Origin of the sequence: Vibrio owensii CAIM 1854 = LMG 25443, assembly GCF_000817815.1 — a bacterium.
Classification (GTDB): domain Bacteria; phylum Pseudomonadota; class Gammaproteobacteria; order Enterobacterales; family Vibrionaceae; genus Vibrio; species Vibrio owensii.
The window spans coordinates 1-54847 of the sequence record NZ_JPRD01000041.1 but is presented as its reverse complement, the minus strand read 5'-3'; the positions used below and the strand labels follow the sequence as shown (position 1 = coordinate 54847).

Sequence of the window (54847 nt, the reverse complement as noted above, 5' to 3'; positions counted from 1 at the left end):
CTTTCACAAATCTGACAGGGCTTAGTACTGACTGACCAAGCATTAACCAAGTGACAGACTTCTTATGCAATAAGACAAATAAATTGAGATCTCAGTCGGTTACTTCATTACCATTAATAAGATCCGCGTCATAAACTTACATCTAGCGCAATCGTTTAACATCCATAAAGAGATGATCCATTGCGCGACACCCCCAACGAAATGAAAAATGTAAGGATAAACCATGTCAGGACTGCGCACCCTAGGCGAATTCATTGTTGAGAAACAAGCGGATTTCCCCCACGCTAGCGGTGATCTTTCATCTCTCTTAGCTTCCATTCGTTTAGCTGCCAAAATTGTTAACCGCGAAATCAACGCGGCAGGTCTTGGTGATATCACCGGCGCTGTAGGTACGGAAAACGTGCAAGGCGAAGATCAGCAAAAGCTTGATGTATACGCGAACGACAAGTTCAAAGCAGCACTTGAAGCACGTGACCAAGTGTGTGGCGTTGCAAGTGAAGAAGAAGATGAAGCGGTTGCGTTCAACAAAGAACTCAACCAAAACGCAAAGTACGTTGTACTAATGGACCCACTCGATGGCTCATCAAACATCGATGTGAACGTATCAGTCGGTACGATTTTCTCTATTTACCGTCGAGTTTCTCCTATTGGTACCCCGCCAACAGAAGAAGACTTCCTACAGCCTGGTCACAAACAAGTGGCGGCGGGCTACGTGATTTACGGCTCATCTACTATGTTGGTTTACACCACGGGTAATGGCGTAAACGGCTTCACTTACGATCCATCGATTGGCAGCTTCTGTCTTTCTCATGAAAACATGATGATCCCAGAAGATGGCAAGATCTACTCGATCAACGAAGGTAACTACATCCGCTTCCCGCAGGGCGTGAAGAAGTACATCAAGTACTGCCAGGAGAATGTGCCTGAAGATGGTCGCCCATACACATCTCGCTACATCGGCTCACTGGTGGCTGACTTCCATCGTAACCTGCTGAAAGGCGGCATCTACTTGTACCCAAGCACACAAAGCCACCCTCAAGGCAAGCTGCGCTTGTTGTACGAGTGCAACCCAATGGCATTCTTAATTGAGCAAGCTGGCGGTCTGGCGTCTGACGGTGTAAACCGCATTATGGATTTGAAACCGACCGAACTGCACCAGCGTGTGCCTTTCTTTGTGGGTTCCAAGAACATGGTCAACAAGGTCGAAGAGTTTCTTGAGCTGAATCGCGAAGAAGACTAATTTCAGACCTTTGTCCAACGCGGCGGGTGTTTACCTGCCGCGTTTTTGTAGTTAAAGTGAACTGCGTAAATGTTAGCCAGATTAAGCCTCTAAACGCTTAATCCTCAATGAAAAGGAATATTCAAATGAGCTTAAACAACGTACCAGCAGGTAAATCACTGCCTGACGATATCTATGTCGTTATCGAAATCCCTGCTAACGCGGATCCAATCAAATACGAAGTAGATAAAGACACTGGTGCTGTATTTGTCGACCGTTTCATGTCTGCGCCAATGTTCTACCCATGTAACTATGGCTACGTGAACGACACTCTTTCTCTCGATGGTGACCCAGTGGACGTGCTGGTGCCAACTCCTTACCCATTGATGCCAGGTTCTGTTATTCGTTGCCGCCCAGTTGGCGTATTGAAGATGACAGATGAATCGGGTGAAGATGCGAAAGTCTTCGCTGTCCCGCACTCAAAAATCTCAAAAGAGTACGAAGGCATTCAAGATGTGGGCGATATTCCGGAGCTACTCAAAGCCCAAATCACACAGTTTTTTGAGCGTTACAAAGAGCTTGAAGCTGGTAAATGGGTAAAAGTGGATGATTGGGCAGATGTTGCTGCCGCAAAAGCAGAAATCCTAGAATCTTACGAGCGTGCGCAAAGTAAATAATCGCGAACGTTAAAAAGAGAAAGAGCTGCACACAGGCAGCTCTTTTTTTTTTCACGATATATCGTTAGTAACCACCAGCCGTCGATAGCCTGCCTGATTCATAATCGTTTTGAAAAAATGGATCAACGTCATCGCAGATACCAAAGTAAGGCGCGCCCTGTACACCAAGAATGTAAGCACTTTGCTCACAGTATTCTTGTTTACCTTCTTGATAGCCAGTTTTGTATGCCGTGATGAGTTCAGGAGTAGCACGATTAGTGTCATCTAACTTGGCGATGCGCTCTTCCGATAATTCAATCGCTCCGTCCAACGCTGATTGCTTACCGAAAGCCTGCCAGTCTGTCACGCTCACAGAGGTTGGTAACGTTGTCTGAGCACAAGCGTTGAGGAAAAGTAACATAGCGCCGACCACGAATAATCTCATAATCACTCCTTACATCTTACTGATTGCTTGCTAGTAACGTTTACTGCCCTTTGCTGTGCGACCCAACTCGTATTCACGACGGAATCGGTCGTCTAGGTCATCACAGATACCACGGTAATAACGCCTACTTTCACCGAGTGTAAAAGCATCTTGAGCGCAGTAATTAGCTCGACCACTTTCGTAACCATTACTGTAAGCCATGTATAGCTCATCGTCTTTATTGAACTCTTGCATAGAAAGTTTGGTATCGCCCGCTTCTGCACGCTGCATACCATATTGCTTCCATTCCATGCTGTCGTTGCCACTAGGTGGCGCGGTATTTGAACAACCGACCAGTAGCAGCAGTATGATTGGTGAAAGATATTTCATCGCAGACCTCCCAAGTCTTTGTTGTATATATCGTCAATGCATACGTTACTGGTCTAAGTATAGTTCACACCCGTTGGCACCAATCGCCAGATGCTATCTCTTCCGTAAGTTGTTCTGTGTCTTGATATAAGTAGATCCAAGCTTGGCCAAATGGCGTCGCAATGGTTTCTCTTCGATACTCGACCGGCACATCTTCCAGCTTATCTAGCTCAACCAAGGTGTCATTATCAATCAAGTACACTTCGCCTTGTATGACTTGCTGCCCCGTCGACAGAGCAGGGTAAGGCCCCAAGTCATAAAGCGCGAACTGGGCATCGGTTTGATGATGCCCAAGAAATTCGGCAGTACTCAAAAAGTGATGGTTGTGCTCTCCTTTGCGCAAGGTGCCATACACAAAAACCAAATGCTGCATAACCACTCCTTAGTTATGTTTAAAAGCTAAGCTTAGTTGAATTCAAATTGGTAAAGCAGATCAACCGCACTATCGACACCGGATACCGCTTCTAAGTACAAATCTTTCATCAAACGGTAACGAACGGTGAATTCACCTAAAGAGGTAAAGATACCCACGCCGTATTTGACTTGAAGACCCGGCAGAATGTAACCACTCACCGTCACCTGAGAGTCGTCACCCGAACCTGCCGTATCCAATTGCAGGTCTTGTACACCAAAGGCTTCACCGATTTCACCCACGACTTTACCGCTCTTCGCCAAGCTGAGACCGATCAAGGTTGTGGTCATCGCGTTACCGCCCGACTCCGCATCGATATCTTGACCACGCAATAGGTAAGACAGCGCGTTTGCTTGTGGCATTGCAGGATCCGAGAAGATTTCTACTGTTGGATCACTCGCAGGGCCAGTCACTCGAACACCAGCCGTCACATCATCTTGCGTGTTGTCTGGGTTACGAATCGCTTTAATCGATACGTAAGGCTGATCCGCGGGACCATTCATCATGATCTTACCTTCTTCAATCACCAAATCTTGGCCGAATGAACGGTAAGAACCGTCGACGATATTCACTTCACCGACAATGAATGGACCTTTGTCTTTTTGCGTCACATTCAGGTTACCTTGCAAGTCGCCTTTTAGGCCAAATGCAGATAACTGGAAGTCATCGCCAATCTTAATGTTGATGTCGGTTTCGACATTAAACGGCAGCGCTGGCTCACCATCGACCGGCTGCATGTCTTTGTTCAAGATAACCGTATCGCTCGAGACACCAACTGCGCTTGGCGGCAATTCATCCACCAAGATACGGCCCCATGGTAGATTGATATTACCTTCTACCTTGGCCAGTTTCGGTGTGACATCAATGGTCATATCTGGCTCGACCTTGATTCGCACCATCGGCGGCATATCAACTTTTAGCTCTTTAGCAAACACACGAGCTTTGGTGTGCCAGTTTTCTAGATCGCGCCAATCTGCATCACCGTTAATCTCCAACTTGCCATCCGGCGTAATAATGCCAGCGTCTAAATCCGCTTGGTGACCTTTAAAGTTAATCGCGACTTGGCCAGAGTTGATATCGATTGGCGTCACTTCACCCTGCAGCTTCATTTGGTCAATCAAGAATTGGCCGTTGACCTTCGGGTGCATCACATCACCCGACAGAGCCAGATCCGTATTCATGTTCGCTTTGAACAAGCTGTATTCACCAATCAGCGGAGCTAAGAAATCGAGATGGAACGTCGATAGCGACACTTTACCGTCGATAATTGGCTTTTCTGAAGAAACGTCATTCAACGCTACCTTACCGGATAAATCACCGTTGTCTGTGACGTCAAGTAGCCACTCAGCATCTAATTTATCCTGAGCTAATTTTGCTTTGAGGCTCACGCTTTCCCAGCCGACCTTGATTGGTTGCTCTAGCGTTTGCTCAACCTGACCTTTTGGCATATCCACATTCACCGTGACTTCCGGTTTCATGTCTGGTGCCCATTTCGCAAACGCGTTCGCATTCACCGAACCTTGCAGTTTAGTTTCTGGCGGTAAGAATTGTTTGATTTGGTCAAAGTCAAAGTTGGTGATGGCTAACTTCGCTTCGCCGCTCTTACCAACGCTGATGTCCTCACTCAAACACACGCTCGACTTAGACTGCAACCAACAGTGCGCTTGTACGTCAGCCACTTGTTTGTCGATGTTCACTTTCACTGCCGTCGATTTCTGCAGTGCCCAAGGGCCTTGTGGTGTGCTTAGCGTGAGTCGGCGCAATGCACCATCCCAGATCATTTCAGGTTTCTGCTTAAACGTACCTTCAATTTCTAAGCTGCTTGAAACGATGTCTGATACCACATCCAATGTCAGTTGATGCAGCTTCTCATCGCCTGTCACTTCAAGATCTGCGCTGTCGATTTTGATGTCATCGTAAGTGATGTTTTTCGCAATCAAACTCACATCAGCTTTCGGCGCAGGCAGAGGTGTCACATCACCCTTCAGGGTAATCGTCTCGACCTTCGCTTGTTGTTGCCAGTTCACTTGGTTAAGCGCGAGATCTAAGTTGATGTCTGGCTGTTTCAGGCTACCGCGAAGTGCGATATTACCATTCATATTACCGCCAAGATCCGGCACACTTTTCGCGAAATCAGGGAAATTAACCTCAACATCCATTAAGATTTGCTTGTCGATCTTACCTTTCGCTCGCAATGAGTTAGGACCATGCGACAAGGCTAAACCTTGAGTGTTCAGTTGAATGTCTTCGCCTTTGCCATTCTTATCCGCGGCGTCTAATTGGCCTTCAATATTTAACGGGTAGCCACGTAGAATACCGTCGATGTCCAGTTTAGGCAGACTCACTTGCCAGCCACCTTGATCGGTTAGTGAGCCTGAAGTCGATAGACTACCGCTGATATCACCTTCGGCTTCTGGCCACTGTAGGCCTGGTTGAATGTTCTTCAGGTTCAGATCGGCTTGCCAGTTGATTGGCGCCGCCCAGTTAGCCATTACCTTACCCGCTAACTCACCACCTAGCGTTTTGATTACAATGCTGTCTAAATCAATCTGTTCAAGCGTACCTTTGCCGTTCAGCGCCACATCGACTGCTGGGATATCTTTACCCGATGCCTTCGTTTCTAGCGCAACGGTGTAGCCATCTAGTGAGCCTTTTGTTTCTAAACTCGGTACAGAGACTTGATAGTCACTTTTTCCACTTAATGGCCATTGTGCTTCGACATCTTTCAGTTTGATATCAAATGGCAACTCAGGTTTAAGCGGTTGCACTTGACCTTCAATCTTGGCTTTAACCAGATCAGAAAGCGTTGCTTGTAATGACAAATCCCCCACAGAACCAGACGCAGATAACGATAACTTCTGGCCTTTCACGTCCGCTTGTTTAACCAAGGCATCAATCTGCGCTTTAATTGGGTAATCAGCCGATAATGTCACTTGCGTGTTGAGCTGACCTTCCACTTCCGGCATATCAAGTTCGAGTGTTTTAACATCGACTTTATCACCGCCTGCCGTTGCTTCGAGTCCTAAGTGATGAACGATAACCGGCGTGTCACCAGACAATTTAAAGTCATGAATATCAAGACGCTGCGCGTCGATGGTCAGTGGAATCCATACCTCTGGTAAAACAATACCTTCAGGCTCAGCTTCTGCCGTCGCTTGAGGCTGTGTCTTATCTTGTTGTTTTGCAGCAACCTCTTGAGTTGGGGCTTGTTCTGATGGTTGCGTTTTATCTGTCGCTTCAGATGCCGTATTTGCTGACTGCTGAGCCACCTTGGTTTGTGACTCGCCTTTCTCGTCTGCAGCTTTGGCCTCTGGTGCTTGTGCAGATTGCTTTTCTGTCGCCTCTTCACTTGGTGCAAGAGCCACATTTATGGCTTTCAATGCCGTTGGTGCAATGACTAAACGGTCACCCTGCATCGACAACGCCGTTGAGAAATCTTGCCAGTCAATTTTGTTTCCTAAGATGTTTAGGTTGATGTCGTTAAAGCTGACTTTATTGACGAAGATTGGCACTGGAGTGCTGATAGAACGCAGCGGCGGGGTTTCTTCTTCCGGCTCTTCACTTGCAGGAGGCAACTCCGGCATTTGGAAGTTCACACCCTGCAGAGCCAGCTCATCCACACACACTTTCGGATCAAAGAAACAACGGAAGTTGATCGCGAGCGTCAAGCTCTCAACCTTTGCATCAACATTCAACGACTCGTCAACAAAGCTGACGTTGCGTAAAGCAAATCGAGGGAACAATGAACCTTGAATTTGCTCAACTTTAAGTTGTGGCAAAGCTTTCTCTGCGCCCCAAAGCGCCAGCTTTAAACCTGGATGCGTAAATAGAATGGTGCCGACGAAGATCGCCAGCAAAAGAATTAGGCTCAGCAGACCGATTGAGAACCATTTCGTCCACTTCAAGGTTGTTTTCATCATAGCTCTGGCCCCAATGAGAAGTGGATGCGGAATTCTGGATCTGGCTCAGAGTCTAGACCCCAAGCAAAGTCAAAGCTGACCGGACCAACTGGAGATGCCCAGCGAATGCCCACACCCGCGCCCGATTTCCAGACTGGGGTTTCATTAAATGCGTCACCGATATCGTAGAAGACTGCGCCCCACCAGTTACCAGTTACGCGATATTGGTACTCAAGCGTGCTGGTCACCATGTACTTCGCACCAGTCAATGCCCCACTAGCATCGGTTGGCGAGATAGACTCATAACCATAACCACGAATGTTGTTGTCACCACCGGCGAAGAAACGCAGCGATGGCGATAGCTTTTCAAATTCATCAGTGATGTTGGCACCACCTTCTAGGCGGAATAAGCCACGGTGGTTCTGACCAATCCCTCGAATCCAAGACGTACGACCCAGAAGACGAAGAACGCGCGTTTCAGACAACAATGCAGGGTCGCCGTATTCAACGGTCACACTCTGCTTATCACCCCACATCGGCATGTTGCCGCCACGAGTTCGTGTACGAGAGAACGACGCACCCGGCAGAACAAATTGCACACCATCTTCTTGCAAACCTTGCGAGAAGTTTTCGTACAAGTGACGAACGTACAAAGTCTTGTGCCAACCACCATCGGTGATCCAGTGACGCTCTACCGCAAGATTCGATTCCAAACTCTCCGTATCGCGGTTATCAAGGTGCTTCAAACCGAACTGAAGTTGGTAGTACTCATGTAGTACATCATCGAGTGGGATTTTGTAGCCCGCTGTAATGGTTTGTTCAGGTTGCGATAGAGAAAGGGCGGTATCAAAACTGTGGCCACGAGCGCTTACCCATGGCTTTTTCCATTTCAGCGTACCGCGCACACCGGTATCGGTAGAGTAACCAATACCCGTCTCCAATTGGTTTTTCGCAGCAGGAGCAAGAGAGACTTTGATTGGCAAGTCACGACCGTCATCCAACTTACTCAGATCCGGCTCGACAAAAACCGAAGAGAACCAATCGGTGTTAGAGAGATTTTGGTTGTATTCGCCAACTTCGGAAACCAAGTAAGGCTCACCAGTTTTAAATGGACGCAGAGAGTCCACGCGATCTTCCCAGATCTGGCTGCCCAGAATTTCAACCGTACCAAAGTGATAGCGAATACCACTGTCATAGTGGAGACGGACATTCGCTTCGTTTAGCTCTGGTACAATTTCTAGGCGGCTCAGCTTAAAGTCGCCATTAAAGTAACCGCGTTGCAGCGCTAAGTTGCGAATTCCTGATTTTAGAGCGTCGTATTCCCCTTGATTGAGGATACGACCTTCTTTCAATCGTGATTTATTGATGAGATTCGTGAACTCTTCATCTTTCTCGGCTTCACCCGAAATCACCACGTCCATCTTTTTTATTCTGACCGGCTCGCCGGGTTTGACGTTGACGATCAGTTCATCATTATCTTTCGTAATAGTGTATGAAATTTTCGCATGATAATAGCCGAGCGCATTCAACGCTTCAGTGATACTTTGTTCCAATCGCGCCTGAAAGCGCAAAGACGTAGAGTAGTCGTCTTCAGGAATTGAAGACAAATAAGCGTTCACATTATCTTCTAGCGCGCCATCGATGCCCTTGATCGTCAGGGAAACATCGGCGTAAGCGCTATGAGAAAAGGCAAGGAGGCTAGCAATTATCGGAGTAGCTTTTCTTATCATGCTTTTTAGCTGGACGAGGTTAAATAAACGTAAACAATAATAACGCCAATTAAAGGCTAAGTCTGTAATATTAATAGGTTTACTACGGTCTATGTCATCACAACATCATATTCAGACTGAATAAAATAATTCGCAAAATTAAGACACGTATTGAAGGACAAATACCATGCTCAACAAACAGACAATGATCAGTATAGAAGATGCACTGCCTGGTCGAGAGGCATCAATGCAAATCGATGACACTCATTTTGTAAATCAATCGAGTTTAACGGCTCAGCCACAATCTCACCAACAGCAAATTTTATTCGGAATGGGCTGCTTTTGGGGCGCTGAACGCCTGTTTTGGCAACTTGAAGGCGTCGTATCAACATCCGTCGGTTACGCAGGTGGTTACACGCAAAATCCCACTTACGATGAAGTTTGTACAGGCAAAACTGGCCATACCGAAGTGGTTCGCGTCGTATTCGACGAGCGCATAATTTCTCTGGAGCAATTACTGGCAACGTTTTGGGAAAGACACGACCCTACGCAAGGGATGCGCCAAGGTAACGATTTAGGAACTCAGTACCGTTCTGCGATTTATACCTACTCGCCAGAACAACAAGATGCGGCAGAAAAATCGAAAATCCAATATCAACAAGCGTTGCAAGAAGATCAGCGCGCGGCAATCACGACGGAAATCCAAGCGGCGGGCCCTTACTACTTTGCAGAAACCTACCATCAGCAATACCTAGCAAAAAATCCAAACGGTTATTGTGGATTGGGCGGCACAGGTGTTTGCTTCCCACCGAGCCTTCAAGGTTAATCCGAAACGAAAAAGAGCGACGAAAGTCGCTCTTTTACAAATCTTGTCATTATACCGGGAGCGATAATATCGCTTGGTTTACTTCTCTAAATACAGAGAGTTGTTTGGGATTTTTAACGTCAGGTAATAGTACTTTGCCGTTATCAAAACGGAACTCACCCACACCTGCAATTGAAAACTGACCTTTGAATAAAGTCTTAACGAAACGCGCCACCTGACGTGGACGGTAAACAGCAAACTCACGTAGCATAACCAACCTCAACATCCTTTTGAGAAAACACTGATTGCTCTTTCCTTGGCAACCTTTTATGCGCAATTTGCGACGTGGTTCATTCTATCAAATTTCAACGTTAACGCAACAATATTAGACATCATACGTTAAAGAATTGTTATAAACGGTTCTACATTTTTATGCACTGTAAGTATATACTTGGGAAGTCTCACAACCCATATGGAACATAACAATATGAAAACTAAGACTCTCCTCCCTCTTTTCCTTGCTCTTACTCCGGGTCTAGCGCTTGCTCACAACCTGTCTCTTGGAGAGAGTGTACCCGCAGCAAAAGTTGATGCTTACGGTGAAATCGTACTGCAAGGTGAAGGTGTGGCTTACCAACCTTGGGCAACTCAACAGATGCTAGGTAAGGTCCGAGTTATTCAGGCTATTGCAGGACGCAGCAGCTCAAAAGAAATGAATGCACCATTGATGGTCGCACTTACTGACGCAAAATTCCCAGCAGACGCTTACCAAACCACAACCATCATCAATCAAGATGATGCAGTTTGGGGAACAGGCTCGTTTGTGAAGTCTTCAGCACAAGACAGCAAACAAGAATTTCCTTGGTCTTCTATGGTTCTGGATGAAAACGGTGTAGTAGCAAGCTCTTGGGCCCTAAAAGAAGAAAGCTCTGCAATCATTGTGCAAGATAAACAAGGTAAAGTGTTGTTCATCAAAGAAGGCGCACTGACTCCTGATGAAATCACGCAAGTACTTGGACTTATCAAACAAAACATCTAGCTGTTTTACGCTCCTTGCCACACTTGGCAGGGAGCGACTTCCTTACCTTTCCCAGCTTACTCTTCTCATAAGCACTTCTTTCACCAAAGATAATTTGCTCTGCACTAACAAAAGAGTGAACTTTTAGCGAAAATGGATGTTATATTATAACACCAAGTATCATTTCGGGCTTTAAGATGCACTATCGCTGGCTAGCAACCACACATCATTGGCGTCGCACTGTTGTCTTGCTCAGTGTTGCGTTACTGATCGTATGGAATTTCGCTACCATTGCCCATGAACTTGACCTAATTCCAGAACATCACAGCCACCATCACTGCCAAATGTTTGCAGGAGCTCATCATGGTCTGGTTAAGGCTCTACCAGAAATTCTCGCTCCAACGTATCAACGTTCAACGCATTCTGACGTTATCGAAAAGCACTTAAATGTCAGTGATGTGCGCTACACAGCACGTGCGCCGCCGATATTTGCTTAAACTTAAGAAGTCCCCATACTAGAAACAAAACTGGTTGCTAACCTCATGATTTAATTCAGCAACCACAGCAAAATAATTAAGCAAATTAGGAAAAAGAAAATGCCATCTAAACACGCTCTAGCTCTTGTTATCGGCCTATCACTAGCAGCAACTGCTAACGCAGAAGAATACCGTCAGCACGAAGCGCACGTTCACGGTCACGTAGAATTCAATATTGCTCAAGACGGTAAAGACCTATTGATTGAAATCACTTCTCCAGGCGCTGACGTAGTGGGCTTTGAACACGCACCAGAAAATGCGGAGCAAGAGCAAGCACTTAAGCAAGCGATTGCTGCGCTAAAAGATACAGACAAGCTATTTGCTATCAACCAACAAGCAAAATGTGTGATTGAAGATGTTCATGTATCTCACACACTAGGCCAAGATTCTCACGAAGGTCATGACCACCATGATCATGAAGGCCACGACCACGATAAGCATGACCACGAAGGTCACGATCATGACAAACATGAGCACGACCATGATCACGAACACAAAGGCCATGATCATGAAGAGCATGCGCATGATGACCATGACGGCCATGAGCACCACGATCACGAAGGTCACGACCATGAAGGCCACGATCATGAACACGGCGGCCACGGTGAGTTTACTGTTGAATACCGTTACCACTGTGATTCAGTCGCAGACCTAAACAGCATTGATACAACTTGGTTCAATCAGTTCCCAGCAACAGAATCAATCAGCGCAAATCTATTCACTGACACTACTCAGTCAGCGACAACGTTGAACAAAGGCAACACAAAGATCGCAATTAAATAACTCACATGGCGTGTGAGTACTTACTCACACGCCATTGCTTTGGTAATTTATTATGACTGAAACCACGTCAAACGTTGTTGAGCTTGCTAACGCCCAGTTTGTCTGGCCCGGCTCTGAAAACGCGACCATTAATATTCCACACTTACACATCGCTCAAGGCGAGCATGTCTTTATCAAAGGCCCTAGCGGCTGTGGTAAATCGACTCTGCTTGCCCTACTAACTGGAATCAATACGCTCACATCAGGCTCTCTGTCTGTACTTGATACCGATCTTGCAAGCTTAAGAGCAAGTCAAAGAGACAAATTTCGTGCCGATCACATTGGCTATATCTTCCAACAATTCAATTTGTTGCCTTACTTGAATGTGATCGAAAACGTCCTAATCCCATGCCAATTCAGCAAAATTCGCCGAGATCGCGTTGCACCAAACGCTTCGACTGCAACGCTTGAAGAGCAAGCAACATCACTGCTAGAACGTTTGCATCTTCCGAAAGCACTGCACAATAAGCCAGTCTCTGAGCTGAGTATTGGCCAGCAACAACGCGTTGCTGCTGCCCGCGCACTGATCGGCCAACCTGAACTGGTGATTGCTGACGAGCCAACTTCAGCCTTGGATCATGACAACCGCAAAGCGTTTATTGAGTTATTGATGGAACAAGCCAATCTTGCCAACGCTACATTGGTTTTTGTTAGCCATGATCCAACTCTGGAATCTCTCTTCCACAGAACACTAAATTTGCCTGAAATCAATCAAGCGCAAACCCTAGGAGCCGCATCATGAGTGCCGTAGTAAAGCTCGCTTGGAAAAGCCTGATGAACCGCAAAGCGACGGCGATACTTACCATCATGACCGTCGCGATTTCTGTTGTCCTTCTGTTAGGCGTAGAGCGAATTCGCACCCAAGCCAAAGACAGTTTTGCCAACACCATTTCTGGTACTGATTTAATTGTCGGCGGGCGTTCAGGGCAGGTAAACCTGCTGCTGTACTCGGTTTTCAGAATCGGCAACGCAACCAACAACATTGACTGGAAAAGCTATGAAGAATTTGCCAATCACCGAGCAGTTGACTGGGCGATTCCTATTTCATTGGGTGATTCCCATAAAGGCTTCCGAGTCATGGGGACCAATCACAGCTATTTCGAACATTACAAGTACGGAAGTAAGCAACCACTAACTTTCTCTGAAGGTCGAGAATTCAACGGTTTATTCGAAACAGTACTAGGTTCTGATGTCGCCAAAAAACTGGGCTATAAAATCGGTAGTGAGATCATCATTGCCCATGGCATCAGCGATGTAGGCTTTAGCCGCCATGACAACTTGCCGTTTAAAGTCGTCGGCATTCTTGCTCCAACAGGCACACCCGTCGACAAAACCGTCCACGTCTCATTGGAAGCAATTGAAGCGATACATGTCGGTTGGGAAAGTGGCGCTCGTCTTGGTCCGACACCGAGCGCAGAAGAACTCAAGGCAAGAGACTTCCAACCTAAGCAAATTACTGCGATGTTGATTGGCTTGAAATCGCGCATTCAAACCTTCGCTTTACAACGACAAATTAACACCTATCCGCAAGAGCCGCTTAGCGCCATCATGCCGGGTGTCGCCCTACACGAATTGTGGGGAATGATGTCTATTGCTGAGCAAGCGCTAATGGCGGTATCAGGGTTTGTCGTGGTCGCAGGTTTATTGGGGATGCTGAGCAGTCTACTCACTAGCTTACAAGAACGTCGCCGAGAAATGGCCATCCTACGAGCAATGGGGGCAAGACCAAAACACGTGTTCTCTTTGCTGATCAGCGAAGCAAGCTTACTGACATTTGCAGGTATCATTGTTGGGGTCGCGGGTTTGTATTCTATGCTTGCCCTCTTGCAACCGATAATCCAACAAAGTTATGGTATACACCTAACATTAACGGCACTGTCGCCGTATGAATGGATGTTGCTTGGCTTTGTGCAGTGCGCAGGCATTGTGATTGGCTTCATCCCTGCATTCCGTGCTTACCGACAATCGCTCAGTGATGGAATGACAATTAGGATTTAGTAAAGATGTGGAAAAAGATACTCGCTAGCTGCTTGCTACTGATTTCGTTCACTGCGCCAGTATTGGCAAGTGATGAACCGTTGAAACTCGACTGGATTGATCTAGTCCCTGAGAATGAGCGCAAGATGTTCGACAGCGTAGGTATGCCTGCGACTGACCACACCGGTGGCGCGGCATTACAGTCAAAGATTGGTAATGTTCGTCCAGAACTGAACGGCAGTAAGGTAAAAATCCCTGGCTTTGTGATCCCATTAGAAGGTGATGCGAATACAGTGACGGAATTTTTGCTGGTGCCATATTTTGGCGCTTGTATCCACGTTCCACCACCGCCACCAAACCAGATCATTTACGTGAAGTTTCCGAAAGGAGCGCCAGTACAAGAGTTGTGGGATGTCATTTATGTCGTGGGGACATTAAGGACCGAGACCATAGAACATGAACTGGCAGAAACGGCCTACGTGATTGATGGCTCAGCAATTGAAGCCTACGATGACATGTAGTTTGTAGCTCAATGAGCTCGTATAGCTGATTAAGTAGATACACCAAGGCGTCGATTCGGCGCCTTTTTTCTTTCTGTTAGTTAAACAATGTAGCGCGACAAATACGCTAATACACCAACATATAAAACCAAAAGTAGCGCTATCGACAGGTGCTTTCTCAGTTTGCTTACGTCTGAATATTTCATCACCCCTCCAAAATAACGATAACAATTTTAACAACTCATTATCATTTTGAATAGCCTTTATTCTGTCAATTTCAAGACATGCCTCTCTGGTCGAGAAAACAGGAAAGGTGTAAATTTAAGCAAGCGCTAATCGCCAGTCTTGGTAGGAAATGAAATGGCAGAACCAACAAAGCAACCTGTTGTTATCGAACACGAACCCACACAACAAAAACATACTCACCATGAAAAGAAGTCTGGCTACATTAAAGACAGTGCGAGCCGTGTTCAAAGCATTGCCCAAATCTACGGGCTAGACGCATTGTTGCAAAGTGATCCTCCAGCCAAAACTGCACTTGAGCGAGCTCAGTTAAGAGAACAACGCCGCCAAGAACAAAGACAGAAGAACTTAGAACAGATCCTCAAACTGGCGCACAGTTCGTGTCGAGATGAGACCGCAGGTGAACCTGACCAAGACTGGTTGTATCGCTTTTTCGATATGGCTCAGGACATCCACAACAGCTCGATGCAAAAACTCTGGGCTCAAGTCATGAAGCGCGAAGTCACCAACCCCGGTTCAACTTCGATGAAAGCACTTAAAGTGCTGAAAGACATGTCGCCGAGAGAAGCCCAAACTCTGCAACGTGCCGCGACGTTAGCGTGCAGTTTTGGTGGTGATTCAAGTAGAAAACTGTTGATTGGCTACAAAGCGCATGGCGGAATATTCAGTTTTGGCAAACGCGATACCACCAGCAATCTCAACATGGGTAGCTTCCAGCTTCCTTATTCAAGTTTGTTAGTGTTGATTGAATTGGGGTTGCTACACAGTACCGAATTAGAGTCTGGCGAAATTGGTATTGAAACGCCTTTGATGCTCAGCTACCAAGGTAAGAATTTGTCATTACAGGTGAATACAAAAGGTGTGCGTCTGCTTTACTACCGCTTTACTCCGACAGGTAATGAGTTGTGTAAGCTGCTTGGTAACAAGCCTAACAATCAATACTATGACCAGATGCTAGCGCTTCTAAATCAAAGATTTAGCGTTCATAGTGAAGCAAAAACCACAGTAAACCACACCGTTTAGTACATAAAAAAGAGCTTTTGGTCACCTATGATCCAAAAGCTCTTTTAACTGCTCAGTGACTTTTTGGCCACCCATGATCCAAATGCTTTTTTATCGGATCACACCACGTTGTTTAAGGTCGATTAAACACAACTCCACCAGCTCTTCGACACTCTTTTCGCCCGCTGGCAAATCAATTTCTGGGTTTGCTGGAGCTTGGTATTCAGAGTCAATACCGGTGAAATTCGGGATTTCTCCTGCGCGTGCTTTCTTGTACAAGCCTTTCGGGTCACGGTCTTCACATACTTCTAAAGACGCATTGACGAACACTTCAATAAACTCCCCCTCAGGCAGTAGATCACGTACCAATTGACGCTCTGCACGATGAGGAGAAATGAACGCCGACAGAACAATCAAACCCGCGTCTGCCATCAGCTTCGCCAGTTCACCAATGCGACGAATATTCTCGCGACGGTCTTGCTCAGAAAAGCCTAAGTCGCTGCACAAGCCATGACGCACATTGTCGCCATCGAGCAAATAAGTGTGGTAACCCAGTTCGGCTAAGCGATTTTCCAATGCACCAGCCACCGTTGATTTGCCCGCGCCAGACAGCCCAGTAAACCAAAGTACTGCAGGCTTCTGTTTTTTTAATCCAGCACGAAACTGTTTATCAACCGAGTGCTGATGCCAAACGATGTTTTCATCTTTTACCGGAGTTTCGGCAGTCATAACGTATCCTTGTAAATTTACAGATTAAAACGGAAAGAAGACCGGAATCAGCGTCAGTACTAGCACTGAATACACGATAGAAATCGGCACGCCAATTCGCACATAATCGGTCAATTTGTAATTCCCTACGCTGTATACCAATAAGTTGGTTTGGTACCCGTAAGGAGAAATAAAACTGGCGCTGGCGCCAAACAGCACCGCCATAATGAAAGGCATTGGATCAACGCCATAACCTACCGCCATGCTATAGCCAATAGGGAAAGACAGCGCTGCCGCCGCGTTGTTCGTAACAAGCTCGGTTAACACCAGAGTCATGATGTAAGTGGCAACCAACGCACCAAACACACCCCACCCGTTAAATGCCTCAATAAACATATCGCCCATTCGCACCGATAAACCGGACGAAATCATCAACTGTGCAATAGATAACGCTGAGCCGACAATCACCACAATATCAATTGGGAAACGACGACGAAGTTCAGACAGTTGAATCACGCCAAAGGCAAGCAGTGCTATCAAATAAGCAGCCAAACCTTTGATAATAGGGACAAGCTCCAACAACGCACAGCCAATCACTGCCGCAAAGCCAAACAGTACTAGAGCGGATTTATTCGAATCCAAGCGCGCGCTGGAATCCAGATCGTTGACTAAAACAAACTCTTTTCGGTGCGCACGTCGCTCTGCCTCAAATCGTTTGCCGGGAACCAAGACCAATGTGTCACCCGCGGCTAATGTGATATTGCCTAACCCACCTTCAAGGCGCTCATGACCACGACGGATCGCTACGACTACCGCATCAAATCGGTCACGGAAACGGCTCTCTTTAAGGGTTTTATGACAGAAGGTCGCCGATGAACTGACTACCACTTCAATGAAGTTTTGACCATTGAGATGTTGATGACCAAACAGCGTTAAACCGGGAATCTCTTGTAATGTCGCCACGCTTTCTACATCACCACAAAACAGCAATCGGTCTTTGGCATTCAGAACAAAATCAGGACCAACAGAAGAAACCGTCACGCCATCGCGAATCACTTCAGCAAGGAACAATTTTCTCAGGGCACGCAGGTTATTTTCGGTAATGGTACGACCGACCAAAGGTGAACCGGGCTCAACACGAGACTCTAAGAAGTAAGGTAAGTCCTCTTGGTTTTGGTCATCGTAATTAGGTAATAGATAGCTCAGCGGGATGAGAATAAGCACACCGCCCACCAACACCGCTAAGCCAATCATGGTCGGAGTAAAGAAGCTCAAGCTTGGTAAGCCGGCATCTTCAACAAAACTGTTGATGATTAAGTTGGTCGAGGTACCAATCAACGTCAACGTGCCACCAAAAATCGCCGCATAAGAAAGTGGAATCAAAAGCTTAGATGGTGCATGTTGTTGGTTGCGTTTAATCGCACCAATTAACGACACCACAACCGCCGTGTTGTTCGTGAAAGAGGAAAGTAAAGCGGTAGAAAAGCCCAACTTGGCAATCACACTACCAAGATGGCCTTCAGAAATACTGCGACTGACCCAGCTGATCAATAAGGTTTTTTCTAATGCGCTCGATGCGAGGATCAGCAGCACTAGGGTCAGAAGTGAAGAATTAGTAAAGTTTGCCGCAATGGTATTGAGCTCAATCATGCCCGCCATAAAGGCGATGAAAGCAGCTCCAGCAAATACGTAACTTGGTTTAATTTTGGTTACGAGTAAACAAGTGATAATGCCAAGCAAAATCGCTAATACAAATCCTTGTTCCCACATAGCCAATCCTTACCAATAAACCCGATACGGGCACAACAACGACTCGTGCAAACTTAGCTGCACGGAGTGACAAACGAGTAACCAGACAAAAAAGCAAAGCAAGCGAAAAAGAACGCCAGAACGCTCGGTTTCTTGGGCTTCCGGGGCATTCTGGATTCGGGGGAAATCAGCCTGACAGGTTTCGCAATCCAGTCAGGCTAGGTGAACCAATTACTTCTTCAATAACTGGCTCAGGTCTTTAGCTTCCCAATGCGGGAAGTGCTTACGAACCAAAGCATTGAGTTCAATTTCGAACGCTGAAACATCCGCAAGACCACGCTCAACAGCCGCTAGGCTTTCTTTCACCATGCCCGCACCAACCGTTACATTGGTTAGACGATCGATGATGATAAAGCCGCCGGTATCAGCACAATCTTGGTAGTTATCCAACGCGACAGATTCGTTCAGCGACCACTCACACAAACCAATGCCGTTGAGCGGCAGTTCAGCTGCACCGTGAGTCGAAAGATTATTGATGTCATACTGGTGATGAATGGCTTCAACATGACCAACCGTCTTCTTACCAGCAATCTTAATGTCGTAATCACGACCCGGTTGCAACGGTTGCTCTGTCATCCACACTACATCCGCCAACAAGTGGTTAGTTGACTCTACTTGTGCATTTTCCAGCACCAGCAAATCACCGCGGCTGATGTCGATTTCGTCATTCAGCGTCAACGTCACAGCCAGACCTGCTTGTGCTTCCTGTACATCGCCATCGAAGGTCACGATACGTGCAACAGTTGAGGTTTTGCCTGATGGCAGCGCCTTAATCGCATCGCCTACTTTCACCGACCCCGATGAAATCGTGCCAGCAAAGCCGCGGAAGTCGAGGTTAGGACGGTTTACATACTGAACAGGGAAACGGAAGTCACCTTCGCCTTTCTCGTGGTCAACATCCACAGTCTCAAGTAGCTCAAGCAGAGACGGACCTTCAAACCAGCTTAGGTTTTGTCCTTTCTCTACTACGTTGTCGCCTTCTAGCGCTGACAACGGAATAATTTGGATATCCGTCTCACCCGCTAGGTTTTCTGAGAACTGTAGGTACTCATCACGGATCTCTTCAAAACGTTCTTGTGAGTAATCCACCAAGTCCATTTTGTTGATAGCAACAACGAAGTGTTTCAATCCCAATAGGTTAGAAATGAATGAGTGACGACGCGTTTGGTCCAACACACCTTTACGTGCATCAACCAAAATCACAGCCAAATCACAGGTCGATGCGCCTGTTGCCATGTTACGTGTGTACTGCTCATGTCCTGGCGTGTCAGCAATGATGAACTTACGTTTCTGCGTCGAGAAGTAACGGTAAGCCACATCAATGGTGATGCCTTGCTCGCGTTCTGCTTGTAGACCATCTACCAGCAATGCCAAATCTGGCTTTTCACCCGTGGTGCCTACACGTTGGCTATCCGAGTGAACTGCTGCTAGCTGATCTTCATAAATTTGTTTTGAGTCGTGGAGCAAGCGACCGATTAGGGTACTTTTACCGTCATCTACCGAGCCACAAGTCAGGAATCTAAGTAACGACTTGTACTGGTGTTGTTTTAAATAGCCTTCAATACCAAGCTCGGCTAATTGAGCTTCAACTGCACTGTTCATTATCTTTCCTTAGATCCTTTAGAAGTAACCTTGACGTTTCTTAAGCTCCATCGATCCTGACTGATCGTGGTCGATCGCACGACCTTGGCGCTCACTTGAAGTTGCCACCAGCATTTCTTCGATGATGCCTGTTAGCGTGTTAGCTTCAGACTCAATCGCGCCAGTCAGCGGGTAACAACCCAAAGTACGGAAACGAACACTCTTCTCTTCAATCACTTCACCTGGCTCTAGCTTCATGCGGTCATCGTCTACCATGATCAGCATGCCATCACGCTCAACAACAGGTCGCTTATCTGCAAGGTATAGAGGCACGATCTCAATGTTTTCTAGGTAGATGTATTGCCAGATATCCAGCTCAGTCCAGTTTGAAAGTGGGAACACACGAATGCTCTCCCCTTTGTTTACTTGACCGTTGTATGTTTTCCAAAGCTCCGGACGTTGGTTTTTCGGATCCCAGGTATGGTTCTTATCACGAAATGAGTAAACGCGCTCTTTTGCACGTGACTTCTCTTCATCACGACGTGCACCACCGAATGCCGCATCAAAACCGTACTTGTTCAGAGCCTGCTTCAAACCTTGAGTCTTCATGATGTCAGTATGCTTTGAAGAGCCGTGCACAAATGGGCTACAACCCATTGCTAGACCTTCTGGGTTCTTATGAACCAAAAGCTCAAAGCCGTATTTCTCAGCGGTACGATCACGAAACTCGATCATCTCGCGGAATTTCCAATCCGTGTCTACGTGCAGTAGTGGGAATGGAATTTTGCCTGGGTAGAAGGCTTTGCGCGCAAGATGCAACATGACTGATGAATCTTTACCAATCGAATACATCATGACTGGGTTATCGAACTCAGCAGCAACTTCGCGGATGATATGAATACTCTCCGCTTCGAGTTGTTTAAGGTGAGTTAAACGTTGTTGGTCCATGTTTTGTCTTTCCTTTTTAAGCTTGAAGGCTCATTACGTCCCTAATCTTTGGTCTGAAATTATATGGAGCTGGCAATAGCACTTTTGTTGAATTCAGTACTAGACAAAAACCAGTCCAACTTTTGAGACAGACGCACAACTTCGCCGACAACAATCAAAGACGGAGCTTGAGCTTCTTTAGATAATTCAGATAGTTGAGAAAGTTCTCCGGTGAAAACTTTTTGCTGGATTTGCGTACCGCGCTCGATGATGGCGATAGGGGTTGAGGCTGCCCTACCATGTTTGATGAGCTGATTCTGAATATAGTGTGATTTCATCAGTCCCATGTAGATCACTAAAGTCTGATTCCCACGCGCGAGCGTCGACCAGTCCATGTCGTCACTTTCTTCTTTCAGATGACCCGTAACAAACAGTGCTGACTGCGCGTAATCTCGATGCGTCAGCGGGATACCTGCATAAGCGGTCGCACCTGCAGCAGCAGTAATGCCCGGAACCACTTGGAAACGCACACCAGCATCAGCCAAAACTTCCAACTCTTCACCTCCGCGGCCAAACACAAATGGATCGCCACCTTTAATGCGCACCACTTTGTAACCTTGCTTAGCAAAGTCCACGAGCAATTGGTTGGTCTTCTCTTGCGGTACACTGTGGTGCCCGGCACGTTTACCCACGCACACCAAAATGGTTTCGCTTGGGATTAACGCCATGATCTCGTCAGACACTAGGTAGTCGTAAAGCACGACGTCAGCTTGTTGTAGGCAGTTGAGTGCTTTCAGCGTTAATAGCTCAGGGTCACCCGGACCAGCACCAACAAGGGCAACTTCACCCGGTTGAAGGGACTGCTTGCTGAAACGCGGAAGATCGGCAGCTTGGTTATCCGAAACCAGCCGAGGCTTGTTGATTGGGAAATTCGTTACTGAATCGTTAACTGCCATGTGCTTGCTCATCATCCATTGATATCGTTATGGATGGCATTATGGCGGTGGGTTTATATTACCGGAAATTCTAAAATTTCATTTTTTATTCAAAAAACTGCTAAGAAGCTTTTGTTAGGTCTCATTCAAAATGGTGAAAAAGGCATCACTTTGACACTTTCCTCCGCATTTAATTGCCTAATGTTCACAGTTTTCTGCATCTTAGCCTGAGCTTGCACTAATATTTGTTACATTACGCTGTACGACCCCTCTATCCCATTTAATTGGAGCACCTCATGAAAATGGCAGTTAATCCCGTATCCGTCGCAGTTTTAAGCGGTATGTTGACACTTGCAGGCCCAGCGATGGCGGACACCATCAAGCTACGTATTATCGAAACCACCGACATTCACACCAATGTGATGGATTACGACTACTACAAAGATCAGCCTTCTCAGCAAATCGGTCTTAGCCGCGCTGCAACGTTGGTTAAGCAAGCTCGTGAAGAAGCAGTGAACAGTGTTTTGGTCGACAACGGCGACTTGATTCAAGGCAGCCCAATGGGCGATTACATGGCAGCGAAAGGGATTAACGCTGGCGAAATCCACCCGGTATACAAAGCGATGAACCAGTTGGATTACGATGTGGGTAATATTGGTAACCACGAATTCAACTACGGCCTTGAGTTCCTGAAAAATTCTATCAACGGTGCGAACTTCCCTTATGTTAGTGCTAACGTTTTCGACAAAAAGACAGGCGAGCACTACTTCAAACCTTATCTCATTAAAACGCACACGTTCAAAGACACTGATGGTCAAAGCCACGAAATCAAAGTGGGTTACATCGGCTTCGTCCCGCCACAAATCATGGTATGGGATAAGAAGAATTTAGAAGGTAAAGTCTTCGCTGAAGACATCACTGAGACAGCGAAAAAGCTGGTTCCTCAGATGAAGAAAGAAGGCGCAGACGTGATTGTGGCGATTCCACACTCGGGCATTTCCACTGACCCATACAAGCTCGGCGCTGAAAACTCGGTTTACTACCTCACAGAAGTTGAAGGTATTGATGCGATTGCATTTGGTCACTCTCACGCTGTTTTCCCGGGTAAAGACTTTGCCAAGCTGCAAGGTGTCGACAACGCAAAAGGTACAATTAATGGTGTAACCGCAGTGATGCCGGGGCGTTGGGGTAGCCACGTTGGCGTAATGGACTTAATGCTGAAAGAAAAAGACGGCAAGTGGCAAGTGGTTGAAGGTCAATCTGAAGCGCGCCCTATCTTCGATAAAGCAAATAAGAAGTCTTTGGCCGAAGCTGATAAAGGCATCGTGGATGCGCTTGTTGATGACCATAAAGGCACACGTGAGTTCGTCAACCAACCAATTGGCAAAGCAAATGACGTGATGTACAGCTTCCTAGCGCTTGTACAAGATGATCCAACGATTCAAATCGTAAACCTAGCGCAGAAAGATTACGTGGAACGCTTTATCCAAGGCGACCCAGATCTTGAAGGCATTCCAGTATTAAGCGCTGCTGCACCATTTAAAGTGGGCGGACGTAAAGACGATCCAAATGGTTTCACCGAAGTAGAATCAGGTCAGCTGACTTTCCGTAATGCCGCAGACCTTTACCTATACCCGAATACGCTTGTCGCGATGAAGGTTAAGGGCAAAGAAGTTCATGAATGGCTAGAGTGTAGTGCAGGTCAGTTCAATCATATTGATGTTAACAGCACCAAACCTCAGTCTTTGATCAACTGGGATAGCTTCCGTACTTACAATTTCGACGTGATTGATGGTGTGAACTACCAAATCGATGTTACTCAACCACCGAAGTACGATGCGGATTGTAAAGTGATCAACCCAGATTCACAGCGCATCGTGAACCTGACTTACAACGGTAAGCCAGTTGATCCAAAACAAGACTTCATCATCGCTACTAACAACTACCGTGCTTACAGCGCAACCTTCCCAGGTACTGGTCCGGACTTCATCGCGTTTGATGCTCCAGATGAGAACCGCTCAGTAGTTGCCGCTTACATCTCTCGCATCAGCAAAGAACAAGGCGAAGTGACACCAAGCGCGGATAACAACTGGTCTTTCGCACCAATCAAATCGGATAACAAACTTGATGTTCGTTTTGAAACCTCACCAAGTGATAAAGCTGCGCAGTTCATCAAAGAGAAAGGACAGTACCCGATGAAACGTGTCGCAACTGACGAAGTTGGTTTCGCGATTTACCAAATTGACCTGAATAAGTAAGACAAGTTTGGCAATGATTTCAAGCGGCTCTCATGAGCCGCTTTTTTGTTGTCAGTAAAAACCGTTAGAATGAGAAAAACCGTTTCTGAGTTATCACATGCACAGCGATCTTTTTTCTGACTTAATCAATCATGGCTTCCTCGAAGATGAAGCGAATCAGCTAATTGAACATGGGCAACAGCTAGAGTTGCCGACACGCCATATTCTCAATCATCAAGGTGAATCCAGCTCGCACATCTACTTTGTGTTAGAAGGTTTATGCCATGCCAGTTATCTGACCGATAAAGGGAAGGAGTTCAGTAAAGAGTTCTACTGGGAAAAGGATTGGGTGATTGGCTTTGAAGGGCTTATTAAGAATCAGCCCTCGCCGTACTTATTAGAAACGCTGACACCTTGTCATCTGTTTTGCTTGCCGATTGAAGTACTACACCAATGGCGTGAAGAAAAGCATCCTATCTACTTAAAGCTGCTCGAAGCGCAATTAATGCATAAAGAAAACAAAGAACGCTTTATGTTGCTCTACTCACCAGAAGAGCGTTACCAACTATTTTGTCAGTATTACCCAGACTTAGAACAGCGTATTACCGATAGCCAGATTGCCGCTTACTTGGGGATTACCGCGATCAGTTTAAGTCGAATAAAAACCCGTTTGAAGCAGCATCACGAAAAGTAAAACTAAAATAATATTGACAAAAAACAATCACTTTCAGTAGTCACACTCTTATTATTAATTAACGCTATTTGTTTGAAGTATAAGCAAAAATCTCAAATCCCATCTGGATATGCATAAGGATATACCACACCCTGCATAGCCAAATTTCATATCACTCGCCTCACATTGTGGGCGAGTGTTTCATCATGAGTTAAGGGAAAAGATTATGTTTGGAAAACTGAAAGCCGCCGCTGGTGATGCCGCAAACAATAAAGCAGCAACACTCATAACGACACACGTAGAACCCGTAATGGAAGAAATCCAAGGCTACTCTCCGGCAGTTATCATGGAAGATGAGACCTACCAGAGCCAAGTGATTGAGCCGACGCTCGTTGCACTTCAAGCGGCTTCGTCAGGCGTGACCTCAATGCTGCCAAACTTTAATGAGAAATTTAGCGCCTGCATGTTCCACCTTCGTGGCGAACTGCTCGAACTATCAGAAGATAAAGTCGCACTGATCGACGACTTCAAACAGCAGCTACCTGCAGCTGTTATGGAAGGCTTAAAGCTATAGCGGTGTACAAAAACAAAAAAACGGCTAAATCGTTAGCCGTTTTTTGCTGTATTGCTGATATTACTTCAATAAACGGGCACGGAACTGACGACCTTTCATCTTGCCGTTACTGATAGTTTGTAGCGCTTTCTTCGCCACTGACTTTTCTACCGCAACATAAGCACGCATTGGGAACAGGTGAATCTTACCCACTTGCGTGCCTGTGATGCCATTTTTACCCGTTAAGCAACCCAGAATGTCGCCTGCGCGCACTTTCTGCTTCTTACCGCCATCAATGTTAATCGTCACCATCTTCGCTTGATATGGCTGCTGATTTGATTTCGCTGGCAGTGTTGCTGGAACCACGTCCATGTCTAGATACTCTTCGATACGAGCCACACGCAGGCCGTCTTTTTCACCAAAGAAGCTGAATGCTAAGCCTTTGCTGCCAGCACGACCGGTACGACCAATACGGTGAACATGGACCTCTGGGTCACGAGACAATTCGAAGTTAAATACCGCATCTAGGTTGTCAACGTCCAAGCCGCGTGCCGCCACATCTGTTGCAACAAGGATAGACACACTCTTGTTAGCAAACTGAACCAAGGCTTGATCACGTTCGCGTTGCTCTAGATCACCATGAAGATCGATAACACTGAATCCTTTGTGATGCAGTTCATCTGCTACATTCTGTACTTCTTTCTTCGTATTACAGAACACCACAGCCGATTCTGGTTGATGTGTCAGTAGTAGGTTAGCCAGAGCTTCATCTCGTGCTTCTGAACCTTCTACGTTGTAAAAGTACTGCGCAATGCTCGACGTATCGTGAGTGGATTCTACTTTGATCATCTCTGGCGATTGCATAATACGTTGAGCAATCTGCTCGATCTTTTCAGGGAACGTTGCACTGAATAGCAAAGTCTGACGCTGCTTTGGCGCGGCTTCAATGATCGCATCGAGTGCATCTTGGAAGCCCATTTCCAGCATACGGTCAGCTTCATCCAGAACTAGTGTGTTTAGCTCTTCTAGGTTAATGCGACCTTTCTCTAGATGATCAAGGATACGACCGGGCGTACCTACCAGAATATGAGCGCCATGTTCTAGTGAACCAATTTGCGGTCCCATTGGCATACCACCACACAATGTCAGTACTTTGATGTTGTGAATGCTACGGCCCAAAGTACGAATTTCTTTTGCCACCTGATCAGCCAGTTCACGCGTCGGACAAAGCACCAAAGATTGCACACGAAAGCGCTTTACGTTCAGGTTGGATAGTACGCCAAGACCAAACGCTGCTGTTTTACCTGAGCCGGTTTTACCCTGACCAATTACATCACGCTGATTCAAAATCGCAGGTAAGCTCAACGCTTGAATTGGCGTCATATGGGTGTAGTTCAATGATTCAAGCGTCTCTAGTAGCGCTGGAGTAAGCCCTACTTGGTCAAAAGTTTGTTTGCTCACAGGGAAATATCCTCAGGTGGGATGAAAAAGAGGGCACATTATCGCCAGATTTGTCACGAAGACCAGTGAAAATTAACCATTGTTAATGAGTAATAGCAGAAAACGACGTAAAGTCAGCTGCATTCGCTTATTAATGGATATTGGAAATGATCAACTGGACTGCCCTACCTTTCTTTCAACTGACAACGACACAACTCTACGAGATGCTGCGCCTGCGCGTTGATGTCTTTGTGGTGGAACAAACCTGTCCTTATCCAGAACTGGACGGCAAAGATACGTTAGAAGGCGTGTATCACCTATTGGGCTATCAGGGCGATGAGCTGATTGCCTGCGCACGATTATTGCCTGCTGGAACCACTTACGACAATGTGAGCATCGGCCGTGTGGTCACTAAACAAAGCGCTCGCGGTGGTGGCCTTGGGCATGAACTGCTTGAACAAGCTTTACAACATTGCCAACAACTTTGGACAGGCCAAACAATCGATATCGGTGCACAAGAACATCTGATGGCTTTCTATGCGAGCCATGGCTTTGAAGTCATTTCTGAAAGCTACCTTGAAGATGGCATCCCTCATGTCGATATGCGCCGAGTAAGCTAAATGTCGCCTCACCACCTGGCACTATTCCTATTGGTGATCGGAAATTTGGCGGCATCACTCTCCGATGTCGCCGTCAAACTGATTGAAGGTGGTATTAGCCCGTTCCAATATATGTTTGTTCGCCAACTGGCTTCACTGCTGCTCATCTTACCTTTTTACCTCAAGCAAAAACCGGATAACCGTAGCCTGAAGCAAGCGCCTATAACGATTTTACGTGCGCACCTGATATTGATTGGCAGTGGTTGTATGATGGTTGCGGTGACTCACCTCCCTCTGGCAACTGCCAACGCGGTTTTTTACGCCGCCCCTATTCTAATGCTACCACTATCGATATTGTTTCTTAACGAGCACCCACCTCTGAGCAAAATTCTACTAACTTGCTTCGGGTTCCTTGGTGTCTTAGTGGTATTACGGCCGGATCACTTTCATTGGGCAGCACTATTTGCACTCGGCACGGCGACCACACTGGCGATGTTCAATATATTGGTTAGAAAACTACCGAGCGAACAATCTGTCGTTACCACACTTTGGTGGACTACGCTGTTCTCGTTACCAATCTCTGCAGTACTGGCTGGGTTTTACTGGCAACCTATAACGTGGCAAGAACTGGCATTGGTTGTTGCGAGTGCGGTTTGCATCTTAAGTTATAACGGTTTGGCAGTATTGGCTTATCAAAAAGCGCCGGCGGGAGAGATAGCCTTAGCTGAATACTCAGGCTTAGTGTTTGTCACGCTCTTTGGGATATGGTGGTTTGATGAAATTCCAGATTGGCTGACTGCTATAGGGATAATAATGATCGTATTACCGCTCTTACCATGGAATAAAAGAAAACCACTCGCAGGAAAACAAATTAGACGTTAACAGATCAACAGCCATAAAAAAGGCGCGGATCATCGCGCCTTAAGAATAATGGTTATTTAACGTTATTTATTGCGACCAAATGTGCCATCAGATAGACGGAAGAACATCACCGACTCACCACTTTTCTCTAGCTGAAGCATATCTAATTTGCCATCGTCAGCAAGCTTAAAGCGTACCAATTGACCTTGCTTAATTCGACTCAAAGGCTTGTCGCTGCCTTCAATTTTAACTAGGGCGTTTAAGTCTGCCATCGGTAGTTGGTTACTGCGGAATACTTGAGCCAAGGTATCGCCATTCTTCACCGTGTATTCTTTCCACAGCTCAGACTTAGGCTCTGAGTTTTGTGCAGAGCGCTGCTCACTTAAGCTTTGCGCGTTCAACTGAATCGCAACACGTTGATTCTCTACTTGAGTGTCTTCAAGCAGTACTTCTGTATCTTTTGGTACTGGGATGATCAAAAGCACCAACACCACTGGTACCAATACCATCAGTGCACGTTGATGTAGTTTTGGAAGACGATGCCAAAACTGAGTCACAGGCTGTAATCTTTCCTGCCACTTCTCTTTATTGAATGGCTGCTTCCAATCGATAGCAGCGAACTTTTGTTTCATCAATTCGACATGGTCGACTTGCTGCTTTTTCTTTCTGCGACGATTCATTCTGATGAGTCCCTTAATACTTCTGATGTCAGTATAAAAATACCAGCGCGGAGAGTATATGTTTTTCACCAAAGTAAAATGTAATTTGGCGTAAATTAGCAGAAATTTCACTTGGAGTAAGAGATAAGTCACACCCTCTACTCCTCATAGAGACATTCGAGCGCAATCATTTAAACCTAGCCTCGAACCTGATATCCTGTGCCTTTATCACTCCTAATAAGAGCGACATTCATGTCTGAAATTAAATTTGAAACTGCAGAACAAAAAGCAAGCTACGGTATTGGTCTGCAAATGGGTCAGCAACTTGCTGGTTCTGGTCTAGAAGGTCTTAGCGTTGACGCTATCGCTGCTGGTATTGCAACGGCACTAACTGGTGACATGCCTTCTATCGAAATCGACGAAATCAACAACGCACTGCAAGAGCTACACACTCGTGCAGAAGCAGTTCGTCAAGAAGCAGCTAAAGCTGCAGCGGCTGACGGCGAAGCGTTCCTAAAAGACAACGCTCTACGTCCAGAAGTAAACGTTCTTGAATCTGGTCTTCAGTACGAAATCATCACTGAAGGTACTGGTGAAATCCCAACTGCAGCATCTCAAGTACGTGTTCACTACCACGGTGAGCTAACTGACGGCACTGTATTCGACAGCTCTGTATCTCGCGGTCAACCTGCTGAGTTCCCAGTAACTGGCGTAATCAAAGGTTGGGTTGAAGCTCTTCAACTAATGCATGTTGGTTCTAAGTGGAAGCTATACATCCCACAAGATCTAGCATACGGTGAGCGTGGCGCAGGTGCTGCTATCCCTCCATTTGCTGCTCTAGTATTCGAAGTAGAACTACTAGACATCCTGTAATTGAGACTCTCCTCAATACAAATTCGAAGCGGCGCTCACTAGCGCCGCTTTTTTGTCTAAAATAAACAGGCTTAAGCTCAACAACCTTAATGTCTCTGTTATCTTAAGTAGTGAATAAACAATAATAATCGCAAGCCACACGGAGGTATTATGCGTAAAACACTCCTCACCTTAACGCTGCTTTCAATGAGCATTGGTACAGCCCACGCTTTTCTTGATGCTGTAACTGATAAAGAAAGCCAAGAAGGTCTAATGGACATGGTCAGCCAAGGCATGAAGGCGGAATCATCTCCGCTCACCGATTTACTCACTAGCCAATTGCCCGTGTCAACCGAGCAAGCAGCAGGTGGTACGGGTGCCTTGTTAGCACTTGCACAAAGTCAGTTATCAGACCAAAACAGCAGCGAGCTGAAATCACTAATTCCAGGCATGTCGAGTCTAGATGGTGCGCAAAGCTTATTAGGTAATATTGAAAGTTTAAGTGCAGTACAAAGTACTTTTGATAAATTAGGACTAGACCCATCGATGATCAGTCAGTTTGCGCCGGTGATACTTGGTTATCTAGGTGACCAAGGCGCAAGTGAAGGCTTGCTGAATTCGTTAAGCGGATTGTGGGGCTCAGGCAGCTAGACGTTTCGCCTAAACATAAATTAAGGCTCAACATTCGATTATCGAAGATTAGCTTTGAGAGGGGAGACGGAAAACTGAATGTGTTTTCCCTTTCAAATACAACAGGCACAAAAAAAGCCGAGCTAATGCTCGGCTTTTTTTGTTCTTACGAACTGAGATTACTCAGCAGCTTCTTCAGCAGCTGGGCGATCTACAAGCTCAATGTAAGCCATTGGAGCTTTATCACCAGCACGGAAGCCAGCTTTTAGGATACGAGTGTAACCGCCCTGACGAGCAGCAAAACGTGGACCTAGTTCGTTAAACAGTTTTGCAACTACTTCGTTATCACGAGTACGTGCAAATGCTAGACGACGGTTAGCAACACTGTCAGTCTTAGCTAGTGTAATCAAAGGCTCAACTACGCGACGTAGCTCTTTTGCTTTTGGCAAAGTAGTCTTGATAACTTCATGACGTACTAGAGAGCTAGCCATGTTGCTGAACATCGCTTTACGATGTGAGCTGTTGCGGTTGAGTTGACGACCACTCTTACGATGGCGCATGACCTAATCCTTCTAACTAGTATCGATTAATCTTCAGCGATTGATGCAGGTGGCCAGTTTTCTAGGCGCATGCCCAGAGACAGACCACGTGACGCAAGTACGTCTTTAATCTCAGTAAGAGATTTTTTACCAAGGTTAGGCGTTTTAAGTAGCTCAACCTCAGTACGTTGTACTAGATCACCGATGTAGTGAATCGCTTCTGCTTTCAGACAGTTAGCAGAGCGAACTGTTAGTTCAAGATCGTCTACAGGACGCAGTAGGATCGGATCGAATTCTGGCTTCTCTTCCTTCTCCTCAGGTACACGTACATCACGAAGATCTACGAACGCATCCAATTGCTCAGCTAGGATAGTAGCTGCACGACGGATTGCTTCCTCAGGTTCTAGAGTACCGTTTGTTTCCATATCGATAACAAGCTTGTCTAGATCGGTGCGCTGTTCTACACGAGCTGCTTCTACAGCGTAGGCAATTTTGTCTACAGGGCTGTAAGTAGCATCTACTAGTAGGCGACCGATTGGACGCTCGTCTTCTTCGTTATGGATACGCGCAGAAGCTGGAACATAACCACGACCACGTTCAACTTTGATACGCATTGCGATCTCAGCGTTGTCATCCGTTAGGTGACAAATTACGTGTTCAGGGTTAGCGATCTCTACATCACCATCATGGGTGATGTCACCTGCAACCACAGGGCCCGAGCCTGATTTGTTCAAAGTAATGAACACTTCATCTTTGCCTTCGGCAACGCGCACAGCCAAACCTTTAAGGTTTAGAAGAATCTCAAGAATATCTTCTTGAACGCCTTCTTTCGTGCTGTACTCATGAAGTACGCCTTCAATTTCTACTTCTGTTACAGCACAACCTGGCATAGAAGATAGAAGGATGCGGCGAAGTGCATTACCCAGAGTATGACCAAAGCCACGCTCTAATGGCTCAAGAGTTACTTTTGCGTGAGTCGAGCTGATTTGTTCGATGTCAACTAGACGTGGCTTAAGAAATTCTGTTACAGAACCCTGCATTGTGTCCTCTCTTTAGTTTAAACCTTACTTAGAGTAAAGCTCGACGATCAATTGTTCGTTGATGTCAGCTGATAGATCAGAACGCTCAGGCATACGCTTGAATGTACCTTCCATCTTGCCACCATCTACTTCAATCCAAGTTGGTTTTTCACGTTGTTCAGCAACTTCTAGAGCTGCTTTGATACGAGCTTGCTGTTTAGCTTTCTCGCGGATAGAAACAACGTCATTAGCCGCTACTTTGAAAGAAGGAACGTTTACAACTTTACCGTTAACTAGGATAGCTTTGTGGCTAACTAGCTGACGTGCTTCTGCGCGAGTTGCGCCAAAGCCCATGCGGTAAACTACGTTATCAAGACGACCTTCAAGAAGCTGAAGCAGGTTCTCACCTGTGTTGCCTTTAAGACGTGCAGCTTCTTTGTAGTAGTTACGGAATTGTTTTTCTAGAACGCCGTACATACGACGAACTTTTTGCTTCTCACGAAGCTGAACGCCATACTCAGATAGACGACCGCGACGAGCGCCGTGTACACCTGGTGCGTTATCAATTTTACACTTGGTATCGATCGCGCGAACACCAGACTTAAGGAATAAGTCAGTGCCTTCACGACGGCTAAGCTTCAGCTTAGGACCCAAATATCTTGCCATGATCTTTCTCCAGTAATCTAAAAAACGTTATACGCGACGTTTCTTAGGTGGACGACAACCGTTATGAGGGATTGGTGTAGCATCAACGATGTTTGTGATGCGGAAACCAGCAGCGTTCAGTGCGCGAACAGTAGATTCACGACCTGGACCTGGACCCTTAACCATAACTTCCAAGTTCTTTAGACCGTATTCTTTAGCCATTTCAGCACAACGCTCAGCAGCAACCTGTGCAGCGAACGGAGTAGACTTACGAGAACCACGGAAACCAGAACCACCTGCAGTAGCCCAAGCTAGAGCATTACCTTGACGGTCAGTAATGGTTACGATTGTGTTATTGAAAGAAGCATGGATGTGCGCAACGCCATCTGCAACTTGCTTGCGTACGCGCTTACGAGCGCGAGTTGGTTGTTTAGCCATTGTACTCTACCTTCCCGATTATTTCTTGATCGGCTTACGCGGACCCTTACGGGTGCGAGCATTGGTTTTAGTACGCTGTCCACGTAGTGGTAGACTGCGACGATGACGAAGACCACGGTAACAGCCAAGGTCCATAAGACGCTTGATGTTCATAGATACTTCACGACGTAGATCACCTTCTACAGTGTACTTAGCTACACCATCACGCAGTTGATCGATCTGCTCTTCAGTTAGTTCACTGATCTTAACATCTTCAGCAATACCCACTTCAGCTAGGATAGCTTGAGAGCGAGTTTTACCGATGCCGTAGATTGACGTAAGTGCAATCACAGCATGTTTTTGATCAGGAATGTTAATGCCTGCTATACGGGCCATTATTCACTCCTAAGTGTTTCTATAAAAGAATTAGCCGCAGCAAAGCCCGTTATGGATACGCTGCGGAGTACTACTTCTTTTGCACGCAAAAGGTAGGCCGAGGAATATACTCGACCTAACCTTCGTTTTCAAGTAAAAATTTCTGCTAATTAGCCTTGGCGCTGTTTGTGCTTTGGCTCACTGCAAATCACGCGAACGACACCGTTACGCTTGATTACTTTACAGTTACGGCAGATTTTTTTAACGGAAGCACGAACTTTCATTGCTAAACTCCGTAATTGAAACTGAGTCTACCGCCGTATTAACGACCGTAGCCTTTCAGATTCGCTTTCTTCAACACAGAATCATACTGTTGAGACATCAGATGAGTCTGTACCTGTGCCATAAAGTCCATGATAACAACAACTACGATAAGTAGTGATGTACCGCCGAAGTAGAAACGTACGTTCCACGCGACCATCATGAACTCGGGAATCAGACAGATAAAGGTAATGTACAGTGCGCCCGCAAGGGTTAAACGTGTCATTACTTTATCGATGTACTTCGCTGTCTGCTCACCTGGGCGGATACCGGGTACGAATGCACCGGACTTCTTCAAGTTATCCGCTGTTTCACGCGGGTTGAAAACCAACGCCGTGTAAAAGAAACAGAAGAAGATAATCGCTGCTGCATAAAGCATTACATACAGAGGCTGACCTGGGCTAAGAGCCAAAGACACGTCAGTTAACCAACCGAACGCGCTGCTCTCACCGTTCTGACCAAACCACTGAGCCAGTGTTCCTGGGAACAGGATAATACTTGATGCAAAAATCGCTGGAATAACACCTGCCATATTAATTTTAAGTGGTAGATGCGAGCTTTGTGCAGCAAATACTTTACGACCTTGTTGACGCTTAGCGTAGTTAACGACGATTCGGCGTTGACCACGTTCCATGAAAACAACGAAGTAAATTACTGCGAAAGCTAATACCGCGATTAACAGTAGAAGAAGTACATGCAATTCACCTTGACGCGCTTGCTCGATTGTTTGACCGATTGCAGAAGGCAATCCAGCAACAATACCTGCAAAAATCAGAATGGAAATACCATTACCGATTCCTCGCTCTGTAATTTGTTCACCTAACCACATTAGGAACATGGTACCGGTTACTAAACTTACGGTAGCAATTAGCGTAAACATGGTTTGGTTCATTACAACCAGATTGTCGACCATGTTTGGTAAGCCAGTTGCAATACCAATAGCTTGGAATGTTGCAAGTACAAGCGTGCCGTAGCGTGTATATTGGCTGATCTTACGACGGCCTGCTTCACCCTCTTTCTTGAGTTCCGCTAACGCTGGATGAACTACAGTTAGCAATTGGACAACAATAGATGCCGAAATATACGGCATGATGCCCAATGCTAATATAGATGCACGCTCAAGAGCACCACCGGAGAACATGTTAAACATTTCAACGATGGTACCTTTTTGCTGTTCGAACAAATCGGCAAGTACAGCAGCGTCAATACCAGGAATCGGCACAAATGAGCCGGCTCGGAATACTAAAAGTGCACCAATTACGAATAACAAGCGCGACTTTAGTTCACTTAAGCCGCTCTGAGCACTACGAAAATCTTGTCCTGGTTTCTTAGCCATCTGTACCTCGTTCCTCGAGATTATTCCTCGATTTTACCGCCTGCAGCTTCGATTGCAGCTTTAGCGCCTTTAGTCACACGTAGACCTTTAACAGTCACTGCTTTATCGATTTCACCAGATAGAACAACTTTTACGAATTCGATGTTCTTAGTGATGATGTTAGCAGCTTTAAGGCTGTTTAGATCAACCACGTCACCAGAAACTTTCGCTAGTTCACCTAGACGAACTTCAGCAGACACTAGGCTCTTACGAGAAGTGAAACCGAATTTTGGTAGACGTTGTTTCAGAGGCATTTGACCGCCTTCGAAACCTGGACGAACTTTACCGCCAGAACGTGATTTTTGACCTTTGTGACCACGGCCACCAGTTTTACCTAGGCCAGAACCGATACCACGACCTACACGCTTAGGAGCGTGCTTAGAGCCAGCAGCCGGTGCAAGAGTATTCAAACGCATTCTGATTACTCCTCAACTTTAACCATGTAGAAAACCTTGTTGATCATACCGCGTACACACGGAGTATCTTCAAGTTCTACTGTATGGTTGATTTTACGAAGACCTAGACCACGCAAAGTAGCTTTGTGCTTTGGTAGGCGGCCAATTGAGCTTTTAGTTTGAGTTACTTTAATAGTTGCCATGGTGTTCTTACTCCGAAATAGCTTCAACAGTTAGACCACGTTTAGCAGCAACCATTTCTGGCGACTTCATGCTACCTAGTGCATCGATCGTTGCACGAACGATGTTGATAGGGTTCGTAGAACCGTATGCTTTAGATAGTACGTTGTGTACACCAGCAACTTCTAGTACTGCACGCATCGCACCACCTGCGATAACACCAGTACCTTCTGCAGCAGGCTGCATGTAAACTTTAGAGCCCGAATGGCGACCTTTCACTGGGTGGTGAAGAGTGCCTTCGTTTAGCGCGATAGTAGTCATGTTACGACGCGCTTTTTCCATTGCTTTTTGAATCGCTGCAGGTACTTCACGAGCTTTGCCGTAACCGAAACCTACACGACCGTTACCGTCACCAACTACTGTTAGTGCAGTGAAGCTCATGATTCGACCGCCTTTAACCGTTTTAGAAACACGGTTAACTGCGATTAGCTTTTCTTGCAAATCATTCGCTTGAACTTGTTGTTCTTTAGCCATCTTCCAACCCTACCTTAGAATTTCAGACCAGCTTCGCGAGCAGATTCTGCTAGCGCCGCTACTCGACCGTGGTATTGGAAACCAGAACGATCAAATGCAACTGCAGTTACGCCTTTTTCAAGAGCGCGCTCAGCAACAGCTTTACCTACTGCTTTAGCTGCATCAACGTTACCAGTGTATTTCACTTGCTCACGGATCGCTTTTTCTACAGTAGAAGCTGCTGCGATAACCTCAGAGCCATTAGCCGCGATAACCTGTGCGTACACGTGACGAGGAGTACGGTGTACAACTAGGCGAGTCGCACCCAGTTCTGCAATCTTACGACGTGCACGTGTAGCACGACGGATGCGAGATGCTTTCTTATCCATAGTGTTACCTTACTTCTTCTTAGCTTCTTTAGTACGCACATTTTCATCTGCGTAACGAACACCTTTACCTTTGTAAGGCTCAGGTTGACGGTAAGAACGAATGTCAGCCGCAACTTGACCAACTAGTTGCTTATCACAACCAGTGATGATGATTTCAGTTTGGCTTGGACATTCAGCTTTAATACCCGCTGGCAACTCGTGCTCAACTGGGTGAGAGAAGCCTAGTGTTAGACCTACAGCGTTGCCTTTGATAGCAGCACGGTAACCAACACCTTTAAGAGTTAGCTTCTTAGTAAAGCCTTCAGTAACACCAACAACCATGTTGTTAACTAGAGCGCGAGCTGTACCAGCTTGTGCCCATGCGTTAGCAACACCTTCTTTAGGACCGAAAGTTAGGTTGTTTTCTTCCTGAGCGATTACTACAGCGTTGTTAAGAACGCGAGATAGTTCGCCCTTAGCACCTTTTACAGTGATTTCTTGGCCGTTTAGTTTCACCTCTACGCCAGCTGGAATAGCGACAGGTGCTTTAGCAACACGAGACATATTCTACTCCTATTAAGCTACGTAGCAGATGATTTCACCACCAAGACCTGCTTTACGTGCAGCGCGGTCTGACATAAGACCCTTGGAAGTAGAAACGATAGCAATACCAAGACCACCCATTACAGAAGGAAGTTGATCTTTCTTCTTGTAAACACGTAGACCTGGACGAGAAACACGTTTAAGTTGCTCGATTACTGGTTTAGCTTGGAAGTACTTAAGAGTAACTTCTAGCTCAGGTTTTGCTTCGCCTTCAACAGCGAAGTCAACGATGTAACCTTCAGCTTTTAGTAGTGCAGCGATTGCAACTTTAAGCTTTGAAGAAGGCATTTTAACAGCAACTTTGTTTGCTGCCTGACCGTTACGAACACGGGTCAGCATATCCGAAATCGGATCTTGCATGCTCATATGATTTACTCCAAATGATTAAGTGGCAATTACCAGCTAGCCTTACGAAGACCCGGAATCTCGCCTTTCATGCAAGCTTCACGAACCTTAATACGGCTTAGACCGAACTTACGTAGGTAACCGTGTGGACGACCAGTTTGGTTACAACGGTTGCGCTGACGTGATGCACTTGAATCACGTGGAAGAGATTGCAGTGTAAGAACCGCATTCCAACGATCTTCTTCAGATGCGTTTACATCGCTGATGATAGCTTTTAGCGCTGCACGCTTTTCAGCGAACTTAGCTACTAGCTTCGCACGTTTTGCTTCACGTGCTTTCATTGAATTTTTAGCCATAACAGTAACCCTTCACCTTACTTACGGAATGGGAAGTTAAAGGCAGCCAGCAGAGCACGGCCTTCCTCATCAGTACCAGCAGACGTCGTAATAGTGATGTCTAGACCGCGTACTCGATCAACTTTATCAAAGTCGATTTCCGGGAAGATGATTTGCTCGCGAACGCCCATGCTGTAGTTACCGCGACCGTCAAAAGACTTAGCGCTAACACCACGGAAGTCACGTACTCGTGGAAGAGCGATCGAAATTAGACGCTCAAGAAAATCCCACATACGTTCGCCACGCAAGGTTACTTTACAACCGATAGGGTAGCCTTCACGGATTTTGAAACCTGCAACAGATTTACGAGCTTTAGTGATAAGTGGCTTTTGACCAGAGATCGTTGCCATATCAGCAGCTGCGTTTTCTAGCAGTTTCTTATCGTTGATTGCTTCACCAACACCCATGTTTAGGGTGATTTTCTCGATTCTAGGGACTTGCATGACGCTTGTGTAGCTAAACTGTTTGGTCAGTTCAGCGACTACAGACGACTTGTAGTAATCATGCAGTTTCGCCATAGTAGAACTCCAAATTACTTCTATTAGTTAGAAACGATTTCGTTGTTAGACTTAAAGAAACGAACTTTCTTACCATCTTCAAAACGGAAACCGATACGGTCAGCTTTACCAGTAGCTGCGTTAAAGATCGCCACGTTAGAAACGTCGATTGCTGCTTCTTGCTCTACGATACCGCCTTGGATACCTAGTGCAGGAACAGGTTTCTGGTGTTTCTTAACAAGGTTGATACCTTCAACGATAACTTTACCAGTTGCTAGGACCTTAGTTACTTTACCTTTCTTGCCTTTGTCTTTACCAGCAAGAACGATTACTTCGTCATTACGACGGATTTTAGCTGCCATTTCTACGTGCTCCTTACAGAACTTCTGGAGCCAGTGAAACGATCTTCATGAACTTATCGCCACGAAGTTCGCGTGTCACAGGACCAAAGATACGTGTACCGATTGGTTGCTCAGTGTTGTCGTTCAACAATACACAAGCATTTCGGTCGAAGCGAATGACAGAACCGTCAGGACGACGTACGCCTTTACGGGTGCGCACTACCACCGCCTTCAGAACGTCACCTTTTTTAACTTTACCGCGAGGAATTGCTTCCTTAACAGTAACTTTGATAACGTCACCGATATGTGCATAACGGCGGTGAGAGCCACCCAGAACCTTAATACACATTACGCTGCGTGCGCCTGAGTTATCAGCTGCGTCCAGCATACTTTGCATTTGGATCATGTTAGTGCTCCGCTAAATAATAAAAAAACTAGACCCTCTCGGGTCGGGCTGCCTCTTTAAAAGGGACGCGAATTGTACCACCCTTTTTTGTGATTGGGTAGTCAAAAAATAAACGGCTCCAAAAATAATTTTTGGAGCCGTTTGTCAATCATAGATTGGGGAAGATTACATCTTCGCCTTTTCTACAACTTTAACCAAAGTCCAAGACTTAGTCTTAGACAGTGGACGACACTCTGCGATTTCAACTTTGTCGCCTAGGCCACATTCGTTGTTCTCGTCGTGTGCGTGTACTTTAGTCGTGCGCTTTACGAATTTACCGTAAATTGGGTGTTTAACCATGCGCTCGATAGCAACTACGATAGACTTGTCCATCTTGTCGCTAACAACACGACCTTGTTGAGTACGTTTTACTTCGCTCATTATGCGCCTGCCTTCTCAGTCAAAACAGTTTTCACACGTGCGATATCACGGCGTACAGCTTTCAGAGTATGAGTTTGCTGTAGCTGACCAGTTGCAGCTTGCATGCGCAAGTTGAACTGTTCACGTAGCAAATTCAATAGCTCAGCGTTAAGCTCTTCAACGCTTTTCTCGCGTAGATCTTGTGCTTTCATCACATCACCTGCTTAGTTACAAATGTAGTTTTGAATGGCAGTTTACGAGCCGCTAGGCGGAACGCTTCACGAGCCAATTCTTCAGGTACACCACCCATTTCGTACATAACCTTACCAGGTTGGATTTGGGCTACCCAGTACTCAACGTTACCTTTACCCTTACCTTGACGAACTTCAAGTGGTTTTTCTGTGATTGGTTTGTCTGGGAACACACGGATCCAGATTTTACCTTGACGCTTAACGTGACGTGTCATTGCACGACGTGCCGCTTCAATTTGACGAGCAGTTAGACGACCACGGCCAACAGCTTTAAGACCGAATTCGCCGAAGCTTACATCAGTACCTTTAGCTAGACCACGGTTACGACCTGTCTGAACCTTACGGAACTTAGTACGTTTAGGTTGTAGCATCTGTCGACTCCTTACTTACGGCCTTTACGCTGCTTCTTAGGCTTGTCGCCTTTAGGCTCTACAGCGTTAGCTGCTGGCATACCACCTAGGATCTCACCTTTGAAGATCCAAGTTTTAATGCCGATCACACCGTATTGAGTGTGAGCCGAAGAAGTTGCGTAATCAATGTCTGCACGTAGAGTGTGTAGAGGTACACGACCTTCACGGTACCACTCAGAACGTGCGATTTCAGCGCCGCCTAGACGACCGCTTACTTCTACTTTGATGCCTTTAGCACCTAGACGCATTGCGTTTTGTACCGCGCGCTTCATAGCACGACGGAACATAACACGACGCTCTAGTTGAGACGCGATGCTGTCACCAACAAGTTGTGCATCAAGTTCAGGCTTACGTACTTCAGCGATGTTAATTTGCGCTGGTACACCTGCAATTTTTGCTACAGCTGCGCGTAGTTTCTCAACGTCTTCACCTTTCTTACCGATTACAACGCCTGGACGAGCAGTGTGAATAGTCACACGGATGCTCTTAGCAGGACGCTCGATAACGATGCGTGAAAGAGACGCTTTTTGTAGTTCCTTAGTTAGGAACTGACGTACCTTGAAGTCGCCGTCTAGGTTGTCAGCGAAATCTTTGGTGTTAGCAAACCATGTAGCATTCCAAGGCTTAACGATGCCAAGACGAATACCATTAGGATGTACTTTTTGACCCATTGCTTACTCTCCTAGTCTCTAGCGATCTGCTACAACAACAGTGATGTGGCTTGAACGCTTCAAGATACGATCCGCACGACCTTTAGCACGAGGCATAATACGCTTCATGGTTGGGCCTTCATCTACAAAGATTTTTGCGACATTCAGATCGTCAATATCTGCACCTTCGTTGTGCTCCGCGTTAGCGATAGCAGACTCTAGAACTTTCTTAACTAGAGCAGCAGCTTTTTTGTTGCTGAACGTTAGAATTTCTAGAGCTTGGTCAACAGATTTACCACGAATTAGATCCGCAACTAAGCGAGCTTTCTGAGGCGAAATGCGAGCAAAGTTATGTTTAGCAATAGCTTCCATTATTTACTCCTTAACGCTTCTTAGCTTTCTTATCCGCAGCGTGACCGCGGTAAGTACGTGTTGGTGCGAATTCACCTAGTTTGTGACCGATCATTTCTTCGGTTACGAAAACAGGTACGTGCTGACGACCATTATGGACAGCGATGGTCAAACCGATCATCGATGGGATGATCATTGAACGACGGGACCAAGTCTTAAGTGGCTTTTTGTCTCCGCTTTCCACCGCTTTCTCTACCTTCTTCAGCAAGTGTAGGTCAATAAATGGACCTTTCTTGAGAGAACGTGGCATGGCGATTCCTCTTTATATAGATTACTTGTTACGACGACGTACGATGTACTTGTCAGTGCGTTTGTTCTTACGAGTCTTGAAGCCTTTAGTTGGCATACCCCAAGGAGATACTGGATGACGGCCACCAGAAGTACGACCTTCACCACCACCGTGTGGGTGATCAACCGGGTTCATTACTACACCACGTACGGTTGGACGTACGCCGCGCCAGCGTGAAGCACCAGCTTTACCAAGTTCACGTAGCATGTGCTCAGAGTTACCAACTTCACCGATTGTTGCACGGCCTTCAGAAAGAACTTTGCGCATTTCGCCAGAACGTAGACGGATAGTTACGTACGCACCGTCGCGAGCAACGATTTGAGCGTAAGCACCAGCCGAACGAGCTAGCTGACCACCTTTACCAGGTTTTAGTTCAACGTTGTGTACAGTTGAACCTACTGGGATGTTACGCATTGGTAGAGTGTTACCAGCTTTAATCGGTGCATCAACACCAGATTGGATAACATCACCAGCTTGAACACCTTTAGGTGCTAGGATGTAGCGACGCTCACCGTCTTTGTAAAGAACTAGAGCAATGTTTGCGCTACGGTTTGGATCGTATTCTAGACGCTCAACTGTCGCTGGGATACCGTCTTTAGTACGTTTGAAGTCAACTACACGGTAGTGGTGCTTGTGACCACCGCCGATGTGACGTACTGTGATACGACCGTTGTTGTTACGACCACCGTTCTTAGAGTTTTTCTCTAGAAGTGGTGCGTATGGCTTGCCCTTGTGTAGGTCAGCGTTAACAACTTTAACAACGTGACGACGACCAGGGGAAGTCGGCTTACATTTAACAATAGCCATTCTTAACTACTCCTGTTATTCCGCGCCGCCAACAAAGTCAAGATCTTGACCTTCTTTCAAAGTAACGTACGCTTTCTTAACGTCGCTGCGGCGACCTTGGCGTAGACCTTGACGTTTGGTCTTACCCTTAGTGATAAGAGTATTTACAGACTTAACTTCAACTTCAAAAAGCTTTTCTACAGCTGCTTTGATCTCTTTTTTAGTTGCATCTTTAGCTACTTTGAAAACGATAGTGTTCGCTTTCTCAGCTGCCATAGTTGCTTTTTCAGAGATGTGCGGAGCACGTAGAACTTTTAGGATACGCTCTTCAGTGATCATGCTAGCATCTCCTCAACTTGCTTAACTGCTTCAGCAGTCATTACAACTTTGTCGAACGCGATTAGTGAAACTGGGTCGATACCAGCAACGTCACGTGCGTCAACTTTGTATAGGTTACGAGCAGCTAGGAATAGATTCTCATCTACTTCGCTAGTCACGATTAGAGCGTCAGTTAGCTCAAGCTCTTTAAGCTTAGCAACTAGCTCTTTAGTCTTTGGCGCTTCAACTGAGAAGTTATCAACAACGATTAGACGCTCTTGACGAACTAGCTCAGAAAGAATGCTCTTCATAGCACCGCGGTACATTTTTTTGTTTACTTTTTGGCTGTGATCTTGTGGTTTCGCAGCAAAAGTAACACCACCTGTACGCCAGATTGGGCTACGGATTGTACCAGCACGCGCACGGCCAGTACCTTTTTGACGCCATGGCTTAGCGCCACCGCCAGAAACTTCTGAACGTGTTTTTTGAGCACGTGTACCTTGACGAGCACCTGCTGCAAACGCAACAACTACTTGGTGTACAAGAGCTTCGTTAAACTCACGTCCGAAAGTAGTTTCGGAAACAGTTAGTGCATCAGCACCTTTAACCATTAGTTCCATTACTTACTCCTGAGACGTTATGCTTTAACAGCTGGTTTAACGATCACGTTGCCACCTGTTGAGCCTGGTACTGCACCTTTGATAAGAAGCAGATTGCGCTCAGCGTCAACACGTACGATCTCTAGGTTTTGAGTCGTTACACGCTCAGCACCCATGTGACCTGCCATTTTCTTGCCTTTAAATACGCGACCTGGAGTTTGACATTGGCCAATTGAACCCGGTGCACGGTGAGACAATGAGTTACCGTGAGTCATATCTTGAGTACGGAAGTTCCAACGCTTAACAGCGCCTTGGAAACCTTTACCCTTAGATGTACCAGTAACGTCTACTTTCTTAGTTTCGTTGAATAGTTCAACTGTTAGCTCAGCGCCAACTGCGAACTCTTCACCGTTTTCCAAACGGAATTCCCAAAGACCACGACCAGCTTCAACGCCAGCTTTAGCAAAGTGGCCTGCTTCAGCTTTGTTTACGCGGTTAGCTTTCTTAGAACCAGCAGTTACCTGGATTGCAGCGTAGCCATCTGTCTCAAGAGTTTTAACTTGAGAAACACGGTTTGCTTCAACTTCAACAACTGTTACTGGGATAGAAACGCCGTCTTCAGTAAATACGCGGGTCATGCCCACTTTACGACCGATTAGACCAATCATTCTTCTAATCTCCCTTAACCTAGGCTAATTTGAACGTCAACGCCCGCAGCAAGGTCTAGACGCATTAGAGCATCAACAGTTTTGTCTGTTGGCTCAACGATGTCGATTAGACGCTTGTGAGTACGGATTTCGTACTGGTCACGTGCTTTCTTGTTAACGTGTGGAGAGATAAGAACTGTGAAACGCTCTTTACGAGTTGGTAGTGGGATTGGACCACGAACCTGTGCGCCAGTGCGCTTAGCTGTTTCAACGATTTCCGCTGTAGAAGCGTCGATTAGTTTGTAATCGAATGCTTTTAGGCGGATACGGATACGTTGGTTCTGCATGAGACAGAGCTCCAATATTAAAAATTACACAAACAATATCGCCACTCAGACTCGTAAAGACGAGAGAATGCCGATTGATTTATGTGAAACCGTAGCATCCAAGATTAGGACGCATTGTCAGTTAATTTTCGATTAACTACCCCTACATACCAGAGTCACCTCTGGGGATAGTTTTTCCGAAGAAAAGATAGCTAATTGTATTAACCGCGAACATAAGCTGAGTCTACATTACCTCGTAAATCCGAAGATTTACTCGCTCCTCATTGCTCATTGGTTCACAACTGGCTTAACCAGTGCGCTGCATTATACAGATCACACTTTAGGATGCAATAGCCGAGTGAAAAATAATCGAACAAATTTTAGCCGCTCGATTCTCCCCTACTTTTGCGCTAGCCAATAAACAAAAAGGACGCCGAAGCGTCCTTTTTTAAACTGTAATCGTAATAGCGTCTGCTATTATTTCTTACCGCTTGATAGTGCACCGAAACGCTTGTTGAAGCGATCAACACGGCCGCCTGTATCAACGATACGTTGCTTACCAGTGTAGAATGGGTGACACTTGTCACATACGTCTAGGTGGATAGATTCCTTCGCTAGAGTAGATTTGAACTCGAAAGAGTTGCCGCAAGAACAAGTAGCAGTGATTGCTTTGTATTCTGGGTGGATACCAGCTTTCATGGGATAACCTCAATTGTAGGCCGTGTCGCTATACGAGTCTAAGCCGCACACCACACGTAATTAATAATAAAAGTGCGATACCGCATCGACCAATCGCCGAAGCCATATCTCAAGGCGCAGTATAGTAATGAATCACTAAGCTAGGATCAACACATTTGGCAACTTTTTCGCCACTTTTTTCACCAGTACTTTAGTACTGAGAGGAATCTACCCTCATTAAATACCGATCACTCGAATTTCTTAGTGCGTTTTAATAGACTATAGCCCTCTTCCCTCTTTTATATAGTAAAGATTCTATGCGTCCATCCATTGCCAGAGTGGCACTGCCAGTCCCTCTCGACAAACAGTTTGATTATGCCATTCCCGGGCATCTGTTTCCGATCATTGGTGGGCGAGTTTCTGTACCTTTCGGCCGACAAACCTTGGTTGGCGTTGTCACAGCGATGGTTAATCATTCTGATTTTCCAAAAGAGCAACTAAAACCAATTAAAGCGGTCTTGGATGCACAACCTGTTTGGCCTGAGAAACTTTATTCTTTATTAATATGGTGTAGCCAATTTTATCAGTACCCTCTTGGGGACACTTTGCACAATGCTATGCCAGCAGCTCTGCGAAAGGGGAAGCCCGCGGATTTCGCCACATTACAAGAGTGGCAAATCACCGCATCGGGCAAAGACAAGTTAATGCAGGGACTTGGGCGTGCGGTCAAACAACAACGCGCTTTGCAGATGTTGGTCAACGGAGCCGTCCCACATCAAGAGTTTATCGAACAAGAAATAGGCTCTGCGGTACTTAAGTCTTTGGAAGAGAAAGGCTGGGTTGAACGCATAGAGAAAAAACCTACAGTAACTAAGTGGAGCACTCAGGTTGAACGTGACGTCGAAAAGCCAAAACTCAACCATGAGCAAGCACTTGCTATTGCCAGCGTAAACAGCCAAACAGGTTTTGCCTGCTATTTATTGGAAGGAGTGACAGGCTCTGGTAAAACAGAAGTTTACTTGAACCTAATCAAGCCAGTTCTTGAGCAAGGCAAACAAGCTTTGGTTTTAGTACCCGAAATTGGCTTAACCCCACAAACCATCAACCGCTTTAAACATCGATTTAATGTGCCTGTTGATGTCATCCACTCTGGGTTAAATGACACCGAGCGCCTTAACGCTTGGCTATCAGCACGAGATAAAGCAGCCGGTATTATTATTGGTACCCGCTCTGCCCTGCTCACTCCTTTTGCGGATCTGGGCATCATTATTGTCGATGAAGAACACGACTCCTCATATAAGCAGCAAGACAGCTTGCGCTACCACGCCCGTGATGTCGCAGTCATGCGCGCACACAAAGAGCAAGTGCCTATTGTTCTCGGCTCAGCAACCCCTGCTTTAGAAACGCTGCATAATGCGCTATCGGGCAAATACCACCACTTAACGTTGACTCAACGTGCTGGCTCTGCGGTACCTACCACCAACAAAGTACTCGATGTTAAAGGGCTTTATTTAGACAGTGGTTTGTCCGCACCTTTAATTGCTGAAATGCGTAAACACCTTAAAGCTGGCAACCAAGTGATGTTGTTCCTAAACCGCCGCGGCTTTTCCCCTGCCTTAATGTGCCATGAATGTGGTTGGATTGCGGAATGTAAACGTTGCGATGCTTATTATACGTTCCATCAATACAGCAATGAGATTCGCTGCCATCATTGTGGCTCACAACAACCGGTAATTCATCAATGTCAGGGCTGCGGTTCTACTCAGCTAGTGACGGTTGGCGTAGGTACTGAACAGCTTGAACTGCAATTGGCAGATCTATTCCCTGAATACAAAGCGATTCGTATTGATAGAGACAGTACTCGCCGTAAAGGCAGTTTGGAAGATGCACTCGAGTCAATTCGTAAAGGTGAATACCAAATTCTGATAGGGACCCAGATGTTGGCGAAAGGCCACCACTTCCCTAATGTCACCCTTGTTGCACTATTGGATGTCGATGGCTCTCTATATAGTAGCGACTTCCGCGCCTCCGAAAGGCTCGCTCAGCTATTTATTCAGGTTGCGGGGCGTGCAGGGCGTGCAAGCAAACCCGGTGAAGTGATTCTTCAAACTCACCACCCTGAACACAGCTTACTGCAAGCCCTGCTTCAGAAAGACTATCGTCACTTTGCTATGACAGCGTTGGAAGAGCGCAAACTGGCCCAGCTTCCACCCTATAGTTTCTTAACGTTGTTTAAGGCGGAAGCCAACCAAAGCGAAGTAGTTGAAGACTTTTTGCGTCAGGTTCGTTTTACTCTGGAATCACATCCGCTATTCGATGACTCTTGTATGGTGTTAGGCCCAACACCATCACCTTTGGCTAAGCGTGCCGGTACGTATCGTTGGCAGCTCTTACTGCAAACTCAACATCGCTCATTGATGCAAAAGTTATTAACCAGTGCCAAACCTGCTATTGAGTTGTTGCCAAATGCCAAGAAAGTCCGCTGGAATTTAGACATAGAACCACAGGATCTCAGCTAGCAAACGTTTAACTATGTAATGAATTACCTTTTAATGTGATGGAGTTCTCATTAGGATTGCAATTTTTGTTAAACAGACCGTAACTTTCCCTTTAGAAATGAATAGACTATTCAAATTAGTAAAGTCTAAAGTGGATCAGTCACATAGACTTCAATTAGAAAAATGATGAACGTCATCTTGGCAATTATTTTAAGAGGGTAAAAACTATGGCGACAATGAAGGATGTTGCCCAGCTTGCAGGGGTATCTACTGCTACGGTATCGCGAGCATTGATGAATCCAGAAAAAGTCTCTTCATCGACAAGAAAGAGAGTGGAAGATGCCGTACTAGAAGCTGGTTATTCACCGAATTCATTAGCTCGTAACTTACGCAGAAATGAATCAAAGACCATTGTCACTATCGTCCCAGACATTTGCGACCCGTACTTCTCTGAGATTATTCGCGGCATTGAAGACGCAGCAATGGAGCACGGTTACCTTGTTCTACTTGGTGATAGCGGTCAGCAGAAAAAGCGTGAAAGCTCATTTGTAAACCTGGTTTTCACCAAGCAAGCTGATGGCATGCTGCTTCTCGGAACCGATCTACCTTTTGATGTCAGCAAGCCGGAACAGAAAAACCTACCACCTATGGTGATGGCGTGTGAGTTCGCACCAGAGCTTGAATTGCCAACGGTGCACATCGATAACCTTACTTCTGCGTTCGAAGCTGTAAACTACCTGACTCAACTTGGCCATAAGCGTATTGCTCAAATTTCTGGTCCAGACACTGCGGTACTTTGTCAGTTCCGCCAACAGGGTTACCAGCAAGCACTTCGTCGCGCAGGCATTCATAAAGAAGAACAATACAGCGTAATCGCTGACTTCTCTTTTGAAGGCGGCGTGCAAGCAGTCCGTAAACTTCTTGAGTTACCGGAACCACCAACCGCACTCTTCTGCCACTGTGACACCATGGCGATTGGTGCAATTCAAGAAGCGAAACGTCTAGGCTTACGTATTCCTCAAGATTTATCGATCGTAGGTTTTGATGACATTCAGTTCGCACAATACTGCGATCCACCGTTAACGACTATCTCCCAACCTCGTTATGAGATCGGTCGTCAAGCCATGTTGATGATGCTTGAACTACTAAAAGGCCATGACGTTCATTCCGGCTCTCGCTTACTAGAGACTAAGTTGGTTGTTCGTGGCAGCGCAGCGCCACCGCCATTGCGTTAATCTGCAAATAAATATCAAAGCGATGCTTCCGGCGTCGCTTTTTTATGCCTACTTTCCTGTACGTAGCTAACAAGAATGTTCGAATAGGGTGTTTTCTCATTGCGTTCTGGATTAACATATTTGCCAGAATCCTTGATGACCTGAAGTAACCGTGGCAAATAGAGATTATGTAAGACGCGGACGCGGCGCTCCGAAAAAGTCTACAAAAAAACAACCTTCAAGAAAAAAACCTTGGCGTAGTGGTCTACTAGCAATCTTGCTCGTGGGCGGCTTTGGCTATGGACTGTATTTGTTAAGCTCTGATCCAGAACCTGAGCAAACTGTTGTGGTTGAAAAGCCCGTAACGAACACCACCAGCAAGCCAAAAGCGAAGAAAGACATCCCACCTCCACCAGAAGAAAAGTGGGAGTACGTGGAATCTTTACCGCAGCGTGAAGTGGAAGTCGTTGCGAAAGAAATTCAAGTATCCAAAGTACCTTACGTGATGCAGTGTGGCGCTTACAAAAAGCAAAGCCAAGCCGAAGAGCGTAAGCTGGCTATCGCCTTCCAGGGCATGACGAGCCGAGTCATTAAGAAAGAAGGCAGCTCTTGGTATCGCGTTGTTCTTGGTCCATACAAGTTCAAACGAGATGCAGAAAAAGATCGTCACAAACTACAACGCGCGAAGATCGAGCCATGTGCTATTTGGAAAGAGAATCTATAATTCTCACAGTTCGATGAAATACGAAGACCAACCGAGCGATCGGTTGGTCTTTTCTTTTAGCTAAAGGGCAGAAAAGCGAGATTCCCTACTCGTTTAGCTTCACTGTAGGGAGTGACACAGATAACACGTCACCAGCACGCCTTATCTCCCCCAACGCCATCGCTCTCATTCTTGTTCAAAAAGACAAAACACTCTGTCTATCATCGAAAAACAACTTCCCCTTGAATCCACAATTCATCTGCCCCATATACTTAATTAAATCCAAAGAGAAATAATTAAGAGGTCGACTGTGACTACCATTGTATCTGTACGTCGAAACAATAAAGTCGTCATCGCGGGTGATGGCCAAGTGTCGCTAGGCAATACCGTAATGAAAGGCAACGCGCGCAAAGTTCGCCGCCTATACAACAACCAAGTCCTTGCAGGCTTCGCTGGCGGTACAGCAGATGCCTTCACCTTATTCGAGCGCTTCGAAAGCAAGCTGCAAATGCACCAAGGCCATTTAACAAAGGCAGCTGTGGAGCTAGCAAAAGATTGGCGTAGCGACCGCGCACTTCGCAAACTAGAAGCCCTTCTAGCAGTAGCAGACGAAACCGCTTCTTTGATCATCACGGGTAACGGTGATGTGGTGCAGCCAGAAAACGATCTGATCGCTATTGGCTCTGGCGGCGCGTACGCACAAGCTGCAGCAACAGCCCTATTAGAAAACACAGACCTAGACGCGCGTGAAATTGCGGAAAAAGCATTGAACATTGCTGGCGACATCTGTGTATTCACCAACCATCACCACACTGTAGAAGAACTAGAATCTACAGTAGAGCTTCCTAAGCCAACGGCTTAAGAGCAATCGTAACGAAGTAAGGAAAAAATATGTCTGAAATGACTCCTCGCGAAATCGTTCATGAACTGAACCGCCACATCATTGGTCAAGACAAAGCAAAACGTTCGGTTGCGATTGCACTACGTAACCGCTGGCGCCGCATGCAGCTTGAAGAAAGCTTGCGTGTTGAAGTAACGCCAAAGAACATTCTAATGATTGGTCCTACCGGTGTAGGTAAAACTGAGATCGCACGTCGTCTTGCTAAACTGGCAAATGCTCCATTCATTAAAGTAGAAGCAACTAAATTCACGGAAGTGGGTTATGTAGGTAAAGAAGTGGAAACCATCATCCGCGACCTTACTGATGTTGCCGTGAAGATGACTCACCAACAAGCGATGGAAAAAGTAAAATTCCGTGCTGAAGAGCAAGCAGAAGAGCGTATTCTTGATGCCCTACTTCCACCAGCTCGTGATGCTTGGGGTCAATCTGAGCAAAAGGAAGACACATCGAACACGCGTCAAATCTTCCGCAAGAAACTGCGTGAAGGCCAGCTAGATGACAAAGAAATCGACATCGACGTAGCTGCACCGCAAATGGGTGTTGAGATCATGGCGCCTCCTGGTATGGAAGAAATGACCAACCAGCTACAAGGCATGTTCCAAAACCTAGCCGGTGATACGAAGAAAAAACGCAAGCTGAAAATCAAAGACGCAATGAAAGCGTTGGCAGAAGAAGAAGCGGCGAAACTGGTTAACCAAGAAGAGCTGAAAGAGTCTGCAATCTTCAACGTAGAAAACAACGGCATCGTGTTCATCGACGAAATCGACAAGATTTGTAAGCGAGGTGAAAGCTCTGGTCCTGATGTTTCTCGTGAAGGTGTTCAGCGTGACCTACTACCGTTAATCGAAGGTAGCACGGTATCAACGAAGCATGGCATGGTGAAAACTGATCACATCTTGTTTGTGGCATCTGGCGCATTCCAAGTAGCGAAGCCTTCTGACCTGATCCCAGAACTGCAAGGTCGTCTACCAATCCGCGTAGAACTTGAAGCGCTGAGCAGCAACGACTTCAAACGCATCCTAACCGAGCCAAAAGCGTCTCTAACAGAGCAGTACATTGCGCTGATGAAAACAGAGAGCGTAGATGTAGAATTCACTGAAGATGGCATCACACAAATCGCGGAAGCGGCATGGACAGTAAACGAAACCACTGAGAACATTGGTGCGCGTCGACTACACACAGTGATGGAGCGTCTGATGGATGAGATTTCTTACGACGCGACTGAAAAAGCCGGTGAGAAGTTCGTCATTAACGCGGCATACGTGAAAGACCGCCTAGGCGATACGATTGAAGATGAAGATCTAAGCCGCTTTATTCTTTAAGCAAGATCCGACTCTCATCAAGGCTGCCATATTGGCAGCCTTTTTATTGCCTCAAATATGGAAACTGTGTTCCTTCTCCGTAACCCTTTGACTCTTAATTGACTTGCTTCAGGTCAATAGCGTATTGAGCGCTTTGTGCTTATACTGGGCACATTGGTTACTAGCACGAAATATCCATGAAACAATCATTGCAGATCTGGCTTGAAGCCGCTCGCCCAAAAACATTACCCCTCGCACTGGTGTCTATTTTGACCGGTAGCGTACTCGCCTACTCTGCGGGACACTTCTCGCTGACGATTGCCATTATGGCGTTTATCACGGCGACCCTACTGCAAATTTTGTCGAACCTTGCGAACGACTACGGCGATGCAGTGCAAGGCACGGACAACGACAACCGTTTAGGCCCTCAGCGCGCAATGCAATCTGGCGCAGTCACAGCACAGCAAATGAAAGTCGCGATCATCTTCAACATCATCCTGACCGCCATTGCTGGTTTAACCTTAGTGTTTTACGCACTGAGCTCTTTTGAAAGCATCATTACCTTTATCGGTCTGGGCATTCTTGCCATTATCGCGGCGATTGCTTACACCATGGGCAGCAAGCCTTATGGTTATGTTGGCTTGGGTGACCTGTCTGTATTTATCTTCTTTGGCCTACTTGGTGTATCTGGCACTTACTTCCTACACACAGGTCATGTAGATGCGACACTATTCCTACCAGCACTGGGTTGTGGTTTGTTAGCAGTAGCTGTACTGAACATCAACAACATGCGCGATATCGAGAACGACAGCGAATGTGGTAAGCGCACCATGGCCGTTCGACTTGGCCAACGTAAAGCAAAGCAATACCACTTCATTTTACTTGGTGGTGCGCTACTGGCTTTCGCAGCTTACCTGCTTATTCAAGACAAGCCAGTATGGATTAGTCTGCCCTTCTTGATCAGCATTTACGTGGTGGCTCATCACGGCAAAGCGGTTTGGGATACCGAAAAGCCAGCACAAATTGCACCTATGATGCCTGTTGTTGTGAAATGCTCACTGGTCACTAACGTTTTATTTGCAACAATTGTGGTAGCTCAAACTCTGATGAGTTAAAAAAGGATTGTCATTGCATTGACTTAATGCCTAGATATACTCAAAGACAACAGTTTCTGTTTAGAAAGGTACGCTATGGAATACAATACCTCAGCACTCTGTGATATCTATCTTGATCAGGTAGATGTAGTTGAACCGATGTTCAGTAACTTTGGCGGTCGAGCGTCGTTTGCCGGGCAAGTGACGACGATTAAGTGTTTTGAAGACAACGCACTGATCCGTGAAACGTTAGAACAAGATGGTATCGGGCGAGTATTGCTGATTGATGGTGGCGGTTCCTTGCGCAGAGCCTTAATCGATGCAGAAATCGCAACACTAGCAGAAGAAAACGAATGGGAAGGGATTGTGGTTTATGGTTGTGTTCGCGAAGTGGACGAACTGGAAGACATGAACCTTGGCATTCAGGCTCTCGCTTCAATTCCTGTTGGGGCAGCAAATCAAGGCATTGGTGAAATCGACGTACCAGTGAACTTTGGTGGCGTTAGCTTCCTACCTGAAGATTACATCTATGCCGATAGCACAGGCATCATTCTTTCACCTGAGCCACTCAATGTAGACTTAGAGCTCGATGAAGAAGACGAAGATGAAGATGAAGCAGAGCTAAATTAATCTTTTATTAGCAACTAGCCACATCGCTAAAAAAATATCGCCAAATACGCAAACACCCGCCGAAGCGGGTGTTTTTGATTCTGGATACTTAAGTGGATTATTCCACTTCGTCCATCTTGCCAAGTAGTGCACGAATGCGCTCTTGCCATTGTGCGTGCTCTTGTTGAGCTTGCTGAGATTTTTGCTCTAGCTCTTCACGTTGAGAACGAAGCTCGTTAGCTTCTGTTTCAAGTTTTACTTTATCTTCTTTCAGCTCTTCGACTTCCATCTGAAGAAGAGTGATTGTGTCAACTGCAGTTTGAATTTTCGCTTCTAGTTGTTCTAGTACTTCAAAAGACATCTTGGCCTACCTATTGTTATTCCGTTGGGACGATGCGCGAGCGTTCGCTTGCACCTTACCGATAAGGTTCATTCTACTCAGCGTAGCGACGAGAAACACTCACTATATTCGATATTTCGCATCATTCGGTTAAAAAATCAGCGCAATCTCACTAAACGCTGACTTTTCTTATCCTAGAGGCATTTTTGAACAATGCAATTTGCTCTCACGACGCCAAAAACTCACCCAAGTATTGATCAAATTCAACTTAGTTAAAGTAAAAGCTCAGCAAAAAGGCAAACGTTTAACTTACGATGTGATAGAATCGCCGCGCAAATTCTTCTTCCCTCTTGTTACTTGGAGACATCATGAAACGCGATTTAGCAATGGCATTTTCCCGTGTTACTGAAGGTGCCGCTCTGGCTGGCTATAAATGGCTTGGTCGTGGCGACAAAAACGCAGCGGACGGTGCTGCTGTTGAAGTTATGCGCACCTTGCTGAACAAAACAGACATCAGTGGTGAAATCGTTATTGGTGAAGGCGAAATCGATGATGCGCCAATGCTATACATTGGTGAACAAGTGGGCATCGGTGGTGATGAAGTAGATATCGCCGTTGACCCGATTGAAGGCACACGTATGACGGCAATGGGGCAATCTAACGCATTGGCAGTGCTAGCAGCTGGCGAGAAAGGCAGCTTCCTTAAAGCGCCGGATATGTACATGGAAAAATTGGTTGTTGGTCCTGGTGCAAAAGGCGTTATCGACTTAGGTAAACCTCTAAAAGAAAACCTAGAAAACGTTGCTAAAGCACTGAACAAGACTCTTGATACACTTGTTGTGATTACGCTTGCTAAGCCACGTCACGATGAAGTGATCGCAGAGATGCAAGCAATGGGCGTTCGTGTGTTCGCAGTGCCAGACGGCGATGTAGCCGCTTCGATCCTAACTTGTATGCCAGATAGCGAAGTAGACGTGATGTACTGCATCGGCGGTGCTCCAGAAGGCGTAGTATCGGCAGCAGTGATTCGCGCACTAGACGGTGACATGCATGGTCGTCTTCTTCCTCGTCACGAAGTAAAAGGCGATACTGAAGAAAACCGCATCTACGGCGCTGCTGAACTTCAACGCTGTGAAGAGATGGGCGTTCAAGCGAACGTGGTTCTAAAGATGGAAGACATGGCACGCAGCGACAACGTAGTATTCTCTGCAACGGGTATTACCAAGGGTGACCTACTGGAAGGTATCTCTCGTCAAGGTAACATCGCAACAACAGAAACCCTATTGATTCGCGGTCGCTGTCGTACTATTCGTCGCATCAAGTCTACGCACTACCTAGAGCGTAAAGACCCTGAAGTGCGCGATATCATTCTTTAAGCAGTATTCGAGGCTCCCACTCCCCCTGAGTTGGAGCCTTTCTTTTCTGGTAAGTCATTTAAACTTCGTTTTTAATCGCGAGACTGAGAATCTAGTTCCAGCAAGCTCTTAGCCTTTATTCCACCTCCAGACCACAGAATCAAAGGATAATAGATTCTGAATCACACTCGTTCCTCGTTGTTCGATGTATGGACTCCC

The 54847-nt window shown here is 46.1% G+C and carries 67 protein-coding genes and 1 pseudogene; 25 read left to right on the top strand and 43 right to left on the bottom strand.

The window, feature by feature from the left end; translation table 11 throughout:
* Positions 1–223: 223 nt before the first annotated feature.
* Positions 224–1240, top strand: coding sequence for a class 1 fructose-bisphosphatase (gene fbp / locus H735_RS20300; RefSeq protein ID WP_005430527.1), 1017 nt, complete (start codon positions 224–226; stop codon positions 1238–1240).
* Positions 1241–1365: 125 nt separating this feature from the next.
* The gene (ppa, locus tag H735_RS20295; RefSeq protein ID WP_020196539.1) at positions 1366–1896 is read left to right on the top strand and encodes an inorganic diphosphatase; all 531 of its coding nucleotides are present in this window, start codon (positions 1366–1368) and stop codon (positions 1894–1896) included.
* A 64-nt stretch (positions 1897–1960) separates the two neighbouring features.
* On the opposite strand, the gene H735_RS20290 is transcribed toward ppa, so the two are convergent.
* From H735_RS20290 to tamA, 5 genes are all read right to left on the bottom strand, one after another.
* Complete coding sequence (locus tag H735_RS20290) at positions 1961–2320, bottom strand: DUF2799 domain-containing protein (RefSeq protein WP_009707810.1); 360 nt, start codon at positions 2318–2320, stop codon at positions 1961–1963.
* Positions 2321–2350: 30 nt separating this feature from the next.
* Entirely contained in the window at positions 2351–2689 is a 339-nt protein-coding gene (locus tag H735_RS20285; protein WP_020196538.1) for a DUF2799 domain-containing protein, read from the bottom strand.
* A gap of 64 nt (positions 2690–2753) precedes the next feature.
* Positions 2754–3101 (bottom strand): gamma-glutamylcyclotransferase family protein, encoded by a 348-nt coding sequence (locus H735_RS20280; RefSeq protein ID WP_005437357.1) that lies wholly within the window; start codon positions 3099–3101, stop codon positions 2754–2756.
* A gap of 32 nt (positions 3102–3133) precedes the next feature.
* Positions 3134–7060, bottom strand: coding sequence for an autotransporter assembly complex protein TamB (gene tamB, locus H735_RS20275; RefSeq protein WP_027726723.1), 3927 nt, complete (start codon positions 7058–7060; stop codon positions 3134–3136).
* Positions 7057–8769 carry an autotransporter assembly complex protein TamA gene (gene tamA, locus H735_RS20270; protein ID WP_020196536.1) on the bottom strand — a complete coding sequence of 571 codons (1713 nt, stop codon included), beginning with the start codon at positions 8767–8769 and terminating at the stop codon, positions 7057–7059. Before tamA ends, tamB begins: the two co-directional genes overlap by 4 nt.
* Positions 8770–8935: 166 nt before the next feature.
* Here tamA and msrA point away from each other — a divergent pair, with 166 nt between their 5' ends.
* Positions 8936–9574 (top strand): peptide-methionine (S)-S-oxide reductase MsrA, encoded by a 639-nt coding sequence (gene msrA, locus H735_RS20265; protein ID WP_020196535.1) that lies wholly within the window; start codon positions 8936–8938, stop codon positions 9572–9574.
* Between the two features lie 49 nt (positions 9575–9623).
* Here msrA and H735_RS20260 read toward each other — a convergent pair whose 3' ends face one another.
* Positions 9624–9824, bottom strand: coding sequence for a DUF1107 domain-containing protein (locus H735_RS20260; protein WP_009707816.1), 201 nt, complete (start codon positions 9822–9824; stop codon positions 9624–9626).
* Positions 9825–10040: 216 nt separating this feature from the next.
* Between H735_RS20260 and H735_RS20255 the strand changes: the two genes are divergently transcribed.
* From H735_RS20255 to H735_RS20225, 7 genes are all read left to right on the top strand, one after another.
* A complete protein-coding gene (locus H735_RS20255) occupies positions 10041–10592 on the top strand; it encodes a YtfJ family protein (RefSeq protein ID WP_009707817.1) in 552 nt (183 codons plus the stop codon).
* A 176-nt stretch (positions 10593–10768) separates the two neighbouring features.
* Positions 10769–11068 (top strand): DUF2607 family protein, encoded by a 300-nt coding sequence (locus tag H735_RS20250; protein WP_005437348.1) that lies wholly within the window; start codon positions 10769–10771, stop codon positions 11066–11068.
* A gap of 99 nt (positions 11069–11167) precedes the next feature.
* Entirely contained in the window at positions 11168–11890 is a 723-nt protein-coding gene (gene zrgA, locus H735_RS20245) for a zinc uptake protein ZrgA (protein WP_020196533.1), read from the top strand.
* A 52-nt stretch (positions 11891–11942) separates the two neighbouring features.
* On the top strand, positions 11943–12671 hold the full coding sequence (locus tag H735_RS20240; protein WP_020196532.1) for an ABC transporter ATP-binding protein: 729 nt from the start codon (positions 11943–11945) through the stop codon (positions 12669–12671).
* A complete protein-coding gene (locus H735_RS20235) occupies positions 12668–13927 on the top strand; it encodes an ABC transporter permease (RefSeq protein ID WP_005437344.1) in 1260 nt (419 codons plus the stop codon). The genes H735_RS20240 and H735_RS20235 overlap by 4 nt, the downstream gene beginning before the upstream one ends.
* A gap of 5 nt (positions 13928–13932) precedes the next feature.
* A complete protein-coding gene (locus H735_RS20230; protein WP_020196531.1) occupies positions 13933–14427 on the top strand; it encodes a DUF3299 domain-containing protein in 495 nt (164 codons plus the stop codon).
* Between the two features lie 339 nt (positions 14428–14766).
* Positions 14767–15672, top strand: coding sequence for a TIGR03899 family protein (locus tag H735_RS20225; RefSeq protein WP_020196530.1), 906 nt, complete (start codon positions 14767–14769; stop codon positions 15670–15672).
* A gap of 90 nt (positions 15673–15762) precedes the next feature.
* Here the strand turns inward: H735_RS20225 and cysC are convergent, their stop codons facing one another.
* The 5 genes from cysC to cobA all read right to left on the bottom strand — a co-directional run bounded on the left by cysC (position 15763) and on the right by cobA (position 21632).
* Positions 15763–16380 (bottom strand): adenylyl-sulfate kinase, encoded by a 618-nt coding sequence (cysC, locus tag H735_RS20220; RefSeq protein ID WP_020196529.1) that lies wholly within the window; start codon positions 16378–16380, stop codon positions 15763–15765.
* A 24-nt stretch (positions 16381–16404) separates the two neighbouring features.
* Positions 16405–18129 carry an SLC13 family permease gene (locus H735_RS20215; RefSeq protein ID WP_005437336.1) on the bottom strand — a complete coding sequence of 575 codons (1725 nt, stop codon included), beginning with the start codon at positions 18127–18129 and terminating at the stop codon, positions 16405–16407.
* Positions 18130–18339: 210 nt separating this feature from the next.
* Positions 18340–19770, bottom strand: a complete 1431-nt coding sequence (cysN, locus tag H735_RS20210) for a sulfate adenylyltransferase subunit CysN (RefSeq protein WP_020196528.1) — start codon at positions 19768–19770, stop codon at positions 18340–18342.
* 18 nt (positions 19771–19788) lie between these two features.
* A complete protein-coding gene (gene cysD / locus H735_RS20205) occupies positions 19789–20697 on the bottom strand; it encodes a sulfate adenylyltransferase subunit CysD (RefSeq protein ID WP_005430587.1) in 909 nt (302 codons plus the stop codon).
* A gap of 59 nt (positions 20698–20756) precedes the next feature.
* Positions 20757–21632, bottom strand: coding sequence for a uroporphyrinogen-III C-methyltransferase (cobA, locus tag H735_RS20200; protein WP_009707825.1), 876 nt, complete (start codon positions 21630–21632; stop codon positions 20757–20759).
* A gap of 275 nt (positions 21633–21907) precedes the next feature.
* Between cobA and cpdB the strand changes: the two genes are divergently transcribed.
* From cpdB to H735_RS20185, 3 genes are all read left to right on the top strand, one after another.
* Positions 21908–23869 carry a 2',3'-cyclic-nucleotide 2'-phosphodiesterase gene (gene cpdB, locus H735_RS20195; RefSeq protein WP_020196527.1) on the top strand — a complete coding sequence of 654 codons (1962 nt, stop codon included), beginning with the start codon at positions 21908–21910 and terminating at the stop codon, positions 23867–23869.
* Between the two features lie 97 nt (positions 23870–23966).
* Positions 23967–24542: a Crp/Fnr family transcriptional regulator gene (locus tag H735_RS20190; protein ID WP_020196526.1), complete on the top strand. Its 576-nt coding sequence runs from the start codon at positions 23967–23969 to the stop codon at positions 24540–24542.
* 205 nt (positions 24543–24747) lie between these two features.
* A complete protein-coding gene (locus H735_RS20185; protein ID WP_009707828.1) occupies positions 24748–25095 on the top strand; it encodes a hypothetical protein in 348 nt (115 codons plus the stop codon).
* Between the two features lie 60 nt (positions 25096–25155).
* On the opposite strand, the gene dbpA is transcribed toward H735_RS20185, so the two are convergent.
* Positions 25156–26535 (bottom strand): ATP-dependent RNA helicase DbpA, encoded by a 1380-nt coding sequence (gene dbpA, locus H735_RS20180; RefSeq protein WP_020196525.1) that lies wholly within the window; start codon positions 26533–26535, stop codon positions 25156–25158.
* 146 nt (positions 26536–26681) lie between these two features.
* On the opposite strand from dbpA, the gene H735_RS20175 reads away from it, so the two are divergent.
* Together H735_RS20175 and H735_RS20170 are read left to right on the top strand one after the other, a co-directional pair.
* Positions 26682–27134, top strand: a complete 453-nt coding sequence (locus H735_RS20175) for a GNAT family N-acetyltransferase (RefSeq protein ID WP_020196524.1) — start codon at positions 26682–26684, stop codon at positions 27132–27134.
* Entirely contained in the window at positions 27135–27995 is an 861-nt protein-coding gene (locus tag H735_RS20170; protein WP_020196523.1) for a DMT family transporter, read from the top strand. It begins immediately after the preceding gene.
* A gap of 62 nt (positions 27996–28057) precedes the next feature.
* Here the strand turns inward: H735_RS20170 and H735_RS20165 are convergent, their stop codons facing one another.
* Positions 28058–28654 (bottom strand): LysM-like peptidoglycan-binding domain-containing protein, encoded by a 597-nt coding sequence (locus tag H735_RS20165; protein WP_020196522.1) that lies wholly within the window; start codon positions 28652–28654, stop codon positions 28058–28060.
* Between the two features lie 231 nt (positions 28655–28885).
* Here H735_RS20165 and H735_RS20160 point away from each other — a divergent pair, with 231 nt between their 5' ends.
* Together H735_RS20160 and H735_RS20155 are read left to right on the top strand one after the other, a co-directional pair.
* The gene (locus H735_RS20160) at positions 28886–29506 is read left to right on the top strand and encodes a BamJ family beta-barrel-assembly machinery protein (RefSeq protein ID WP_020196521.1); all 621 of its coding nucleotides are present in this window, start codon (positions 28886–28888) and stop codon (positions 29504–29506) included.
* A 150-nt stretch (positions 29507–29656) separates the two neighbouring features.
* Positions 29657–30136 carry a DUF2780 domain-containing protein gene (locus H735_RS20155; RefSeq protein ID WP_020196520.1) on the top strand — a complete coding sequence of 160 codons (480 nt, stop codon included), beginning with the start codon at positions 29657–29659 and terminating at the stop codon, positions 30134–30136.
* Between the two features lie 158 nt (positions 30137–30294).
* Here the strand turns inward: H735_RS20155 and rplQ are convergent, their stop codons facing one another.
* The 29 genes from rplQ to rpmE form a co-directional block, all read right to left on the bottom strand.
* Positions 30295–30675 carry a 50S ribosomal protein L17 gene (gene rplQ, locus H735_RS20150; RefSeq protein ID WP_005383141.1) on the bottom strand — a complete coding sequence of 127 codons (381 nt, stop codon included), beginning with the start codon at positions 30673–30675 and terminating at the stop codon, positions 30295–30297.
* Positions 30676–30701: 26 nt separating this feature from the next.
* A complete protein-coding gene (locus H735_RS20145) occupies positions 30702–31694 on the bottom strand; it encodes a DNA-directed RNA polymerase subunit alpha (protein WP_005383143.1) in 993 nt (330 codons plus the stop codon).
* 24 nt (positions 31695–31718) lie between these two features.
* Positions 31719–32339, bottom strand: a complete 621-nt coding sequence (gene rpsD / locus H735_RS20140) for a 30S ribosomal protein S4 (RefSeq protein ID WP_005383146.1) — start codon at positions 32337–32339, stop codon at positions 31719–31721.
* Positions 32340–32366: 27 nt separating this feature from the next.
* Positions 32367–32756, bottom strand: a complete 390-nt coding sequence (gene rpsK, locus H735_RS20135; RefSeq protein ID WP_001118870.1) for a 30S ribosomal protein S11 — start codon at positions 32754–32756, stop codon at positions 32367–32369.
* Positions 32757–32774: 18 nt separating this feature from the next.
* Positions 32775–33131 (bottom strand): 30S ribosomal protein S13, encoded by a 357-nt coding sequence (rpsM, locus tag H735_RS20130; RefSeq protein ID WP_005435100.1) that lies wholly within the window; start codon positions 33129–33131, stop codon positions 32775–32777.
* A 149-nt stretch (positions 33132–33280) separates the two neighbouring features.
* Positions 33281–33394 (bottom strand): 50S ribosomal protein L36, encoded by a 114-nt coding sequence (rpmJ, locus tag H735_RS20125; RefSeq protein ID WP_000868186.1) that lies wholly within the window; start codon positions 33392–33394, stop codon positions 33281–33283.
* A 38-nt stretch (positions 33395–33432) separates the two neighbouring features.
* Positions 33433–34767: a preprotein translocase subunit SecY gene (gene secY, locus H735_RS20120; protein ID WP_005435093.1), complete on the bottom strand. Its 1335-nt coding sequence runs from the start codon at positions 34765–34767 to the stop codon at positions 33433–33435.
* Between the two features lie 20 nt (positions 34768–34787).
* Positions 34788–35222 carry a 50S ribosomal protein L15 gene (gene rplO, locus H735_RS20115; RefSeq protein ID WP_005435092.1) on the bottom strand — a complete coding sequence of 145 codons (435 nt, stop codon included), beginning with the start codon at positions 35220–35222 and terminating at the stop codon, positions 34788–34790.
* Positions 35223–35227: 5 nt separating this feature from the next.
* A complete protein-coding gene (rpmD, locus tag H735_RS20110; protein WP_005450564.1) occupies positions 35228–35404 on the bottom strand; it encodes a 50S ribosomal protein L30 in 177 nt (58 codons plus the stop codon).
* A gap of 7 nt (positions 35405–35411) precedes the next feature.
* On the bottom strand, positions 35412–35915 hold the full coding sequence (gene rpsE / locus H735_RS20105; RefSeq protein WP_005435090.1) for a 30S ribosomal protein S5: 504 nt from the start codon (positions 35913–35915) through the stop codon (positions 35412–35414).
* A gap of 14 nt (positions 35916–35929) precedes the next feature.
* Complete coding sequence (gene rplR, locus H735_RS20100; RefSeq protein ID WP_005435088.1) at positions 35930–36283, bottom strand: 50S ribosomal protein L18; 354 nt, start codon at positions 36281–36283, stop codon at positions 35930–35932.
* Positions 36284–36292: 9 nt separating this feature from the next.
* Positions 36293–36826: a 50S ribosomal protein L6 gene (gene rplF, locus H735_RS20095; RefSeq protein WP_005450565.1), complete on the bottom strand. Its 534-nt coding sequence runs from the start codon at positions 36824–36826 to the stop codon at positions 36293–36295.
* 12 nt (positions 36827–36838) lie between these two features.
* Positions 36839–37231 (bottom strand): 30S ribosomal protein S8, encoded by a 393-nt coding sequence (rpsH, locus tag H735_RS20090; RefSeq protein WP_005450567.1) that lies wholly within the window; start codon positions 37229–37231, stop codon positions 36839–36841.
* Positions 37232–37260: 29 nt separating this feature from the next.
* Positions 37261–37566 (bottom strand): 30S ribosomal protein S14, encoded by a 306-nt coding sequence (gene rpsN, locus H735_RS20085; protein WP_004410442.1) that lies wholly within the window; start codon positions 37564–37566, stop codon positions 37261–37263.
* Between the two features lie 17 nt (positions 37567–37583).
* Positions 37584–38123: a 50S ribosomal protein L5 gene (gene rplE, locus H735_RS20080; protein ID WP_005450569.1), complete on the bottom strand. Its 540-nt coding sequence runs from the start codon at positions 38121–38123 to the stop codon at positions 37584–37586.
* 23 nt (positions 38124–38146) lie between these two features.
* On the bottom strand, positions 38147–38464 hold the full coding sequence (rplX, locus tag H735_RS20075; RefSeq protein ID WP_005435084.1) for a 50S ribosomal protein L24: 318 nt from the start codon (positions 38462–38464) through the stop codon (positions 38147–38149).
* 13 nt (positions 38465–38477) lie between these two features.
* Positions 38478–38849, bottom strand: a complete 372-nt coding sequence (rplN, locus tag H735_RS20070) for a 50S ribosomal protein L14 (protein WP_004410450.1) — start codon at positions 38847–38849, stop codon at positions 38478–38480.
* 165 nt (positions 38850–39014) lie between these two features.
* The gene (gene rpsQ / locus H735_RS20065) at positions 39015–39269 is read right to left on the bottom strand and encodes a 30S ribosomal protein S17 (RefSeq protein ID WP_005450571.1); all 255 of its coding nucleotides are present in this window, start codon (positions 39267–39269) and stop codon (positions 39015–39017) included.
* Complete coding sequence (rpmC, locus tag H735_RS20060; protein ID WP_004410456.1) at positions 39269–39460, bottom strand: 50S ribosomal protein L29; 192 nt, start codon at positions 39458–39460, stop codon at positions 39269–39271. Before rpmC ends, rpsQ begins: the two co-directional genes overlap by 1 nt.
* Complete coding sequence (gene rplP / locus H735_RS20055; protein ID WP_005379577.1) at positions 39460–39870, bottom strand: 50S ribosomal protein L16; 411 nt, start codon at positions 39868–39870, stop codon at positions 39460–39462. Before rplP ends, rpmC begins: the two co-directional genes overlap by 1 nt.
* Before the next feature lie 11 nt (positions 39871–39881).
* Positions 39882–40580 (bottom strand): 30S ribosomal protein S3, encoded by a 699-nt coding sequence (rpsC, locus tag H735_RS20050; protein WP_005435080.1) that lies wholly within the window; start codon positions 40578–40580, stop codon positions 39882–39884.
* An 18-nt stretch (positions 40581–40598) separates the two neighbouring features.
* Positions 40599–40931 carry a 50S ribosomal protein L22 gene (gene rplV, locus H735_RS20045; protein WP_005383164.1) on the bottom strand — a complete coding sequence of 111 codons (333 nt, stop codon included), beginning with the start codon at positions 40929–40931 and terminating at the stop codon, positions 40599–40601.
* 10 nt (positions 40932–40941) lie between these two features.
* The gene (gene rpsS / locus H735_RS20040) at positions 40942–41220 is read right to left on the bottom strand and encodes a 30S ribosomal protein S19 (RefSeq protein ID WP_005431614.1); all 279 of its coding nucleotides are present in this window, start codon (positions 41218–41220) and stop codon (positions 40942–40944) included.
* Between the two features lie 21 nt (positions 41221–41241).
* Positions 41242–42066: a 50S ribosomal protein L2 gene (gene rplB / locus H735_RS20035; RefSeq protein ID WP_005450574.1), complete on the bottom strand. Its 825-nt coding sequence runs from the start codon at positions 42064–42066 to the stop codon at positions 41242–41244.
* Between the two features lie 15 nt (positions 42067–42081).
* A complete protein-coding gene (gene rplW / locus H735_RS20030; protein WP_004398471.1) occupies positions 42082–42384 on the bottom strand; it encodes a 50S ribosomal protein L23 in 303 nt (100 codons plus the stop codon).
* Positions 42381–42983 (bottom strand): 50S ribosomal protein L4, encoded by a 603-nt coding sequence (rplD, locus tag H735_RS20025; RefSeq protein WP_005435074.1) that lies wholly within the window; start codon positions 42981–42983, stop codon positions 42381–42383. Before rplD ends, rplW begins: the two co-directional genes overlap by 4 nt.
* 17 nt (positions 42984–43000) lie before the next feature.
* Entirely contained in the window at positions 43001–43630 is a 630-nt protein-coding gene (rplC, locus tag H735_RS20020; protein WP_005435072.1) for a 50S ribosomal protein L3, read from the bottom strand.
* A gap of 14 nt (positions 43631–43644) precedes the next feature.
* Entirely contained in the window at positions 43645–43956 is a 312-nt protein-coding gene (gene rpsJ / locus H735_RS20015) for a 30S ribosomal protein S10 (protein ID WP_004410492.1), read from the bottom strand.
* Between the two features lie 456 nt (positions 43957–44412).
* Complete coding sequence (gene rpmE / locus H735_RS20010) at positions 44413–44634, bottom strand: 50S ribosomal protein L31 (RefSeq protein ID WP_005450576.1); 222 nt, start codon at positions 44632–44634, stop codon at positions 44413–44415.
* A 296-nt stretch (positions 44635–44930) separates the two neighbouring features.
* On the opposite strand from rpmE, the gene priA reads away from it, so the two are divergent.
* The 7 genes and pseudogenes from priA to rraA all read left to right on the top strand — a co-directional run bounded on the left by priA (position 44931) and on the right by rraA (position 52954).
* Positions 44931–47132, top strand: coding sequence for a primosomal protein N' (priA, locus tag H735_RS20005; RefSeq protein ID WP_020196519.1), 2202 nt, complete (start codon positions 44931–44933; stop codon positions 47130–47132).
* A gap of 203 nt (positions 47133–47335) precedes the next feature.
* Positions 47336–48346 (top strand): annotated as a pseudogene (gene cytR, locus H735_RS20000) (DNA-binding transcriptional regulator CytR); the annotation flags it as partial.
* A 151-nt stretch (positions 48347–48497) separates the two neighbouring features.
* Entirely contained in the window at positions 48498–49049 is a 552-nt protein-coding gene (locus H735_RS19995) for an SPOR domain-containing protein (protein WP_020196517.1), read from the top strand.
* 289 nt (positions 49050–49338) lie between these two features.
* Positions 49339–49890, top strand: coding sequence for an ATP-dependent protease subunit HslV (gene hslV, locus H735_RS19990; RefSeq protein ID WP_005435051.1), 552 nt, complete (start codon positions 49339–49341; stop codon positions 49888–49890).
* Positions 49891–49919: 29 nt separating this feature from the next.
* The gene (gene hslU, locus H735_RS19985) at positions 49920–51251 is read left to right on the top strand and encodes an HslU--HslV peptidase ATPase subunit (RefSeq protein ID WP_020196516.1); all 1332 of its coding nucleotides are present in this window, start codon (positions 49920–49922) and stop codon (positions 51249–51251) included.
* Positions 51252–51427: 176 nt separating this feature from the next.
* Positions 51428–52345: a 1,4-dihydroxy-2-naphthoate polyprenyltransferase gene (locus H735_RS19980; RefSeq protein WP_020196515.1), complete on the top strand. Its 918-nt coding sequence runs from the start codon at positions 51428–51430 to the stop codon at positions 52343–52345.
* 75 nt (positions 52346–52420) lie between these two features.
* Complete coding sequence (rraA, locus tag H735_RS19975; RefSeq protein WP_020196514.1) at positions 52421–52954, top strand: ribonuclease E activity regulator RraA; 534 nt, start codon at positions 52421–52423, stop codon at positions 52952–52954.
* 97 nt (positions 52955–53051) lie between these two features.
* Here the strand turns inward: rraA and zapB are convergent, their stop codons facing one another.
* The gene (gene zapB / locus H735_RS19970) at positions 53052–53294 is read right to left on the bottom strand and encodes a cell division protein ZapB (protein WP_005450586.1); all 243 of its coding nucleotides are present in this window, start codon (positions 53292–53294) and stop codon (positions 53052–53054) included.
* Positions 53295–53641: 347 nt separating this feature from the next.
* Here zapB and glpX point away from each other — a divergent pair, with 347 nt between their 5' ends.
* Positions 53642–54649 carry a class II fructose-bisphosphatase gene (gene glpX / locus H735_RS19965; RefSeq protein ID WP_005450587.1) on the top strand — a complete coding sequence of 336 codons (1008 nt, stop codon included), beginning with the start codon at positions 53642–53644 and terminating at the stop codon, positions 54647–54649.
* Positions 54650–54847: the final 198 nt, after the last annotated feature.

Bases quoted from the DNA above. Each gene is read 5' to 3' on its own strand.
- fbp (WP_005430527.1), top strand. From the start codon at position 224: ATGTCAGGACTGCGCACCCTAGGCGAATTCATTGTTGAGAAACAAGCG.
- ppa (WP_020196539.1), top strand. From the start codon at position 1,366: ATGAGCTTAAACAACGTACCAGCAGGTAAATCACTGCCTGACGATATC.
- H735_RS20290 (WP_009707810.1), bottom strand. From the start codon at position 2,320: ATGAGATTATTCGTGGTCGGCGCTATGTTACTTTTCCTCAACGCTTGT.
- H735_RS20285 (WP_020196538.1), bottom strand. From the start codon at position 2,689: ATGAAATATCTTTCACCAATCATACTGCTGCTACTGGTCGGTTGTTCA.
- H735_RS20280 (WP_005437357.1), bottom strand. From the start codon at position 3,101: ATGCAGCATTTGGTTTTTGTGTATGGCACCTTGCGCAAAGGAGAGCAC.
- tamB (WP_027726723.1), bottom strand. From the start codon at position 7,060: ATGATGAAAACAACCTTGAAGTGGACGAAATGGTTCTCAATCGGTCTG.
- tamA (WP_020196536.1), bottom strand. From the start codon at position 8,769: ATGATAAGAAAAGCTACTCCGATAATTGCTAGCCTCCTTGCCTTTTCT.
- msrA (WP_020196535.1), top strand. From the start codon at position 8,936: ATGCTCAACAAACAGACAATGATCAGTATAGAAGATGCACTGCCTGGT.
- H735_RS20260 (WP_009707816.1), bottom strand. From the start codon at position 9,824: ATGCTACGTGAGTTTGCTGTTTACCGTCCACGTCAGGTGGCGCGTTTC.
- H735_RS20255 (WP_009707817.1), top strand. From the start codon at position 10,041: ATGAAAACTAAGACTCTCCTCCCTCTTTTCCTTGCTCTTACTCCGGGT.
- H735_RS20250 (WP_005437348.1), top strand. From the start codon at position 10,769: ATGCACTATCGCTGGCTAGCAACCACACATCATTGGCGTCGCACTGTT.
- zrgA (WP_020196533.1), top strand. From the start codon at position 11,168: ATGCCATCTAAACACGCTCTAGCTCTTGTTATCGGCCTATCACTAGCA.
- H735_RS20240 (WP_020196532.1), top strand. From the start codon at position 11,943: ATGACTGAAACCACGTCAAACGTTGTTGAGCTTGCTAACGCCCAGTTT.
- H735_RS20235 (WP_005437344.1), top strand. From the start codon at position 12,668: ATGAGTGCCGTAGTAAAGCTCGCTTGGAAAAGCCTGATGAACCGCAAA.
- H735_RS20230 (WP_020196531.1), top strand. From the start codon at position 13,933: ATGTGGAAAAAGATACTCGCTAGCTGCTTGCTACTGATTTCGTTCACT.
- H735_RS20225 (WP_020196530.1), top strand. From the start codon at position 14,767: ATGGCAGAACCAACAAAGCAACCTGTTGTTATCGAACACGAACCCACA.
- cysC (WP_020196529.1), bottom strand. From the start codon at position 16,380: ATGACTGCCGAAACTCCGGTAAAAGATGAAAACATCGTTTGGCATCAG.
- H735_RS20215 (WP_005437336.1), bottom strand. From the start codon at position 18,129: ATGTGGGAACAAGGATTTGTATTAGCGATTTTGCTTGGCATTATCACT.
- cysN (WP_020196528.1), bottom strand. From the start codon at position 19,770: ATGAACAGTGCAGTTGAAGCTCAATTAGCCGAGCTTGGTATTGAAGGC.
- cysD (WP_005430587.1), bottom strand. From the start codon at position 20,697: ATGGACCAACAACGTTTAACTCACCTTAAACAACTCGAAGCGGAGAGT.
- cobA (WP_009707825.1), bottom strand. From the start codon at position 21,632: ATGGCAGTTAACGATTCAGTAACGAATTTCCCAATCAACAAGCCTCGG.
- cpdB (WP_020196527.1), top strand. From the start codon at position 21,908: ATGAAAATGGCAGTTAATCCCGTATCCGTCGCAGTTTTAAGCGGTATG.
- H735_RS20190 (WP_020196526.1), top strand. From the start codon at position 23,967: ATGCACAGCGATCTTTTTTCTGACTTAATCAATCATGGCTTCCTCGAA.
- H735_RS20185 (WP_009707828.1), top strand. From the start codon at position 24,748: ATGTTTGGAAAACTGAAAGCCGCCGCTGGTGATGCCGCAAACAATAAA.
- H735_RS20175 (WP_020196524.1), top strand. From the start codon at position 26,682: ATGATCAACTGGACTGCCCTACCTTTCTTTCAACTGACAACGACACAA.
- H735_RS20170 (WP_020196523.1), top strand. From the start codon at position 27,135: ATGTCGCCTCACCACCTGGCACTATTCCTATTGGTGATCGGAAATTTG.
- H735_RS20165 (WP_020196522.1), bottom strand. From the start codon at position 28,654: ATGAATCGTCGCAGAAAGAAAAAGCAGCAAGTCGACCATGTCGAATTG.
- H735_RS20160 (WP_020196521.1), top strand. From the start codon at position 28,886: ATGTCTGAAATTAAATTTGAAACTGCAGAACAAAAAGCAAGCTACGGT.
- H735_RS20155 (WP_020196520.1), top strand. From the start codon at position 29,657: ATGCGTAAAACACTCCTCACCTTAACGCTGCTTTCAATGAGCATTGGT.
- rplQ (WP_005383141.1), bottom strand. From the start codon at position 30,675: ATGCGCCATCGTAAGAGTGGTCGTCAACTCAACCGCAACAGCTCACAT.
- H735_RS20145 (WP_005383143.1), bottom strand. From the start codon at position 31,694: ATGCAGGGTTCTGTAACAGAATTTCTTAAGCCACGTCTAGTTGACATC.
- rpsD (WP_005383146.1), bottom strand. From the start codon at position 32,339: ATGGCAAGATATTTGGGTCCTAAGCTGAAGCTTAGCCGTCGTGAAGGC.
- rpsK (WP_001118870.1), bottom strand. From the start codon at position 32,756: ATGGCTAAACAACCAACTCGCGCTCGTAAGCGCGTACGCAAGCAAGTT.
- rpsM (WP_005435100.1), bottom strand. From the start codon at position 33,131: ATGGCCCGTATAGCAGGCATTAACATTCCTGATCAAAAACATGCTGTG.
- rpmJ (WP_000868186.1), bottom strand. From the start codon at position 33,394: ATGAAAGTTCGTGCTTCCGTTAAAAAAATCTGCCGTAACTGTAAAGTA.
- secY (WP_005435093.1), bottom strand. From the start codon at position 34,767: ATGGCTAAGAAACCAGGACAAGATTTTCGTAGTGCTCAGAGCGGCTTA.
- rplO (WP_005435092.1), bottom strand. From the start codon at position 35,222: ATGCGTTTGAATACTCTTGCACCGGCTGCTGGCTCTAAGCACGCTCCT.
- rpmD (WP_005450564.1), bottom strand. From the start codon at position 35,404: ATGGCAACTATTAAAGTAACTCAAACTAAAAGCTCAATTGGCCGCCTA.
- rpsE (WP_005435090.1), bottom strand. From the start codon at position 35,915: ATGGCTAAAGAACAACAAGTTCAAGCGAATGATTTGCAAGAAAAGCTA.
- rplR (WP_005435088.1), bottom strand. From the start codon at position 36,283: ATGGATAAGAAAGCATCTCGCATCCGTCGTGCTACACGTGCACGTCGT.
- rplF (WP_005450565.1), bottom strand. From the start codon at position 36,826: ATGTCTCGTGTTGCTAAAGCACCTGTCGCTATTCCAGCTGGCGTAGAG.
- rpsH (WP_005450567.1), bottom strand. From the start codon at position 37,231: ATGAGCATGCAAGATCCGATTTCGGATATGCTGACCCGTGTTCGTAAC.
- rpsN (WP_004410442.1), bottom strand. From the start codon at position 37,566: ATGGCTAAAAATTCAATGAAAGCACGTGAAGCAAAACGTGCGAAGCTA.
- rplE (WP_005450569.1), bottom strand. From the start codon at position 38,123: ATGGCGAAACTGCATGATTACTACAAGTCGTCTGTAGTCGCTGAACTG.
- rplX (WP_005435084.1), bottom strand. From the start codon at position 38,464: ATGGCAGCTAAAATCCGTCGTAATGACGAAGTAATCGTTCTTGCTGGT.
- rplN (WP_004410450.1), bottom strand. From the start codon at position 38,849: ATGATCCAAATGCAAAGTATGCTGGACGCAGCTGATAACTCAGGCGCA.
- rpsQ (WP_005450571.1), bottom strand. From the start codon at position 39,269: ATGAGCGAAGTAAAACGTACTCAACAAGGTCGTGTTGTTAGCGACAAG.
- rpmC (WP_004410456.1), bottom strand. From the start codon at position 39,460: ATGAAAGCACAAGATCTACGCGAGAAAAGCGTTGAAGAGCTTAACGCT.
- rplP (WP_005379577.1), bottom strand. From the start codon at position 39,870: ATGCTACAACCTAAACGTACTAAGTTCCGTAAGGTTCAGACAGGTCGT.
- rpsC (WP_005435080.1), bottom strand. From the start codon at position 40,580: ATGGGTCAAAAAGTACATCCTAATGGTATTCGTCTTGGCATCGTTAAG.
- rplV (WP_005383164.1), bottom strand. From the start codon at position 40,931: ATGGAAGCTATTGCTAAACATAACTTTGCTCGCATTTCGCCTCAGAAA.
- rpsS (WP_005431614.1), bottom strand. From the start codon at position 41,220: ATGCCACGTTCTCTCAAGAAAGGTCCATTTATTGACCTACACTTGCTG.
- rplB (WP_005450574.1), bottom strand. From the start codon at position 42,066: ATGGCTATTGTTAAATGTAAGCCGACTTCCCCTGGTCGTCGTCACGTT.
- rplW (WP_004398471.1), bottom strand. From the start codon at position 42,384: ATGATCACTGAAGAGCGTATCCTAAAAGTTCTACGTGCTCCGCACATC.
- rplD (WP_005435074.1), bottom strand. From the start codon at position 42,983: ATGGAACTAATGGTTAAAGGTGCTGATGCACTAACTGTTTCCGAAACT.
- rplC (WP_005435072.1), bottom strand. From the start codon at position 43,630: ATGATTGGTCTAATCGGTCGTAAAGTGGGCATGACCCGCGTATTTACT.
- rpsJ (WP_004410492.1), bottom strand. From the start codon at position 43,956: ATGCAGAACCAACGTATCCGTATCCGCCTAAAAGCATTCGATTACAAA.
- rpmE (WP_005450576.1), bottom strand. From the start codon at position 44,634: ATGAAAGCTGGTATCCACCCAGAATACAAAGCAATCACTGCTACTTGT.
- priA (WP_020196519.1), top strand. From the start codon at position 44,931: ATGCGTCCATCCATTGCCAGAGTGGCACTGCCAGTCCCTCTCGACAAA.
- hslU (WP_020196516.1), top strand. From the start codon at position 49,920: ATGTCTGAAATGACTCCTCGCGAAATCGTTCATGAACTGAACCGCCAC.
- H735_RS19980 (WP_020196515.1), top strand. From the start codon at position 51,428: ATGAAACAATCATTGCAGATCTGGCTTGAAGCCGCTCGCCCAAAAACA.
- rraA (WP_020196514.1), top strand. From the start codon at position 52,421: ATGGAATACAATACCTCAGCACTCTGTGATATCTATCTTGATCAGGTA.
- zapB (WP_005450586.1), bottom strand. From the start codon at position 53,294: ATGTCTTTTGAAGTACTAGAACAACTAGAAGCGAAAATTCAAACTGCA.
- glpX (WP_005450587.1), top strand. From the start codon at position 53,642: ATGAAACGCGATTTAGCAATGGCATTTTCCCGTGTTACTGAAGGTGCC.